General features: G+C 54.3%; 40 protein-coding genes and 1 pseudogene (1 of these 41 running past the window's edge). 15 read left to right on the forward strand and 26 right to left on the reverse strand.

Going from position 1 to position 57027, the window contains the following annotated elements; translation table 11 throughout:
* Positions 1 to 1099, forward strand: the 3' portion of a protein-coding gene (locus tag AX755_RS05190) for a YcbX family protein (protein WP_062856403.1). Its footprint begins 11 nt before the window's first position; the window shows 1099 of its 1110 coding nt (coding positions 12–1110); the start codon falls outside the window, past its left edge; the stop codon is at positions 1097 to 1099.
* On the opposite strand, the gene zapC is transcribed toward AX755_RS05190, so the two are convergent.
* Positions 1096 to 1638, reverse strand: coding sequence for a cell division protein ZapC (zapC, locus tag AX755_RS05195; protein WP_020689696.1), 543 nt, complete (start codon positions 1636 to 1638; stop codon positions 1096 to 1098). The two genes, AX755_RS05190 and zapC, sit on opposite strands and share 4 nt — an antisense overlap.
* A 165-nt stretch (positions 1639 to 1803) precedes the next feature.
* Positions 1804 to 2814 (reverse strand): quinone-dependent dihydroorotate dehydrogenase, encoded by a 1011-nt coding sequence (gene pyrD, locus AX755_RS05200; protein ID WP_013097269.1) that lies wholly within the window; start codon positions 2812 to 2814, stop codon positions 1804 to 1806.
* Positions 2815 to 3063: 249 nt separating this feature from the next.
* Here pyrD and ssuE point away from each other — a divergent pair, with 249 nt between their 5' ends.
* Genes ssuE through ssuB form a run of 5 tightly spaced genes read left to right on the forward strand, consistent with a single transcriptional unit; the run spans position 3064 to position 7304 of the window.
* Complete coding sequence (ssuE, locus tag AX755_RS05205) at positions 3064 to 3639, forward strand: NADPH-dependent FMN reductase (RefSeq protein ID WP_023619892.1); 576 nt, start codon at positions 3064 to 3066, stop codon at positions 3637 to 3639.
* Positions 3632 to 4594 (forward strand): sulfonate ABC transporter substrate-binding protein, encoded by a 963-nt coding sequence (locus AX755_RS05210; protein ID WP_023619891.1) that lies wholly within the window; start codon positions 3632 to 3634, stop codon positions 4592 to 4594. The genes ssuE and AX755_RS05210 overlap by 8 nt, the downstream gene beginning before the upstream one ends.
* Positions 4591 to 5736, forward strand: coding sequence for an FMNH2-dependent alkanesulfonate monooxygenase (ssuD, locus tag AX755_RS05215; protein WP_062856404.1), 1146 nt, complete (start codon positions 4591 to 4593; stop codon positions 5734 to 5736). The genes AX755_RS05210 and ssuD overlap by 4 nt, the downstream gene beginning before the upstream one ends.
* A gap of 9 nt (positions 5737 to 5745) precedes the next feature.
* Positions 5746 to 6537: an aliphatic sulfonate ABC transporter permease SsuC gene (ssuC, locus tag AX755_RS05220; RefSeq protein WP_048972455.1), complete on the forward strand. Its 792-nt coding sequence runs from the start codon at positions 5746 to 5748 to the stop codon at positions 6535 to 6537.
* Positions 6534 to 7304, forward strand: a complete 771-nt coding sequence (gene ssuB, locus AX755_RS05225) for an aliphatic sulfonates ABC transporter ATP-binding protein (RefSeq protein WP_062856405.1) — start codon at positions 6534 to 6536, stop codon at positions 7302 to 7304. Before ssuC ends, ssuB begins: the two co-directional genes overlap by 4 nt.
* 51 nt (positions 7305 to 7355) lie before the next feature.
* Here the strand turns inward: ssuB and pepN are convergent, their stop codons facing one another.
* A complete protein-coding gene (gene pepN / locus AX755_RS05230) occupies positions 7356 to 9968 on the reverse strand; it encodes an aminopeptidase N (protein ID WP_062856406.1) in 2613 nt (870 codons plus the stop codon).
* 255 nt (positions 9969 to 10223) lie between these two features.
* On the opposite strand from pepN, the gene pncB reads away from it, so the two are divergent.
* From pncB to AX755_RS05250, 4 genes are all read left to right on the forward strand, one after another.
* Complete coding sequence (gene pncB / locus AX755_RS05235) at positions 10224 to 11426, forward strand: nicotinate phosphoribosyltransferase (RefSeq protein ID WP_029882976.1); 1203 nt, start codon at positions 10224 to 10226, stop codon at positions 11424 to 11426.
* Between the two features lie 165 nt (positions 11427 to 11591).
* Positions 11592 to 12992: an asparagine--tRNA ligase gene (gene asnS / locus AX755_RS05240; protein WP_029882977.1), complete on the forward strand. Its 1401-nt coding sequence runs from the start codon at positions 11592 to 11594 to the stop codon at positions 12990 to 12992.
* Between the two features lie 605 nt (positions 12993 to 13597).
* Positions 13598 to 14686 (forward strand): porin, encoded by a 1089-nt coding sequence (locus AX755_RS05245; protein ID WP_038981303.1) that lies wholly within the window; start codon positions 13598 to 13600, stop codon positions 14684 to 14686.
* 184 nt (positions 14687 to 14870) lie between these two features.
* Entirely contained in the window at positions 14871 to 16061 is a 1191-nt protein-coding gene (locus AX755_RS05250) for an amino acid aminotransferase (RefSeq protein ID WP_062856407.1), read from the forward strand.
* Positions 16062 to 16118: 57 nt separating this feature from the next.
* On the opposite strand, the gene AX755_RS05255 is transcribed toward AX755_RS05250, so the two are convergent.
* The 8 genes and pseudogenes from AX755_RS05255 to cmoM form a co-directional block, all read right to left on the reverse strand.
* Positions 16119 to 16766 (reverse strand): MBL fold metallo-hydrolase, encoded by a 648-nt coding sequence (locus AX755_RS05255; protein ID WP_013097289.1) that lies wholly within the window; start codon positions 16764 to 16766, stop codon positions 16119 to 16121.
* Between the two features lie 20 nt (positions 16767 to 16786).
* Positions 16787 to 17338 (reverse strand): YcbK family protein, encoded by a 552-nt coding sequence (locus AX755_RS05260; RefSeq protein ID WP_013097290.1) that lies wholly within the window; start codon positions 17336 to 17338, stop codon positions 16787 to 16789.
* 174 nt (positions 17339 to 17512) lie between these two features.
* Entirely contained in the window at positions 17513 to 19336 is a 1824-nt protein-coding gene (ldtD, locus tag AX755_RS05265) for a L,D-transpeptidase (protein ID WP_062856408.1), read from the reverse strand.
* Between the two features lie 178 nt (positions 19337 to 19514).
* Positions 19515 to 24779, reverse strand: a complete 5265-nt coding sequence (locus AX755_RS05270; protein WP_231883349.1) for an Ig-like domain-containing protein — start codon at positions 24777 to 24779, stop codon at positions 19515 to 19517.
* 634 nt (positions 24780 to 25413) lie between these two features.
* On the reverse strand, positions 25414 to 29862 hold the full coding sequence (gene mukB, locus AX755_RS05275) for a chromosome partition protein MukB (RefSeq protein WP_062856410.1): 4449 nt from the start codon (positions 29860 to 29862) through the stop codon (positions 25414 to 25416).
* Positions 29862 to 30566, reverse strand: coding sequence for a chromosome partition protein MukE (gene mukE / locus AX755_RS05280; protein ID WP_013097294.1), 705 nt, complete (start codon positions 30564 to 30566; stop codon positions 29862 to 29864). Before mukE ends, mukB begins: the two co-directional genes overlap by 1 nt.
* The gene (gene mukF, locus AX755_RS05285) at positions 30547 to 31869 is read right to left on the reverse strand and encodes a chromosome partition protein MukF (RefSeq protein ID WP_013097295.1); all 1323 of its coding nucleotides are present in this window, start codon (positions 31867 to 31869) and stop codon (positions 30547 to 30549) included. Before mukF ends, mukE begins: the two co-directional genes overlap by 20 nt.
* A pseudogene (cmoM, locus tag AX755_RS05290) lies at positions 31862 to 32652 on the reverse strand (tRNA uridine 5-oxyacetic acid(34) methyltransferase CmoM). Before cmoM ends, mukF begins: the two are co-directional and overlap by 8 nt.
* 124 nt (positions 32653 to 32776) lie before the next feature.
* Here cmoM and elyC point away from each other — a divergent pair.
* Positions 32777 to 33556, forward strand: a complete 780-nt coding sequence (gene elyC / locus AX755_RS05295) for an envelope biogenesis factor ElyC (RefSeq protein WP_013097297.1) — start codon at positions 32777 to 32779, stop codon at positions 33554 to 33556.
* On the opposite strand, the gene AX755_RS05300 is transcribed toward elyC, so the two are convergent.
* The 13 genes from AX755_RS05300 to AX755_RS05360 all read right to left on the reverse strand — a co-directional run bounded on the left by AX755_RS05300 (position 33533) and on the right by AX755_RS05360 (position 48459).
* Positions 33533 to 34426, reverse strand: coding sequence for a YcbJ family phosphotransferase (locus tag AX755_RS05300; protein ID WP_013097298.1), 894 nt, complete (start codon positions 34424 to 34426; stop codon positions 33533 to 33535). The genes elyC and AX755_RS05300 overlap by 24 nt on opposite strands.
* Positions 34427 to 34568: 142 nt before the next feature.
* Positions 34569 to 35315 carry a 3-deoxy-manno-octulosonate cytidylyltransferase gene (kdsB, locus tag AX755_RS05305; protein WP_062856412.1) on the reverse strand — a complete coding sequence of 249 codons (747 nt, stop codon included), beginning with the start codon at positions 35313 to 35315 and terminating at the stop codon, positions 34569 to 34571.
* Positions 35312 to 35494, reverse strand: coding sequence for a protein YcaR (gene ycaR / locus AX755_RS05310; protein WP_013097300.1), 183 nt, complete (start codon positions 35492 to 35494; stop codon positions 35312 to 35314). The genes kdsB and ycaR overlap by 4 nt, the downstream gene beginning before the upstream one ends.
* A gap of 45 nt (positions 35495 to 35539) precedes the next feature.
* Entirely contained in the window at positions 35540 to 36769 is a 1230-nt protein-coding gene (locus AX755_RS05315; RefSeq protein ID WP_062856413.1) for a winged helix-turn-helix domain-containing protein, read from the reverse strand.
* A gap of 44 nt (positions 36770 to 36813) precedes the next feature.
* Entirely contained in the window at positions 36814 to 37791 is a 978-nt protein-coding gene (gene lpxK, locus AX755_RS05320) for a tetraacyldisaccharide 4'-kinase (protein ID WP_062856414.1), read from the reverse strand.
* Positions 37788 to 39536 (reverse strand): lipid A ABC transporter ATP-binding protein/permease MsbA, encoded by a 1749-nt coding sequence (gene msbA, locus AX755_RS05325; RefSeq protein ID WP_023621029.1) that lies wholly within the window; start codon positions 39534 to 39536, stop codon positions 37788 to 37790. Before msbA ends, lpxK begins: the two co-directional genes overlap by 4 nt.
* A gap of 36 nt (positions 39537 to 39572) precedes the next feature.
* Positions 39573 to 41837 (reverse strand): ComEC family protein, encoded by a 2265-nt coding sequence (locus AX755_RS05330; RefSeq protein WP_062856415.1) that lies wholly within the window; start codon positions 41835 to 41837, stop codon positions 39573 to 39575.
* Positions 41838 to 42051: 214 nt separating this feature from the next.
* Positions 42052 to 42339, reverse strand: a complete 288-nt coding sequence (gene ihfB / locus AX755_RS05335) for an integration host factor subunit beta (protein WP_003858233.1) — start codon at positions 42337 to 42339, stop codon at positions 42052 to 42054.
* Between the two features lie 170 nt (positions 42340 to 42509).
* Entirely contained in the window at positions 42510 to 44183 is a 1674-nt protein-coding gene (gene rpsA / locus AX755_RS05340) for a 30S ribosomal protein S1 (protein ID WP_008499966.1), read from the reverse strand.
* A gap of 111 nt (positions 44184 to 44294) precedes the next feature.
* Complete coding sequence (cmk, locus tag AX755_RS05345; protein WP_013097305.1) at positions 44295 to 44978, reverse strand: (d)CMP kinase; 684 nt, start codon at positions 44976 to 44978, stop codon at positions 44295 to 44297.
* A gap of 185 nt (positions 44979 to 45163) precedes the next feature.
* Positions 45164 to 46447, reverse strand: coding sequence for a 3-phosphoshikimate 1-carboxyvinyltransferase (gene aroA / locus AX755_RS05350; protein WP_062856416.1), 1284 nt, complete (start codon positions 46445 to 46447; stop codon positions 45164 to 45166).
* Positions 46448 to 46515: 68 nt separating this feature from the next.
* Positions 46516 to 47604 (reverse strand): 3-phosphoserine/phosphohydroxythreonine transaminase, encoded by a 1089-nt coding sequence (gene serC, locus AX755_RS05355; RefSeq protein WP_062856417.1) that lies wholly within the window; start codon positions 47602 to 47604, stop codon positions 46516 to 46518.
* Between the two features lie 162 nt (positions 47605 to 47766).
* On the reverse strand, positions 47767 to 48459 hold the full coding sequence (locus AX755_RS05360) for a DUF421 domain-containing protein (RefSeq protein WP_013097308.1): 693 nt from the start codon (positions 48457 to 48459) through the stop codon (positions 47767 to 47769).
* A 128-nt stretch (positions 48460 to 48587) separates the two neighbouring features.
* Here AX755_RS05360 and ycaO point away from each other — a divergent pair, with 128 nt between their 5' ends.
* The 4 genes from ycaO (at position 48588) to pflA (ending at position 54885) form a co-directional block, all read left to right on the forward strand.
* A complete protein-coding gene (gene ycaO / locus AX755_RS05365; protein WP_062856419.1) occupies positions 48588 to 50348 on the forward strand; it encodes a 30S ribosomal protein S12 methylthiotransferase accessory factor YcaO in 1761 nt (586 codons plus the stop codon).
* Positions 50349 to 50754: 406 nt separating this feature from the next.
* The gene (gene focA / locus AX755_RS05370; RefSeq protein ID WP_013097310.1) at positions 50755 to 51612 is read left to right on the forward strand and encodes a formate transporter FocA; all 858 of its coding nucleotides are present in this window, start codon (positions 50755 to 50757) and stop codon (positions 51610 to 51612) included.
* Between the two features lie 51 nt (positions 51613 to 51663).
* Positions 51664 to 53946, forward strand: coding sequence for a formate C-acetyltransferase (pflB, locus tag AX755_RS05375; RefSeq protein ID WP_013097311.1), 2283 nt, complete (start codon positions 51664 to 51666; stop codon positions 53944 to 53946).
* Between the two features lie 198 nt (positions 53947 to 54144).
* Entirely contained in the window at positions 54145 to 54885 is a 741-nt protein-coding gene (gene pflA / locus AX755_RS05380; RefSeq protein WP_014831281.1) for a pyruvate formate lyase 1-activating protein, read from the forward strand.
* A gap of 36 nt (positions 54886 to 54921) precedes the next feature.
* Here the strand turns inward: pflA and AX755_RS05385 are convergent, their stop codons facing one another.
* Complete coding sequence (locus AX755_RS05385) at positions 54922 to 55449, reverse strand: anti-virulence regulator CigR family protein (RefSeq protein ID WP_028028129.1); 528 nt, start codon at positions 55447 to 55449, stop codon at positions 54922 to 54924.
* A 123-nt stretch (positions 55450 to 55572) separates the two neighbouring features.
* On the reverse strand, positions 55573 to 56721 hold the full coding sequence (locus AX755_RS05390) for an MFS transporter (protein WP_062856418.1): 1149 nt from the start codon (positions 56719 to 56721) through the stop codon (positions 55573 to 55575).
* Positions 56722 to 57027: the final 306 nt, after the last annotated feature.

Consider the following 57027-nt stretch of genomic DNA (forward strand, 5'->3'; position numbering starts at 1 on the left):
ATCCAGGCTTTTTATTCATCCGGTGAAATCCATGCGCGGTATCGGCGTTTCTCACGCCCTGGCTGACATCAGTGGATTTGCCTTCGATCGTATTTTTATGGTCACCGAGCCTGACGGTACGTTCATTACTGCACGCCAGTTCCCGCAGATGGTGCGCTTTACGCCTTCGCCGCTGTATGACGGCCTCCACCTCACCGCCCCGGATGGCTCAAGCGTGGTGATTCGCTTTGCTGATTTTGCGCCTGTCGATGCGCCAACGGAAGTGTGGGGCAATCATTTTACCGCTCGCATCGCTCCGGACGAGATTAACCGCTGGCTGAGCGGCTTCTTCTCCCGCGAGGTACAGCTGCGCTGGGTGGGTCCGGCGCTGACGCGACGCGTCAAGCGCCACGACGCGGTTCCCCTCTCGTTTGCCGATGGTTTCCCGTTCCTGTTAACCAGCGAAGCCTCGCTGCGTGACCTGCAGCGTCGCTGTAAGGCCAGCGTGCAGATGGAGCAATTTCGCCCGAATCTGGTGGTGACCGGTACGGAAGCCTGGGATGAAGATACCTGGAAAGTCATCCGCATCGGCAGCGTCATTTTTGATGTCGTGAAGCCGTGCAGCCGCTGCATTTTCACCACCGTAAGTCCGGAGAAAGGCCTGAAGCATCCTTCCGGCGAACCGCTGAAAACCCTGCAATCATTCCGTACCGCGCAGGATAATGGCGACGTGGATTTTGGCCAGAATCTTATTCCGCGCTCAAGCGGAGTGATCCGCGTGGGTGACGAGGTGGAAATTCTCACCCGTGGGCCTGCGCGCGTGTACGGTGCGGGTCAGGAAGAAGAAACGGTAGAGGTTGAGACGCAAGCCAGTTCGGCAGTGGATATTCACTGGCAGGGCCGCGTTATACGGGGTAACAATCAGCAGGTGTTACTTGAGCAGCTGGAGCAAGCCGGGATCCGTATCCCGTATTCCTGTCGGGCGGGTATCTGTGGTTGCTGTCGAATCAAGCTGGTCGGGGGCGACGTCAGTGCGCTGAAGAAATCCGCAATCGGTGATGACGGGACGATCCTGTGCTGTAGCTGTATTCCAAAAACGTCGATACAGTTGGAAGCTTAAACCGCCTGTTCCAGGCTGAATGAATCCACGCGCAGCTGCGGTTTCAGCCTGTCATTCATGACCTTAATGGCATCCCCGAGCTGCATCGTCCGCCCGGCAATGGTCACGCCGGGCTGGGCCAGCAGACAAAGCGCGGCATTTTCGCCAGGTTCCACCACCAGTAAACTCACCTCTTCTGCGGTATCGCTCAGATTGACGCTGGCCGCATCGCCCGTGGACGGCGTCCAGTTCATATCATGCGGCAGAAAATGCCAGCTTTTCGGCATTTGCGGTTTCAGAAAACGAATCGCCACCAGCGCGTTTAATATCAGTTCGGCACGCTGTTCTTTTGAGAGCAGCAGGTCACGGCATTTCTCTTCAAAGGAGAAATAAAGCGCAGCATCGTCTACACAAAAGCCAGACGGGGAGAAAGCGTCCGGGGTTAACATTCGACGCGCAAAACGAGAACGGAACAACATGCCATTGGCTAAATCGAGCATCATTCGGTCATGCTCTTCACAAAAATACCAGCGCCAGTTATCGTCAGGTTTAATTCGCATGTTTCTCTCCCGTACCCAAACGTCCTGTACTAAAAATGTCCCATTCGCCGCTTCGTTTATAACACCATTAATAAAAGACTATAATGTCTAAATAAGCAACAGTGACGGAATATAAAACAACCAGGGCTGGAAATAAAGCCCTGGTTGTCTGATTAAGAGAAAAGATTAGATATGAGTAACGATTTCTTTTATGAGCGGCGGGCCTTTAAAAATAAAGCCGGAATAGATTTGCACCAGTGAGGCGCCCGCAGCCATCTTCTCGCGCGCAGCAATCACCGAATCGATACCACCGACACCGATTATTGGCAGACGACCTTTTAATTCGGCGGAGAGCGCCCGAATAATTTCCGTACTTTTTAATTGTACCGGACGTCCACTTAACCCACCCGCTTCGTCACAGTTTTTCATTCCCTGGACGAGGGAACGATCGAGCGTCGTATTGGTCGCAATCACACCATCAATATTATGGCGAACTAAGCTGTCGGCAACCTGGATCAATTCTTCAGCAGAAAGATCCGGTGCGATCTTAACCGCCACCGGAACATATTTATGATGGATCGCCTGCAGCTCATTTTGTTTATTTTTAATGGCGCTGAGAAGATCGTCCAGCGCTTCACCATATTGCAGAGAACGTAGCCCCGGGGTATTCGGCGATGAAATATTCACGGCGATATAACCGGCATAGGCGTAGACTTTTTCCATACAAATCAGGTAGTCATCTTTACCCTGCTCAACCGGCGTGTCTTTATTTTTGCCAATATTGATGCCTAATACACCATCAAAATGGGCTTTTTTAACGTTTTCTACGAGATGATCCACGCCGAGGTTATTAAAGCCCATGCGGTTGATCAGCCCCTCGGCTTCGACCAGGCGGAACAAACGCGGCTTATCATTACCCGGCTGTGGACGCGGCGTGACGGTACCGATTTCGATGGAACCAAAGCCCATCGCGCCCAGGGCATCAATGCACTCGCCATTTTTATCCAGACCTGCCGCCAGACCCAGCGGGTTTTTAAAGGTCAGACCCATGCACTGCACAGGTTTTTCCGGCACGTTCTGACGCACCAGCGCGGCCAGCGGCGTTCCCGTAATACGGCGTAATTGCTGGAATGTAAATTCATGAGCGCGCTCAGGGTCGAGCTGGAAAAGGGCTTTACGAACGAAGGGGTAGTACATGAACTCTCCTGGATTCCCGGTGTGCAAACCGGGAGGGGATTATGTGCGATCCTGCCCGGAAAGGGAATTGACCTGCGGCAAAAAAATCAGCGTAAAACGCAAACGTTTACTTCCCCGTACACTTCTTATGCGCTTTTTCGCATTTTAATTGCGGATAAATCATTTAGTGGAATAACCACGCAGTGTCACACTCCTGAAAATTGTTATGAATGTTAGATAAAAGCAAACAATTAGTTATAAGGAGCACACATGCGCGTCATCACCCTGGCCGGAAGTCCACGTTTCCCTTCTCGTTCCAGCGCCCTGCTGGAATATGCCCGCGAAAGGCTTAATGCTCTGGATGTGGAAGTGTGCCACTGGAATCTGCACAACTTTGAACCTGAGGATCTGCTCTACGCGCGCTTTGACAGTCCGGCATTGAAAACCCTGATTGAACAGCTAAAAAGTGCTGACGGGCTTATCGTCGCGACCCCGATTTATAAAGCCTCATTTTCCGGCGCACTGAAAACCTTGCTCGATCTGCTGCCTGAACGTGCACTTGATGGAAAAGTGGTGTTGCCGCTGGCTACGGGCGGCACGGTTGCCCATTTACTGGCCGTGGATTACGCCCTGAAGCCGGTACTGAACGCGTTGAAGGCGCAGGAGATCCTGCACGGCGTTTTTGCCGATGACTCGCAGGTTATCGATTACCAGCACAAACCGCATTTCACCCCGAATCTGCAAACCCGGCTCGACACTGCGCTGGAGACATTCTGGCATGCCCTGCACCGTCGCGATATTCAGGCACCTGCGTTTGGACAGCCACAAGGAGTCGCACATGTTTAAAACACTTACCCGTATCAGCCTGGCTGGTCTGCTCACACTCTCGTCCCTGACCCATGCAGCAGAGACGGCACCTGACAGCTTGCGCATTGGTTACCAGAAAGGCAGCGTCAGTATGGTGCTGGCAAAAAGCCACCAGCTTCTGGAAAAACGCTTCCCACAGACCAAATTCTCCTGGGTGGAGTTTCCTGCCGGGCCACAAATGCTGGAGGCGCTGAACGTTGGAAGCATCGATTTAGGCAGTACTGGCGATATTCCACCGATCTTTGCGCAGGCGGCCGGGGCCGATCTGGTCTACGTTGGCGTTGAGCCACCGAAACCCAAAGCCGAGGTGATTCTGGTGCCGGAAAATAGCGCCATTAAAAATGTCGCCGAACTTAAAGGTCACAAAGTCGCATTCCAGAAAGGTTCCAGCTCGCACAACCTGCTACTCCGCGCCCTGCAGGAGGCCGGGCTAAAGTTCACCGATATTCAGCCCGTCTATCTGACCCCAGCTGATGCCCGCGCCGCCTTCCAGCAAGGCAATGTCGATGCGTGGGCTATCTGGGATCCTTACTACTCCGCGGCATTACTTCAGGGCGGCGTACGGGTATTGAAAGATGGCACTACCCTGAAACAGACCGGTTCGTTCTACCTGGCAGCCCGTCCGTATGCAGAGAAAAACGGTGCCTTTGTTCAGGAGGTCCTGAATACCTTTACCGAGGCCGATACCCTGACACAAAGCCAGCGCCCGGAGAGCATCACCCTGCTGGCGAAAACCATGGGCTTACCGGAGGCGGTGATCGCAAGCTACCTCAACCACCGTCCACCCACCACCATTATCCCGGTGGACGCACATGTCGCAGCCCTGCAACAACAGACTGCCGACCTCTTTTATCAAAACCGCTTAGTCCCAAAACAGGTGAACATTCGCGAACGCATCTGGCAACCCGCAGCCAAAGAAGGAGCCAAATCATGAGTCTGAATCTTTTCTGGTTTTTACCCACCCACGGTGATGGACACTATCTTGGTACCGAAGAGGGGTCGCGCCCGGTTGACCACGGCTATATGCAGCAGATTGCGCAGGCGGCAGACCGAATCGGTTTCACCGGCGTGCTGATCCCCACCGGACGCTCGTGCGAAGACGCCTGGCTGGTCGCCGCGTCGATGATTCCGGTCACCCAGCGCCTGAAATTCCTGGTGGCATTGCGTCCGAGCGTGGTTTCCCCGACCGTTGCCGCACGTCAGGCGGCAACGCTCGACAGGCTCTCCAACGGACGCGCGCTGTTTAACCTGGTCACCGGCAGCGATCCGCAGGAACTGGCCGGTGACGGCGTGTTCCTTGATCATACGGAACGCTATGAGGCCTCCGCCGAGTTTACCCGCGTCTGGCGACGTCTGCTTGAGGGGGAAACGGTCACCTTCGATGGCAAGCATATTCATGTTCGCGACGCGAAACTCTACTTTCCTCCGGTACAGCAGCCGCGTCCACCACTCTACTTCGGCGGATCGTCGGATGTGGCACAGGATCTGGCGGCAGAACAGGTCGATCTCTATCTGACCTGGGGGGAGCCGCCTGAACTGGTGAAAGAGAAAATTGCCCAGGTGCAGGCCAAAGCCGCCGCCCATGGCCGCAAGGTGCGCTTTGGCATTCGCCTGCACGTGATTGTGCGTGAAACCAACGAAGAGGCCTGGCAGGCCGCTGACCGGCTGATCTCGCATCTGGACGATGAGACCATCGCCAAAGCGCAGGCGGCGTTTGCGAAAACCGACTCCGTAGGACAGCACCGGATGGCTTCGTTACATAACGGCAAACGCGAGAATCTGGAGATCAGCCCCAATCTCTGGGCGGGTGTCGGCCTGGTACGCGGTGGTGCAGGTACTGCGCTGGTGGGTGACGGCCCGACCGTCGCGGCGCGTATCAACGAATATGCCGAGCTGGGTATCGACAGCTTTATCCTCTCGGGCTATTCGCATCTTGAGGAGGCATACAAAGTGGGTGAACTGCTGTTCCCGCATCTGGATGTCGCTATCCCGGACATTCCACAGCCCCGCCAGCTGCAGCTTCAGGGCGAAGCCGTGGCCAACGAGTTTGTTCCGCGTAAAGTCGCGCAAAGCTAAGGAGTGGCTATGTCTCTCACCACACAAAAATGGCTGTTGCGCGCCGCCCCGTGGTTTTTACCTGTCGGCATTGTCCTTATCTGGCAACTGGCCTCCTCCACCGGCTGGCTGTCGAGCCGTATCCTGCCCTCTCCGGAGGGCGTGATCGAAGCCTTCTGGTCGCTGAGTGCCAGCGGCGAGCTGTGGCAGCACCTGGCCATTAGCTCCTGGCGCGCGGTGATTGGGTTTGCCATCGGCGGGAGCATCGGCCTGACGCTGGGGTTGATCAGCGGCCTGTCCCGCTGGGGGGAACGGTTGCTGGATACCTCCATTCAGATGCTGCGCAACGTACCGCATCTGGCGCTGATCCCTCTGGTCATTCTGTGGTTTGGTATTGATGAGAGCGCCAAAATTTTCCTCGTGGCGCTGGGCACGCTGTTCCCGATTTACATCAATACCTGGCATGGGATCCGCAATATCGATCGCGGGCTGGTTGAGATGGCACGCAGCTACGGATTATCAGGATTTGCCCTGTTTATCAACGTGCTGCTGCCGGGCGCCCTGCCCTCCATTATGGTTGGCGTTCGCTTTGCGCTCGGCCTGATGTGGCTGACGCTGATCGTCGCGGAGACCATTTCAGCCAACTCCGGCATTGGCTATCTGGCAATGAACGCCCGCGAATTCCTGCAAACGGACGTGGTGGTAGTCGCCATTATCCTTTATGCCCTGCTGGGCAAACTTGCTGACGTCAGCGCCCAGTGGCTGGAACGCAGCTGGCTGCGCTGGAACCCGGCCTATTTCTCTCAGGAGGCGAAAGCATGAATACCGCCCGACTCACTAAGGGGACACCGCTGTTACTTAACGGCGTCACGAAACGCTACGGCGACAAAACCATTCTTAACGCCCTGGATCTGCATATCCCCGCCGGACAATTTGTGGCCGTTGTCGGCCGCAGCGGCGGCGGCAAGAGTACGCTGCTGCGCCTGTTAGCCGGACTGGAAGCGCCGAATGGAGGGGAGATTCTGGCAGGGACAACGCCGCTGGCCAATATTCAGGATGATACTCGCATGATGTTTCAGGATGCGCGCCTGCTGCCCTGGAAAACGGTGATGGATAACGTCGGGTTGGGCCTGAAAGGTCACTGGCGGGAGGAGGCGCGTCAGGCGCTGGCCGCCGTCGGGCTGGAGGATCGCGCCGGTGACTGGCCTGCGGCCCTCTCAGGCGGGCAAAAACAGCGCGTAGCGCTGGCGCGGGCGTTGATACATCGTCCAGGCCTGCTGCTGCTCGATGAGCCGCTCGGGGCACTTGATGCCCTGACGCGGATTGAAATGCAGGATTTAATTGCCTCGCTCTGGCAGGAGCACGGTTTTACGGTCCTGCTGGTGACGCACGACGTGAGCGAAGCCGTCGCCATGGCCGACCGGGTGCTGTTAATAGAAGAGGGAAAAATTGGTCTGGATCTGACGGTGGATATTCCACGCCCTCGCCGTGTGGGATCGGCCAGACTGGCAGAGCTGGAAGCGGAGGTGCTGGAGCGAGTGATGAGGCGCGGGGTGAATGAGCGCGCGTTGTTTACGGCTAATGCCTGATGCCTTCACCCGGCCCTCTCCCACGGGGAGAGGGTGGGATTAACGTTTATATTACGCCAGCGCCTTCGAAATCTTCTCGTACAGATCGCCAGAGAGATTTTCCAGCCCTTTAAGCTGCTCAAGCGCGGCACGCATCTTCGCCTGGCGCTGCGCATCGTAGCGTTTCAGGCGGATCAGCGGCTCAATCAGACGTGATGCCACCTGCGGGTTGCGGCTGTTCAGCTCGGTCAGCATTTCTACCATGAACTGATAACCGCTGCCGTCTTCCGCGTGGAACGCAGCCGGATTACTGCTGGCAAACGCGCCAATCAGGGAGCGGACGCGGTTCGGGTTGCTCATGGTAAAGGAGCGATGCTTCAGCAGGCTGCGCACGTTGCTGAGCGCATCGGCTGCCGGACTGGTCGCCTGCAGAATGAACCACTTGTCCATGACCAGGCCATCCTGGTGCCACTTGTCGTCATACTCTTGCATCAGCGCATCACGGCACGGTAACTCGGCTGCCACGCTTGCCGCCAGGGCTGCGAGCGCGTCGGTCATATTATCCGCTTCGTGATACTGCTTGCTCACCAGCGTGTTCGCCAGGTCTGTTTCACCAAAGGCCAGGTAGCGCAGACAGGTATTGCGCAGGGAACGTTTACCAATGTCGCCATGTTCCACGCGGTACGCATCCAGCTTGTTGGCGTTGTAGATCGCCAGGAACTCATCCGCCAGTTCGGCCGCCAGCGTGCGGGTCAGCGCTTCACGCACAGCCACGATGGCAATAGGATCGATGGTCTCGAACAGCTCGGCGATTTCGGTCGCGGACGGCAACGTCAGGATTTCAGCCGCGAGGGCCGGATCAATCTGTTCATCCAGCAGAACCGCACGGAACGCGTCAGCCACGTGAACCGGCAGCGACAGCGGCTGGCCCTGCTGATGACGATTAACGTTCAGCTTGATGTATGTCGCGAGCAGGCTTTGAGCGGCATCCCAACGGGAGAAATCGTTGCGCGCGTGACGCATCAGGAACGTCAGCTGTTGATCGCTCCACTTGTACTCCAGCTTCACTGGTGCAGAGAATTCACACAGCAGCGCAGGCACCGGCTGGAAATAGACGTTATCGAAGATAAAGGTCTGCTCTGCCTGGGTCACGTTCAGCACGTGGTGTACCGGATGACCGCCCTTCTGCAGCGGGATCACTTTGCCTTCGTTATCATACAGTTCAATGCTGAACGGGATGTGCAGCGGATATTTTTCTTCCTGCTCAGCCGTTGGCGGCGTGCGTTGGCTGATGGTCAGGGTGTACTGCTCGGTCTCCGGATTGTAATCGTCTTTAACGGTGACAATCGGCGTACCGGCCTGGCTGTACCAGCGGCGGAAGTGAGAGAGATCCACATTCGACGCATCTTCCATTGCCTGCACAAAATCATCGCAGGTGGCGGCGCTGCCGTCGTGACGCTCGAAATAGAGCTGCATCCCTTTCTGGAAGTTCTCCTCGCCCAGCAGGGTGTGGATCATACGGATAATTTCCGCCCCTTTTTCATACACCGTCAGGGTGTAGAAGTTATTCATCTCAATGACTTTGTCCGGACGAATTGGGTGCGCCATCGGACTGGCATCTTCCGCGAACTGCAACCCACGCATGGTGCGCACGTTGTTGATGCGGTTAACCGCCCGCGAGCCCAGATCGGAGCTGAACTCCTGGTCACGGAATACGGTCAGGCCTTCTTTAAGGCTCAGCTGGAACCAGTCGCGGCAGGTGACGCGGTTACCGGTCCAGTTATGGAAATATTCGTGGCCAATAACGCGCTCGATATCGAGGTAGTCTTTATCGGTGGCGGTATCGGTACGGGCCAGCACGTATTTGGAGTTAAAGATGTTGAGACCTTTGTTCTCCATCGCCCCCATGTTGAAGAAGTCGACGGCGACAATCATATAGATGTCGAGATCGTATTCCAGACCAAAACGCTCCTCGTCCCATTTCATGGAGTTGATGAGCGAGGTCATCGCCCATGGCGCGCGATCGAGGTTGCCACGGTCAACGAACAGTTCCAGCGCCACTTCTCGGCCAGAACGGGTTTTGAAGGTGTCGCGTAAGACGTCGAAATCACCCGCCACCAGCGCAAACAGGTAGCATGGTTTCGGGAACGGATCCTGCCACTGTACCCAGTGACGGCCGTTTTCCAGCTCACCCTCACCCACGCGGTTACCGTTAGAGAGCAGGAAAGGATAAAGCGCTTTATCCGCGATGATTTTGGTGGTAAAGCGCGCCAGCACGTCCGGACGGTCAAGATACCAGGTGATGTGGCGGAAACCTTCCGCTTCACACTGGGTGCACAGCGCCACGCCAGACTGGTAGAGCCCTTCCAGCGCCGTATTGGCGGCAGGGCTGATTTCATTCACGATGCGCAGCGTAAAGCGTTCCGGCAGGTTATCGATCACCAGCTGGTTGTCTTCTTCTTTATAGTCAGTCCAGGCTGCATCATTAATATGCAGGGAGACCAGCGTCAGGTCTTCACCATCCAGACGCAGCGGCACTGCCGTCGCGCTCTGGCGCGTCACCTGGCTTACCGCCGTCACAACGGTTTTAGTGGCATCCAGGTCAAAAGTCAGATCGATATCGCTAATCAGGTAATCCGGCGCACGATAGTCGTGGCGGTATTTGGCTTGTGGCTGTTGTGTCATAGAAAACCTTATGCATCGTTTGTCGAATAACGATTCCAGTCTATTCCTGTTGTGTAGATCGCGCTATGCAGAATGTTCATCTTTTCAGGTACAAACACCCTTTTTGCTACATTTGTATAACACGGGGCACAAAATGCCCTCGACCATAAAGAGCGCTTATGTTGTGATCGGGGTTCAATAAATCACTAAACAAGGTATACTCCGGAGTTGTTTATTGTACTAAACGCTCCTGTGAGAGGATGCTACTGCGCACCTATGACTCGATTCGCTTCTCCTGTTCTGCATACGTTGCTGGATACCGACGCGTATAAACTGCACATGCAGCAAGCCGTTTTCCACCATTACTATGATGTTGATGTTGCGGCGGAATTCCGCTGCCGTGGCGACGACTTGCTCGGTATCTACGCAGATTCCATTCGTGAACAGGTCGATGCTATGCAGCATCTGACGTTGCAGGACGACGAATATCAGTGGCTTTCTGGCCTGCCTTTCTTTAAAGCGGACTATCTGAACTGGCTGCGCGACTTCCGTTATAAGCCAGAGCAGGTCACCGTCACGAATGATAACGGCAAGCTGGATATTCGCCTTGAAGGCCCATGGCGTGAAGTGATCATGTGGGAAGTTCCGCTGCTGGCTGTGATCAGCGAGCTGGCTCACCGCTACCGTTCGCCGGAAACCGGGGTGACTCAGGCACTGGCCGCGCTGGAAAACAAACTCGCGGGGTTTGCCACCCTGACGGATGGGCTGGATATGTCCCGCTTCCGTCTGATGGACTTTGGCACGCGTCGCCGTTTCTCCCGCGACGTTCAGCAGGCCATTGTTCAGCGTCTGCAGCAAGAGTCGTGGTTCGTGGGCACCAGTAATTACGATCTGGCACGTCGTCTGAACCTGACACCCATGGGTACCCAGGCGCACGAATGGTTCCAGGCGCATCAGCAGATCAGTCCAGATCTGGCCAACAGCCAACGCGCCGCACTGGCCGCGTGGCTTGACGAGTATCCGAATCAACTCGGCATCGCCCTGACCGACTGCATCACCATGGATGCGTTCCTGCGTGATTTCGGCCCTGAGTTCGCTGAGCGTTACCAGGGGTTACGTCATGACTCCGGGGATCCGGTTGAATGGGGTGAGAAGGCGATAGCGCATTACGAAAAACTCGGCATCGACCCGATGAGCAAGGTGCTGGTCTTCTCCGACAACCTCGATCTCGCGAAAGCGGTTGAACTCTATCGCCATTTCAGTACCCGAGTGAACCTGAGCTTCGGGATTGGCACCCGTTTAACCTGCGACATCCCTCAGGTAAAACCGCTGAATATCGTGATAAAACTGGTGGAATGTAACGGCAAGCCGGTAGCCAAGCTCTCCGATAGCCCGGGTAAAACCATCTGTCATGATAAAGCCTTTGTCCGCGCGTTACGCAAAGCTTTCGATCTCCCTCAGGTCAAAAAAGCCAGTTAAGCGCTTAAGGGAGCCAAATGGCTCCCTACTTCTTATTTATTTCTTAATTCTTCTCTTTTGACTGCGAAATTTACTTGTCTGATAGCGGATGGCAGGTAACATAGATATCCCCCCATTTGGGTGGACAAGTGTTTATTTTTTCCGACTATTAACAGAGAGAATATTATGAGCGTTGTGCCTGTAGCCGACGTACTCCAGGGCCGTGTCGCCGAAGACCTAGAAGTCACCGTGCGCGGATGGGTGCGTACCCGCCGAGATTCTAAAGCTGGCATCTCCTTCCTTGCCGTCTATGACGGTTCCTGCTTTGATCCTGTACAGGCCGTCATTAATAATTCTCTGCCCAATTACAATGATGACGTTCTGCACCTGACAACCGGTTGTTCCGTAATTGTTACAGGCGTGGTTGTCGCATCACCGGGTCAGGGTCAGAGTTTCGAAATTCAGGCCACTGCCGTTGAAGTAACTGGCTGGGTTGAAGATCCTGATACCTACCCGATGGCCGCAAAACGTCACAGCATCGAATATCTGCGTGAAGTGGCTCACCTGCGTCCACGCACCAACCTTATTGGTGCGGTGGCCCGTGTCCGCCACACGCTGGCGCAGGCACTGCATCGCTTCTTCGATGAGCAGGGTTATTTCTGGGTATCTACCCCGCTGATCACCGCCTCCGATACCGAAGGCGCTGGCGAGATGTTCCGCGTTTCTACGCTGGATCTGGAAAACCTGCCGCGCACGCCGGAAGGTAAAGTGGACTTTGACAAAGACTTCTTTGGTAAAGAAGCCTTCCTGACGGTATCCGGCCAGCTCAACGGCGAAACCTACGCCTGTGCGCTGTCTAAAATCTATACCTTCGGCCCAACCTTCCGTGCGGAAAACTCCAACACCAGCCGTCACCTGGCAGAATTCTGGATGCTGGAGCCTGAAGTGGCTTTCGCAGATCTGAACGATGTCGCTGGCCTGGCGGAAGCCATGCTCAAGTACGTCTTCAAAGCGGTACTGGAAGAACGTGCTGATGATATGAAATTCTTCGCTGAGCGTGTCGATAACGAAGCGATTGCACGTCTGGAGCGCTTTGTTTCCTCCGACTTTGCCCAGGTGGATTACACCGATGCGGTCGCTATTCTCGAGAAATGCGGTGAGAAGTTTGAGAACCCGGTTTATTGGGGCGTGGATCTCTCTTCCGAGCATGAGCGTTACCTGGCTGAGAAGCACTTTAAAGCACCGGTTGTTGTGAAAAACTACCCGAAAGACATTAAGGCGTTCTATATGCGCCTTAACGAAGACGGTAAAACCGTTGCCGCAATGGACGTACTGGCGCCGGGCATTGGTGAAATTATCGGTGGTTCCCAGCGTGAAGAGCGTCTGGACGTGCTGGATGCGCGCATGCAAGAGATGGGGCTCAATCCGGCGGATTACAGTTGGTATCGCGATCTGCGCCGTTACGGTACAGTGCCACACTCAGGCTTTGGTCTGGGCTTCGAACGTCTGATCGCCTACGTCACAGGTGTTCAGAACGTACGTGACGTTATTCCGTTCCCACGTACGCCGCGTAATGCCAGCTTCTAAGTAACCAAAATCATAATGGCCAGCATTTGCTGGCCATTATTTTATTCTGCTCTGTCAATTTTCGTCAGCGTAAAGTAAGCACCTTTCAACTTTGACCCCGTCACAACCACTAGTTGTTACGTTTTGTTTCTACGAAATATCTACGAACAAAAAATAAACCCTATTCTTATTGCGATTATTTAATCCTCAAGCAATAGCACAAATTTCAACCAAAATCACAGCCATCCAGAAGTCCTTTTGGGGTCATAAGAAAAAATGAGTCGTTGAAGGTGCGCATATACAAATTGCCTTTATCTAAATTAATTATAAGGAATTCATATATATAGGAATCTGCCTGCCGTTTAATTCGCCAGGTCTTTCTGAAATTTGAGGTGGTTCACAAAGTTCCGAAAAATACACATTTAGTTACATATAATTTCTTTTTGTTACTCAATCTTGAAAACTGTAGCACTTTCAGGCTAGCGAAACGGTTCTATGAATGGAAAGATGCCTGACAGATACATAAAGACACCAAACTCTCATCAATAGTTCCGGAAATATTTATTGACGGAATTTATTGGCGGCAGTGGCGAGTGTCATAAAAAAACCAATGAGGGTAATAAATAATGATGAAGCGCAATATTCTGGCAGTGGTAATCCCTGCCCTGCTGGTAGCCGGTGCAGCTAACGCTGCAGAAATCTATAACAAAAACGGCAACAAACTGGATCTGTACGGGAAAGTGGTTGGTGAGCACGATTTCGTGACCTCCGGTGACAACACAGACAGCAGCGATGCGACCTATGCTCAGATCGGTTTCAAAGGCGAAACCCAAATCAACGACCAACTGACCGGTTACGGCCAGTGGGAATACCGTGCTCTGGCAAGCCAGCCAGAAAGCAGCCAGACTCAGCGTACCCGTCTGGCGTTCGCTGGCCTGAAAGCTGGTGATGCAGGTTCCATCGACTACGGCCGTAACTACGGTATCGTTTACGATGTAGAATCTTACACCGATATGGCGCCATCCTACTCAGGTATGACCTGGGCTAACTACTCTGATAACTTCATGACCGGCCGTACCACTGGCGTTCTGACCTATCGTAACTCTGACTTCTTCGGTCTGGTTGATGGTCTGAGCCTGGGCCTGCAGTATCAGGGTAAAAACGATCGTACCGACGTTAGAACCGCTAACGGTGACGGTTTTGGTACCTCTGTTGGTTATGAATTCGGCGAAGGTTTCGGCCTGATCGGCGCATACAGCAACTCTGACCGTACTAACCTGCAGACCGCTGACGGTAAAGGCGAGAAAGCGGAAGCATGGGCTGTTGGTGCTAAGTACGACGCGAACAACATCTACCTGGCAACCACCTACGCTGAAACCCGCAACATGACCCGTGAAGAAGACGGTTCATTCGCAAACAAAACTCAGAACTTCGAAGTTATCGCTCAGTACCAGTTCGACTTCGGTCTGCGTCCATCCGTGTCCTACGTTCAGTCTAAAGGTAAAAACCTGGCTCAGCGCGGCACCTTCGCGGGCGGTGATGCTGACCTGCAGAAATTTGTTGAACTCGGTGCGACTTACTACTTCAACAAAAACTTCAACATCTATGTTGACTACCAGCTGAACCTGATCGACGACACCGACTACTCTCGTAGCGTGGGTATCGTGAACGGTAAAGACGACCAGGTTGCAATGGCTGTAACTTACCAGTTCTAATCAGTACACCACTTTGTTATATGCTTAATGAACAGGGCTTCGGCCCTGTTTTTTTATGCCTGACAGAAAATAATGGCGACTTTTGAAAAGCCGCACGCTTTTCGTCGCAAACGGTTGGCATTTTGTAAATCTACCGTTAACCTGATAGCGGATTTCACTTCTGTAATCACAATGGAACTTCGTCATGTTTGAGAACATTACCGCCGCTCCTGCCGACCCTATTCTGGGCCTGGCCGATCTGTTTCGTGCCGACGACCGCCCTGGCAAAATCAACCTGGGTATTGGTGTATATAAAGATGAAACCGGCAAAACCCCGGTACTGACCAGCGTAAAAAAAGCTGAGCAGTATCTGCTGGAAAATGAAACCACCAAGAACTACCTCGGTATTGATGGTATCCCTGAGTTTGGTCGTTGCACGCAGGAGCTGCTGTTCGGTAAAGGTAGTACAATTGTGAGCGACAAACGCGCGCGCACAGCACAAACGCCTGGCGGTACCGGCGCACTGCGCGTGGCGGCGGATTTCCTTGCAAAAAATACCGCTGTTAAGCGCGTATGGGTCAGCAACCCAAGTTGGCCGAACCATAAGAGCGTCTTTAACTCTGCGGGTCTGGAAGTGCGCGAATATGCCTACTACGACGCCGCAAACCACGCTCTGGACTTCGACGGTCTGCTGGCGAGCCTGAGTGAAGCCCAGGCGGGCGACGTGGTACTGTTCCACGGCTGCTGCCACAACCCAACCGGCATTGATCCGACGCTTGAACAGTGGGAACAACTGGCGAAACTGTCTGTTGAAAAAGGCTGGCTGCCGCTGTTTGACTTCGCTTACCAGGGCTTCGCCCGTGGTCTGGAAGAAGACGCTGAAGGTCTGCGCGCTTTCGCAGCCGTCCATCAGGAGCTGATCGTTGCTAGCTCCTACTCCAAGAACTTTGGCCTGTACAATGAGCGTGTTGGTGCCTGTACGCTGGTCGCAGCAAACGAAGAGACTGCCGATCGTGCGTTCAGCCAGATGAAATCAGTTATCCGCGCTAACTACTCTAACCCACCAGCACACGGTGCCTCTGTCGTTGCCATCATCCTGAGCAACGATGCACTCCGCGCGATTTGGGAACAAGAGCTCAACGATATGCGTCAGCGTATTCAGCGCATGCGCCTGCTGTTTGTGAACACCCTGGCAGAGAAAGGTGCAGACCGTGATTTCAGCTTTATTACTAAGCAGAACGGTATGTTCTCTTTCAGTGGCCTGACCAAAGAACAGGTTCTGCGTCTGCGTGAAGAGTTTGGCGTGTACGCCGTGGCCTCTGGCCGCGTGAACGTTGCAGGTATGACCCCTGACAACATGGCGCCACTGTGCGAAGCGATTGTCGCCGTACTGTAATGTAATAAGCGCCCATAAAAAAGCCTGCGCTATGCAGGCTTTTTTTATTATCCGGATTTACCAGACAGGCATTTCATCCTGAAGGAAGGGGTTATGCACCCGCTCGTAGCCCAGCGTCGACATCGGGCCATGTCCAGGGATAAACGTCACGTCATCACCCAGTGGCAATAACTTCTGTTTAATCGACTGGATCAGCTGTCCGTGGTCGCCACGCGGAAAATCGCTGCGCCCTACGCCACCTTTGAAAATCACATCTCCGGAAATCAGCAGACGGGACTGGTCATCAAAGAAGACAATATGGCCTGGCGTATGCCCAGGACAATGCAACACCTGTAAAGTCACATTCCCTACGTTCACACGCTCTCCTTCGTTTAACCAGCGATCGGGCGTCAATGGCTGACACTCATCGAGGCCAAACATGCGGCTTTGGGCTGGCAAACCCTGCAGCCAGAACTCATCTTCTTTTTCCGGACCGATCACCGGCACTCCATAGTGCTGTGCCAGCTCCGCCGCTGCGCCGACATGGTCAAGGTGACCATGCGTCAGTAAAATCTGCATCAGCGTCACACCGCTTTCTGCAACTTCCTGTTTGATCTTCTCAGCGTCACCGCCGGGATCGACAAGCGCGGCCAGTTTGGTTTGCTCACACCAGATCAATGAACAATTCTGGGAGAACGCCGTAACCGGAATAATACGATAGTTCATACTGCTCCTGTGTTTCGTTATTACCAGTGCCGAACTGGACCGGTATCAATATGCACAAAGTTACTACTTGGGTAATATCCTACACCACCTGCGCGCATAGATAACGCAGCTTTGCGAATATTGGCTAACGAAACGCCTTCAATATGGAAATCCATTGCCTGTCCCCTGGTGTGATAGCTTTTTTTCGCTACCCCACGGCTGCGGGCGCGCAATTCATTATTGGTATCAATGGAACGATAACCCGAAATGAGTTGCACCGGCTTGCTGGTACCCAGCAGGCCCTGAAGGCGGAATAACTGGTCAAATAATCCTGGGTCGATGGCTTTTACTTTATTCGCGCGGAAATCACGGAAAAAATGGTTAAGTCTTGCTAATTCATCCTGAATATAGCCTCTGCCATCGAAGAATTCCGCTTTTAGCGACTCACCAGTATGCAGATTGTTGAGCGTTAAAATACGCGGACGAGGTGTCGAGAGGGTGGCAAATGCTGGCGTCGGCAGGATGGCCGCTGCGCCGAGCGCAACGCCACCTAACGCCAGCAGTTTGCGGCGATTAGCGTCAAATTTGTCCATGATAATCAGGTCTACAGGTCAAAGAAATCGTAATATGCTTAGCGCACGAAGGGCACCTTAACTGGCAAAGCCGACGACGTCAAGGCACCCAACCCCAGCAAACACGCGGCTTCCAGCCATATCGCCACGTATTTGCCCTAACTTACGACAACCTATTTTCCCGAACTGCTTCATTTACCTGATTAATTGTTCAGCTTTTGGCAAAATTTGTGCGCCGGATCGCGCTGTGAGATCATAATTGTAAATATCTGTACGATACTGGGTACGTCCATCTTCACCAACAAACGCCGTCAGATAGTAAAGATTAACCGGTATATTGTGTCGAATGTTAACGTAACGGGTGTCCCCCTGCTTGAGGGCATCGGAGATCCGCGTGTCGTTCCAGCCCGCATCCTGCAACAGCATATTCGCCAGTTCCGATGCCTTATTCACACGGACGCAGCCTGAGCTGAGCGCGCGGGCATCTTTCTGGAACAGGTTATGGTTCGGCGTATCATGCAGATAGATAGCGTCCGAACTTGGCATGTTGAATTTATAGCGCCCAAGCGAGTTATGCGCACCCGGTGCCTGCTGGAAACGGAATGGCAGGTTTGACGGCGTAATCGTTGACCAGTCAACCATCCACGGATCGATCGTCTCTTTGCTGTTCCAGCCGCGGATCACCGTATAGTTATGACGCTCCAGATAGCCAGGATCGTTCCAGACCTTAGGCAGTATATCCTTGCGCGCCAGCGTCGGTGGCACGTTCCACGGCGGGTTTACCACCACGTTATTCAGGGCACTGCTCATCATCGGCGTTTTACGGTCAGGACGTCCGACAATCACACGCGACGCCAGCACCTCGCTACCGTTCTGATAATAAACCAGCGAATACGCTGGTATATTCACCATAATCCCGGTCGACAGTGTTCCCGGCAGCAGACGTAAACGCTGGATATTCAGCGCCAGCACCCCAGCACGCTGGGCAGGCGAGACGTTCAGCCAGTCGCGGGTTGATGGACCGATCACCCCGTCTGCGCCCAGCCCCTGCGCGGCCTGGAACTGCTTAACCGCCGCGACCAGTTCGCGATCGTAGGCGGCGGGTTTGTTGCTCTGCGCAACGGCCTGTTTCTCTTTTACCGGGGCCGACGGGCTGACGACCGCGCTTTGCGTATCGTCGCCGGGCAGCGCAATCTTAGGACCGCTTTCGAGAATGCCGGAGCGTTTCATAATTTCGCGGATCGCCGGGACATCGCTGCTCCACTGTCCCGGACGAAGCGTGGTTGTGCCACGCACCTGAGGCCACGGGCGGGAATCCGCAACCAGCTCAAGCAGCGACTGATGCATGGTGGCATACTGCGGATGGGCCGGTGCCAGGCTTGCGATAAAGCGCGGCAGGTCACCGTTATCCAGCGCCAGTTGCCACTGGTTAATGACCGACAGCGCCGGCGTCGCCAGCTTGTACGGTTTTTGACTGTATAACCAGCGGTTGCCATTGACCGGAATGCCCGCCACGAACTGGAGGTAGCCCATCATGGCATCAGACAGCACCACATCACGCGCCTGACCGGTAACGGCCGGATCGGTCAAGAGTTCAACCCAGGTGGTGAATTGCGGCTGAAAACCTGCAATGGCGACTTCCGCCAGCTGCTGCTGAAAAGCGCGCACGGCGTCCCGGTTTTCCCACATCGGCTTCATATCACGCGCGGCATAAAGCAGCGTAAGCTGGTTAATGTAAGCAGGCGTGTAACCTGCAGGAAGCCCGGTAAGAAGCTGCTGGCGGAGCGCGCCGGTGTCGATACCTTCGGGTAGCGGTCTGATACCCGCTAAAATGGCCGTCGCCGGAGATTGATCCAGCGGTTGTGACAGCGACGTCGGCTGCGCACCCATCGTCGCGGAACTGTCTGACGGTACAACTTCAGGCTCATCGGCCTGAGCGCTTAACAGTGGAGCAAACATCACCGCCAGACACAAACTCAACGCTGACAGCTGATGACCACGACTTTTCTTTAGCAACATCCCTTGCCCCCTGTTTTCTCACGACATGCCCATCACACTGGGGCTTTTATTCATTATAGGAAGGCACAAACGCAGTTGCCTTACCTTATGTAAAGAAGTTTAAAGATAACGCAGCGAAGGAAAGAAGTTAAGCGATAAAAGAAAAACCCCCGCAGCGTAGCGGCTGCAGGGGAAGGATTTACTCTACGGTCAGGGATGTGGTGATATCGTAGGCCAGTAACGGACTCATGGTATGCCACTCGACACCGTTAAATGTAATATGCCCGGTATAATGCCCAACAGGAAGATCTTCATTAGCATCAGCCGCATACGTTATTTGAGGGTAACTAGCGTTATCGCCGCCATCACTACATACCACAGCATTATTAAAAGAATGTGTACCACAAGCCTCCTGTCTTACACCTGTAAACGTTACGTTGTGTATAACGCCATCGTCATCAGCCATAGGGACAATCAGTGTTGAAGGTTGTGATCCCCCCCATTGAAGCGTTGTTGGCCCCTGTGTTTTCCCTGTGACGACGAATCCAATAGAAGGATTGTCACGAATTTTATCGCCCTTATACGTTCCTGAAGACCCGCTAATATTCCAGTCATATAGCACAACGTCGGTAAATGTTACGCTGCTGTTCTTCAATGTTGTACCGTTTGCAACAGCAGTAACCGTAGCCAGACCACGTGTTCCCCCATGTAAATTCACGGTGGCTTGCCCCACACTATCCGTTACGCTTTCGGTTGCTGAAAGCGTGTTAATGTTAGTCGTCCATGAAACAGTTGTACCCGTTACTGGATTATCATTTACATCCTTCACTAATGCAGTGTAGGTCACCCCCATACCGTTGATGACCACGCGGGTGGAAGACGGCGTGAGGGAGATCAGCTTCGCCGTTTTCGGATCACCCACAAATTTCGCATCACCGCTTGTTTTCTGGCCGCTGGTGTGACTGACAGGCGTCGCCGTCACCTTCACCGTTCCGGCTTTCAGCGATGTCCCTGCGGTGGTCGCCTTACCCCCCGCATCCGTATCGCTGCTGGCAGGTGTTAACGTCACGCCGTCCAGGCTGGTGCTCCAGTTCAGGGTGGCGCCCGTCAGCACGTTACCGTTGGCGTCCGTTACGGATGCCGTCCAGGTGATGGTTTCCGTGCCGTCCGCCACCGCCTGCGGTTTGTCCGCCGTAATGCCGGTCACCTTCGCCGTGGCCTGGTTCCCGATGACCTGCAGCGTCTGCACCTTACTGCTGCTGCCGGTTGTTGCCGTCACATCGATACTGCCCGCCTTCAGGCTGCTGAAGGTGACTGACGTTTTGCCATCACTCCCGGTCACCGTCGAATTCGCGCTGAAGTTGCTGTCCGGCTCGCTGCTGCTCCAGTTCACCGTCGCATCCGGCACCGGATGATTTTGTGCATCCACGACCAGCGCCGTCAGGGTCACCGTGTCTTTCTCCGCCACAATATCCGTGGTTTTGTCCGCCGTCAGGGAGGAGACCTGTGCCGTGCTGCTGTCCGCCGTAAAGCTCAGGTTTTCCAGTGACTGGCTGGTCCCGTTAATACCGGCCACCACGGTATACTTCGCCACGTCTTCTGAGGTGAGCTGCACCTTCGCCACGCCACTGTTATCCGTTTTCGTGGTGTCGGCCGACAGTTTTCCGGTCGCTGGCGTCACCTGCCAGGTTTCCGACCAGTCCACATCCACGCCGGCCAACAGGTTACCATTTTTATCGGTGACCGTGGCGCTGACGGTGATGGCATCCGTTCCGTTGGCCAGCGCGGACGGTTTATCGCTGGTAATGGAAGCGACCTGCGCCGTCGTGGTATCCGCCACAAAGGTGACCTTATCCGCCGCTTTCGCCGTCGCCTCGCTGGTCTGCGCCGTCACCACCACATCGCCTGCCTTAACGGACGTCACGGTAATCTGCGACGTACCGTCAGCACCGCTGGTGGTCCGGGTGGCGCTCAGCTTCGCGTCAGCACTGTCTGCAGACCAGGTGACCGTTGACCCCGGCACCACGTTCCCCTGCGCATCCGTTACCGTCGCGGTATAGGTAATTTTATCCGTGCCGTTCGCCGTGGCCTGCGGTTTATCCGCCGTCAGGACGCTTACGCTTTGCGTGCTGCTGTCTGCCACAAAGGTAATCTGCCCGGTCTCTTTCGCCGCCGTGCCGCTGACATCCGCCGATACGATTACCGCGCCGGTTTTCGCTGACTTCAGCGTCCAGGTGGCATTTCCGCTGCTGTCGGTCACCGAGGTGGTGCTTTTCACTGAGGTGCCGTCCGTTTGTTTCGCATGCCAGTTCACCGTGATGCCACTCAGCGGGTGGCTGTAGCTGTCAAGCACCTGTGCCGTAACCGTATCGGTATCGATGTTGTTGGCGACAACCTGGTCCTTTTCACTGCTGATGCTCATCACCTTCGCCGACGCCGTATCGGCGATAAAACTAAGCGGGTCGGTTTTCAGCGCCTCAGCCTGGTTGTGCTGAGCCATCACCACCGTGGTGATCACATCAGCGCTGGTGACCTGGATTTGAGCCTGCCCCTGGTCGTCCGTCACCGACTGCGTGGCAGACAGCTTCGCGCTGGCGTTATCCGCGCTCCAGTTGATTTGCTCGTCTTTCACCGGGTGGCCGGTCTGATCGACAACGTTCGCCGTCAGGGTGATGGCGGTTTTACCGTCCGCCAGTACGCGGGTGGCTGAGGTCGTCAGTTTATCCAGATGCGCGGTACTGGTGTCGGCGATAAAGGACAGGCCGGACGCCGTTTTCGTCGAGGCATTAATACCTGCCGTCACGCTGTAGGTCGCGACATCGGCAGAGGTCAGGGTCACCTTCGCGATACCGTCAGCACTGGTTTTCGTGGTGTCGGCGGAGAGTTTTCCAGTTGCCGGCGAGCTCGTCCAGCTGACATCCGCATTCTGCAGCGGGTTACCGTTGGCATCCTTAACGGTTGCGCTGAGCACAATACCGTCCGTACCGTTTGCGAGCGCCGACTGGCGGTTGCTTTCGATTGCCGTGACCGTCGCGCTGCTGCTGTCAGCCGTGAACGAGACGCTGTCTGCCTGTTTCAGCGTACTGCTGCTGGTGCCGGCGCTCACCACCACCGCACCCGCCTTCTGCGAGGTCACGGTGATGTGCGATTTGCCGCTGCTGTCGCTGGTGGTCTGCGCGGCACTCAGCTTCGCGTCGGCATTATCGGATGACCAGTTTACCGTCACGCCCGCAACGGCGTTCCCTTTCGCGTCCGTCACCGTCGCTACATAGGTAATGCTGTCCGTACCGTTCGCCAGCGCCTGCTTTTTGTCAGGCGTAATCTGGCTGACGGCTGCCGAGCTGGCATCGGCCACAAAGGTGATCGGGTCCGTTTCCTGAGTTGTGCCATTCACTTCAGCATTCACCGTGACGGAACCGGTTCTGGCGGATTTCAGTGAAAGCACCGCATTACCGCTGCTGTCTGAGACCGAGGTTTTCGTGGCAACCGGCGTATCGTCCGTTTTCTCGACCGTCCAGTTCACGGTCACGCCTGCGAGCGGATGGCTGAAGCCGTCCGTGACCTGCGCCGTGACCGTGTCGGTATCGGTATTATTCGCCACCACCTGCGCTTTTTCACTGTCAACTGCCACCACTTTTGCCGTCGACATGTCTGCAGTAAACGTCAGAGACGGCGAATTCAGGGCATTGCCACCTTCCAGCTGTGCCGTCACCACCGTGGTGATGACATCCTGACTGGTCACTTCGATTTGTGCGGCTCCGGTCTCATCGGTGCTGGTCTGTGACGCGGAAAGTACCGCCTGCGTACTGTCTGCAGACCAGTTCACCACGGCGTCTTTCAGCGCCTTACCGTACTGGTCCGTCACATGTGCCGTCAGCGTAACCGGCGCGCTGCCGCTCGCCAGTGCACTGGTGGCCGAGGCATCGAGCGTGGTCAGTTGCGGTATCACCACCGTTGCCTCTTCAATCAGCTTCGCGGTGGCCAGTTTGATGGTACCGTCAATCAGCGGCTGGATAGTTAGGGTATCCGGCGTGGTGCCGCTGGTCAGCGTGGCCGTATAGACGCCGCTGCCGGATTCCGTAAAGCCCCCCATCGCCGGCACCCTGTCGGACGTCGCATCCGCCGTTTTCGCGGCAGCGGTGACCGAAGAGCTCAGCGTCGCCGTCAGGCGAGAAGCCAGACCCGTTGCCGCCTCACCCGCACCGGTTTTGAGCGTCACGCTCACCACGGCAGTGCTTTTGCCGTCTGCCGGTACCTTCGCCGGCGAAACCGTCGTGGTGGACTGCAGGGTGTTGACGTCAATCCCGTTCACCGTAACGTTCATCTGCGCAGGTTTCGAGGCATTACCGTTTTTATCCCATGCGGTGGCGCTCAGGGTGTAGCTGTTACTGCCGCTGCCCTGCCATACCGGCAGCGTCATCACAAACTGCTCCGGACTGCCACCTGCGGTAATTTTCCCGCCGTGGCTGAAGAAGCTGTCACCCTGCCACGCAATGCGGTCAAGACCGTGCTTCGCTTTCACCTTCGCCGTCACGGACTGTTTTGACTGCTCAGCCCCTTCCAGTTTCGGTGGCAGTGAGAGGGAAATCAGCTCCTGCTTACGGTACTCCAGAACAATGTTGTTGTTGCGATCGACCAGATCCATCCGCCCGCCCTGCAGCGTACGGCGCAGCGCCACCTGCGACGGGTCAAGCTGGGCACTCAGCGGCACGCCCGGCGTCCAGGTCAGGGCCAGGTTCACCTGGGTATCGTTTTCACCGCTCTTGCCCATCTTCTGGTTCAGGCCCATCGTCACCAGTGGAACAGGCGTGTAGTTGACGCCGAGCGTGACGGCATAAGGGTCTTTCTGACGATCGTCTTCATCATCCCCGAACAGGCCGACGCTGTCGCCAAAGTACTGCTCGTAAATAATATTGGCCCCTAACTGCGGGTACGCCGGTAAATAGCCGGTGGCACGAATATCAAACCCGTTCGCCGCGCGCTCGTCGTAATCTTCATAGCGGGATGAGGACATCCAGTCACTCAGACGTAAATAACCATTAGCGGAAACTTTCAGATAATCCCATCCCAGTTCGGTACCCAGGCCGAGACGCTGATGCTGATTACCTGAAATCTGCCGGTCGTAAAAAATATTGGTACCCCACATCCAGCCATCATTAAAATGGCGGTAGCCAAACCCGCCATTCACAATATTCCGGTCATCGTGGCGACGGCCGCCCAGCTGGGTGAATAGCAGATTTTCCTTTCCGTTATATAGAGGAACCAGTAAATCGAGATCGGAATCACTGAGGGTGAAATGTTCGTCAGTACTGATATTGACCCGGGCGGTACCAAACTGGCTCAGCCACTCCTGTACACTGGAGGCGGCCTTGCCGGTTGCGGCGGAGACTACTGCACTGCCAAGGGCATCAGAGGCATTGTCACTGCTGAGCAGGGAGCCTGCCTGAACGGCTGCCTGAGCCACGCTGTTCGCGCTTTCTTCGCCATTATTTGCAGGTTGCTGTTTTTCAGAAGAGGATTTTATTTCTTGTGCAGTAGCGTTAAATATTGGAGATAAATAGAGTAACGATGAGGGGGGAAGAAGCTGTAATATAATTTGCATTACAGCAAGCAACTTCCTTGTTCTTGGCTTCATATTACAGGTCTCACTAAAAGAAGTTTATTACCTACAAATAATATATTAATCACGCCATCGTTCTCAATGCCACAGGAGATATTGACATGGTGTAAAGAGGCCATCTCCGCCACAAACAATAAACGCCTTGAATATAAATAAGGATAGTTTTCTTTAATAAGGTAAAAATACAATATAACTTATTCAAAAAGAAAATAAATCACATAAGAAAACTTATTAACTGACGATAATTATATTAATTTAATAATGATTTAAAAATATCTAACTTGAAAAGTAAAAACGCAGCCCTAAAGGCTGCGTCGGACTGCTGACAAAGCGCATTTGTGCGTTTCGCCCGAAGGCGCTACGCTTGCATGGGCCTACAATGAAATGCGCAATCTGTTGATATCATTGCACCATGTAGGCCGGATAAGCGCAGCGTCTCCTGGCAAGAAAGACGGCTGCATTATTGATGCCAGATAGACTAAGAGACGTCAGCCGCATCCGGTAAGGACTCCGGCGGCTGCGGAGCAAAGCCACGCAGGCCTACAACATGAACGTGCTCGCTGTTCTGGAACACTTTACGCACCAGTTTATAGGTAGTGCCTTTTTCCGGACTGATATTCTCCGGTGCCGCAATGATGAGCTGCATATCCAGACGTTCGCAGAGCTCAAACAGCGTGGCGATGGAGCGGGCATCCAGACGCGCTGCCTCATCAAGGAACAGCAGACGGCATGGGGAAATATCTTTGCCGCGCAGACGACGCGCTTCATCTTCCCAGCTCTGCACCACCATCACCAGAATCGACATCCCGGTACCGATAGCTTCACCGGTCGACAGTGCCCCGGACTCCGCACGCAGCCAGCCGTCTGAACCACGGTTAACCTCAACTTCCATCTCCAGGTAGTTACGGTAATCCAGCAGCTCTTCACCGATGGTTTGCGGCGTACGTTGCCCCATATCAATCTGCGGATTCAGACGCTGATACAGCTTCGCCAGCGCTTCAGAGAAGGTCAGACGGTTGCTGTTAAACAGATCCTGATGCTGTTCATGCTGCTCAGAGAGCACATCCAGCAGCGTAGAGTGCGCTTCACGGACGTTTACATTCAGACGTACGCTGTTCACCTGACCAAACGATACGCTCTGCAGACCCTGGTTCAGCTGGCGAATACGGTTCTGCTCGCGCTGAATGGTCTTGCGGATGATGTTCGCCACGCTACGGGAGCTGATAGCCAGCTTCTGCTCACGGGAGGTTAGCTCTTCCGTCAGGCGCCCCAGTTCAATTTCCATCTGTTCAATGGCTTCGACCGGATCGTCGGTACGGATGATGTCCTGACGAATACGCTCACGCAGATGCTGGTATACCGCCACGAAGAACTGAATTTTACGCTCAGGACGCTTCGGATCTTCAGACATACGCAGCACATCGCGCAGATGTTCGTTATCGGCCACCGCCAGACGCAGCGCACCCAACGCCTTATCCGACATCGATCGCAGTTCATCCGCAGAGAGGTACGCCAGTTCACGACGATGCAGACGGCGTTCAACATTATTGTCTTTCACCATGCGCATCACCGCGCACCAGCCTGCCTTCGCAGATACCACCTGCTCGCGCATTTCGTGATAGTCGCGCTCCAGCTTGCGCAGGCGGCGGGTCAGGTTATCCATCTCCGCTTCACAGAAGGTCAGCGCTTTTTCCAGCTGATTACGACGCGCACGGTTATTGCTCAGCTGGGCATGCAGCTCATCACGACGAACACGCGCCCGCTCTTCTGCCCCGCTGTCGGCACGGACGCCGATATCCTGCAGCTCTTTTTGCAGATCGTTTAACAGCTCTTTCTTGGTATCAAAGGAGCTTTTTAGCGAGGCCAGAACCTGGTTGTACTGGTTCAACTGGGCCGCGTGGCTACGCATCGCTTCACGGGCACGCGTACGTTCTGCTTCAGCCTGCTCAAGGCGCTGGCGTAATTTCTCGTTCAGATCGCTGTTACCGCTCAGCATTTCCGCCGAGTCAGAGTAGCCGAAGTGAGCGCGACGCTGCACCACTTCCGTCAGGGCAAACGCCTGCTGGCGTGCTTCACGCTGCACCTGCTGGGACCAGGCATAATCTTCTTTTAGCTGCTCAAACTGCTCTGGATCGCTCTGAAGCACCGAAACGACCGGCTCCAGCTTCGCCAGCTGATTACCGTGTTGCTGCACGAAGCGCGCAGCCTCCTGCGCTTCATCCAGACGTTCCTGGATTTCATCCACACGGTCAGCCAGCGTATCGTCCGCCAGCAGATTCAGACGCGGCAGAATGCGGTTCAGGGCAGCAACGCCCTCTTTCGCCTGTTCAAACTGAACGCGGCTCTGCTGGTTGTCATTTTCATGGCTGGCAATCGCGCGCTCAAGCTCGCCACGGCGGGTGTTAAGCTTGCGAATTTCCGCTTCCGGGTCAGCCTCAAAGGCCACTCCCAGATGGCTACCGATAAAGCGGCTAAATGCCTGATGCAGGCGCTGGGTTTTCTGCACGTCAAACGACAACGTCGCAAAACGTTCAGACAGTGTTTCACGCTCAGCGTGCAGGCTCTCAATACGACTTTCACGCGCGGCGCGGCCAAACAGAGGAAGTTCCGGGAAGCGCGAGTAACGCCACTGACGGTCAGCGATTTTCACCACTACCGCTTTTTCCAGCTCGTCAACGCTGAACACGCTGTCATCGAACGACTGCGGATCCCCTTCGATCAGATAGAGATCTTCCGGGCAATCTTCCAGCCCTTCGAGCTGTTCGGCAATCAGAGACAGATCCGGCACCACAATAGCGTTACGCGACGGGCCATACAGCGCGGAGAAGTACGGCGCATCGTCCAGACCCACGTCATCATAAATTTCTGACAGCAGTACGCCGCCGAAACGCTCCGCCAGCGTATTCAGGCGGGCATCTTCCGCACCGCCCGGCTGGCTTAAGCGTTCAATCTCTTCGTCAACCTCGCGCTTGCGCGCGCCAACTTCATCACGCTCAACAATCGCCTCGCGCTCGCGCTCCAGCAGCTGTTGCAGATATTCGGTCACTTCCTGGCTGGATTCGAACGTTTCACCGCACTGTTCGCTGAGCTGGTTCAGGCTGCTTTGCGCCGCCAGCCAGACGGGTGCGCGTTGCAACAGCGTCTGCGAGCGGGACTGAAGCTGCTCCAGCTCCTGACGCAGCGTCATCCGCTGTTCGCTGGCGCTGGATACCGTATCGGAAAGGGCGGCGATACGGGCTTCAAGCTCCTGGTGCAGAGCCTCGAGATCGTCAATATCGTAATGTTTACCCTGACGCTTACAGAACTCGGCCAGCAGACGCTCGGCCTCCTGCTGCTCGCGCAGACGCTGTTCCAGCTCGTTCAGACGCATACGCAGCGGTTGCACCTGCTCGGCCAGATGACGCTGGTTGACGCCGTCGCGCAGCAACTCGCGAGCTACGTCCCACGCTTCGTTTCGCGCCAGCGGGCCGTTAATCGCCACCACCAGCTGATAAGCTTGTTCAAACTGGCTGTGCGCGGTCTGCGCGACGCTCATTTTCTGTTCCAGGGAGAGCAGTTTTTCCGTGGCTTCCTGCTCTTTCGCCTGGAAGGTGTCCAGCCATTCGTCGGCGCTGTCCGGCGTCAGGTCAGGCAGATGGCATAGCTCTTTCGCACGCTGCAATGCCTGCAGGGCCTGGTTGTACTGAATCGCTCGCGTCTGCTGCACGTCCAGCGCCTGCTGGTAATCGGCGAGCTGGCTTTTCAGTTCATCCACTTCCAGTTCGGCGGCTTCGGCACGCGCTTCGTTCTCTTCCTGCATGTCGGCAGCTTCGGCCACCACTTCGTTTTGCTCTTCGAGACGAATTTGCAGTTCATCGAGATCGGCTTCGTAGCGCTCGATTTTTTCCTGCTGGCGCAGCGCGGTCTGAACCAGGTTCAGGTGATCGCTGGCGGCCTGATAATCGGCTTCCAGATCGCCTTCAGCCCCGTTGTGTTCGCCCAGTTCACGGGCCATTTCAACGTGCTTATACTGCTCGGCCACCAGCTGTTTACGGGAGGTGAACAGCTCGCGGCGGTACTCTAATGCCTGATCGAGATGCACGCGGCGCTCGTTGGCGTGACGCATATAGTCCGCCGCCACATAGTTGGTGGCTTCACTGATCAGGTGTTTAAACAGATCGCGGTCAGACTGGGTAACGCGAATCGCTTCCAGCGTCATGCGGTTTTCACGCAGCGCGGCTTCCATGTCCTGGAAGGCCTTACGCACGCCGCTGTTTTCCGGCAACAGGTAGTCGCGCAGGGAGCGGGTAATGGCGCTGGAGATCCCGCCGTACAGGGAGGCTTCAATCAGACGGTAATATTTGCTGCGGTCGGATGCGGTACGCAGACGACGCGCCACCACGCCCAGATCGAACATCAGGGAGTGGTAATCGGTAATTGAGTTGAACTGCTTGAACTGCACGCCTTCGATAGCTTCGAGCTTGTCTTTCAGCTCCTGCAGCGTCAGTACGCGCGCCTGGCGCTCATTGAGCGTTTCCGTCAGCAGCGCCGTTGGCTGCATTGAGGTTGGCAGGCCCTGAATCGCGAACGGTTTGATATCCACTTTTCGATCGCGACCGGCGACCTGCTGCAGACGCACGCCCACCACCACACGCTGGTGACGGGAGTTGATCACATCCAGCACCGAATAACAGACGCCAGCTTTGAGCTTACCGTGCAGGCCTTTATCGCGGGAGCCGCTTGTCGCGCCAGCTTCGGTGGTGTTACGGAAGTGCAGCAGCGTCAAATCAGGGATCAGCGCCGTCACAAAGGCCGCCATGGTGGTGGATTTACCCGCACCGTTACCGCCGGAGAGCGTTGTCACCAGCTCATCGAGATCAAAGGTTCGGGCAAAGAAACCGTTCCAGTTAATCAGCGTTAGTGAGCGAAATTTACCGCGTTCAATCATTACTCTTCCTCCCCGCTATCCGGCTGATTGTCTTCAGGCTCGTCATTGAGCTGCAAATGGTTTTCCACCGGCATCGCCTCACCGTCGCGGATCATGCGAAGCTGCGCTTCACGCGCGTCGTCGCCCGCACGCACGTCGGCACCGAAGCGGAAAACAGATTCCGTAATGCGGAATTTGCTGCTGTCGTGGCCCATAAACCAGACCATCCCCAGACGACGCAGACGGTTCAGAGAAGAGCGAACTTTTTCCTGCAATTTCTGACGATCGAGATCCGACCCCGTTGAACGGTTGTTCACAAGCTTCAGCAGCTTGCTTTCGTCTGCCAGCGTCAACAGCTCATCGTAAAGCTCCTGCTGGGTGAAGATCCCTTCATTTGCCAGACGTTCCGGGCTGAGGTAGAGGTAGCACAGAATTTTGCCGACCATCATATCCAGCTCAGAGAGCACGGAGCGCGGAATAAGCGTGGTGGAACGCGGACGCAGGTAGAAGAAACCTTCCGGCGCGCGGATAAGCTCAACGTTATAGCGTGCGTAAAACTCTTCCAGATACTCCTGGAAGTCCATCAAAAAGGCGTGATTATCCAGCTCGTCGAGGCCAATATGACGACCGGCACGCAGCTGGCTGTCCAGCGCCGGAAATAACGGATTCGCCAGCGCCTGTGCCAGCTTTAATGGCATCACTTGTTCAATATTTGTCAATGACATGCGCCTGTACCTTGGCTCCGTAATCGTTAATCGGCTGCCACTTCGGCGGCAGTCCGGTGAAATCTGCTTGCGCGATACCCAGGCGAACCGCCTGATCTACCACAATGCGGGCAACGTCGAAGTGGCGCGCGCGAGGATATTGCGCCAGATAGTCGCGCACCACGAGACCAAGATCCAGCGGTACCTGTCTGGTTTTGTAGACAGCGAGCTGTTCTTCGATCATGGCCGCAAGTTGCTCACGAATTTCGTTGAATTCTTCGTATTCCAGATCCGGCGGCAGCTCACCGGTTACCTCTTCATCACGCAACGCCATCTCTTCGTCACGCATATCAAGCAGACGATCGGCATTGGCGTAGGTTAGCGCCCACGGCGCATCGAAGTAGGTTTGAACAGACTGACGCAGACGCTGAGCAAAGACGCGGTTTTTATCCATATCGATGGCGGTACGGATAAATTTATGTACGTGACGATCGTAACCGATCCACAGGTCAATCGATTGCTGGCCCCAGCTAATGATGCGATCGAGCTTGCTCTGCAAATCAAAGACCAGACGGTCGATAAAATGCAGATCGTCATGTGCCATGGTCGCATCCTGAATGCGCAGCAGGTTGGCCTGGAGCTTATCGCCTGCGGCTTCCAGCGTATCCTGCAACTCACGCAGCGTGCCGGAGGTTTCCGACAGCAGCAACTCACAGCTGGAGATGGCCGCACGCCAGTCTTTATTCAGCAATTGCGCGATATCATCTTTCACCTGCTGCTGCTGTTCGTCCATCAGACGTTGGGTCAGATCGATACTGTCAAAAATCTCCGCTACCGAATATTTCAGCGGCGCGTAGACGTTGCGGTGCCAGTGGAATTCATCACCGTTTTCATCCGCGGCATCGGCTGCACGCTTGAGTTCACCCGCCACAATCGAGAGCTGCATGGAAAGACGCAGCGTGGAAAACTCACGCTGGCGGATGTAGTAATCGGTAATGCCGATGCCCAGTGGCGTCAGTCGATAAATGGCGTTACCTTCCGCCTGCTCGCTGGTAAAGCGGTTCAGCAGACGTTGACGCACCATATCGTTGATTGCGTTGTTGGCACGCACGCTAATGGTTTCGCTGGTTTGCTCAAACGCATCACTCACATGGCGGAACGCATCCACCAGTTCACCCTCGCTCATTTCGCCATCGAGTCGTTCGCCGTTCAGCGTGGCAACCGCCAGCAGGAAAGAGAGTCTGTCTACCGGCAGCGAGATGGAGAAATCATTTTTCCTGGCCCAGGCAACCAGTTCGGGGACTGTCTGGGAAAATTCACTCATAGGTTATCCTTGCATCTGCGGCTTGTGCGCGGTGACGTGAATATAGCGGCCAAGACTGATAAACGGTTCCTGACGGCAATACCGCGTTTCTAATTCTGTTAAGGTGTCAAAACAGTCACGCTGTTTGTGTTTTTCACGCAGATAATCATGAAACACCCTGACGCCCGTCTTCCCGGTTATCTGCCAGCCAATCTCTTCCAGCCAGCCGTAAACCTGCTGGGGATCGCGCGGATAGTCCGGGGAAAGCGTGCGCTTTTTCTTTTTCGGCATTCCGGCCTGAACATAGTCGAAGTTGCCCGCAACCATGTTGTGCATCAGGAAGCCGTTAGCATTGTAGAACATCAGCGACAGCGTACCGCCCGGGCGTAGCATCGACCACAGGGTTTGTAACACGCTTAACGGATCGGCTACCCATTCCAGCACCGCATGAAACAATATCAGATCAACCTGGGTTTCCAAATGCTGTGCGATGTCCTGAGCGGCGCATTGTACAAAATGCATGTTGTCGCTCACACCTTTCTCCTCTGCTGCACGCGTGGCACGCGCAACCATCTCAGCAGAAAGATCGCAAAGTGTGACGTGATGACCGCGCTCAGCCATTTTTATGGCCGTCTGCCCTTCACCGCCTCCGGCGTCAAGCACGCGCAACGTTTGACCGCCATACGTGGCCAGAATGGTGTCCAGATCCTGCCAGAGGATCGTCTGACGTAACTGCCCTTTTGTGGTGCCGTATATGTTGCGCGAAAACTTTTCCGCGATGTCATCAAAATTGCGATCCCGCATTGGGAGAGTTCCACTCGCTAACTGCAAAACCGCTATTTTGTCACACCCGCACGGAGAATGAACCTCTCTGGTGTAATATCACGGGCATTCGCCTGCTATATGGTTAAAAAAGGAACCAAAAAGGATGCTTTTTACCCTGAAGAAATACATTGGAGGCATGATGCTTCCCCTTCCGCTACTGCTGCTCATCATCGCGCTGGGGCTGGGGCTGGTGTGGTTTAGTCGCTTTCAGAAAAGTGGCAAAACGCTGATCACCTTCGGCTGGCTGGTACTGCTGCTGCTGAGCCTGCAACCCGTTGCAGACAAACTGTTACGTCCCATCGAAAACACCTACCCAACCTGGCAGGGAAACCAGAAAGTGGAGTACATCGTGGTGCTGGGCGGCGGGTATACCTGGGATCCAAACTGGGCCCCCAGCTCTAACCTGATCAATAACAGCCTGCCGCGCCTGAACGAAGGTATTCGCCTGTGGCTGGCTAATCCGGGATCGAAAATGATCTTCACTGGCGCGCCAGCCAAAACCAACCCGGTCAGCACGGCTGAAGCCGGCGCCAGGGTGGCAGAATCCCTCGGCGTGCCGCGCTCCGCTATTATCACGCTGGACAGTCCGAAAGATACCGAAGAAGAAGCCGCCGCGGTGAAACAGGCTATTGGCGATGTTCCGTTCTTACTGGTGACATCTGCTTCACATCTGCCAAGGGCAATGATTTTCTTCGAAAAACAAGGTCTGCACCCGCTTCCCGCGCCGGCGAACCAGATGGCCATTAACGCCCCGCTCAACCCATGGGAACGGGTGATCCCGTCCCCAATGTGGTTGATGCATAGCGATCGCGTCGGCTATGAGACGCTGGGACGCATCTGGCAGTGGCTGAAAGGCTCCTCAGGCGAGCCAGGGCAGGAGTGATTTTGTCGCAAGGTCAAAGTTGGCGCGGTTGAAACGTCCGGTATTCACCAGCTGCGCCACTTCATCCCACAATAAATAAAGCCAGCGCCGCCAGAGAAACGCCTCCGCAACGGGCGCGCGCTGCAGATAGTGCCACAGCAAGCCTTCAGCGGCCGCGCTATCGCTGAGCCTGAACAGGTCATACTCGCGCGGAGCCCAGAGCATGACCCCTGGCCCCAGCATCGCCAGAAGCTGATCGCTACGAGAATCTTTAAGCATGCTACGCAGGGTAAAATTACCGTGTATCAACACGCAGTTGTCGTTAAAGCCCTCAAACAGCGCCGGTAAACACTCCCGGGTGCGGAACAGGATACGTTTATCCTGCATGGTCAAGCCGGTGTTGTTGAACTGATTAAGCGTTCCCCACAGCACCTCCACCCGCTGGCGATACCACAGCGGCCAGAGATTTTCCTGAGTGCTGTCGACGGGTCCCACAAGGCCACGGCTATCCTGCCGGTGCCAGGCCAGCAGAGCCTCCACAATCTGGTCTTTCAGCTGTTCCCAGCGCTCCGGTGTACGCGCCGGGGCTTCAACGGATACTCCGCGTAAACGCTCAATCAGCAGAACATCCGGACCGGGGTGCTCTTCATGCGTCATCACCCCATAAACCGTCGGCATACGCACGGTTCCTTGCCGCGCGAGCATTGAAATTTTCCAGGCGAGCTGCCTGGCCACACCCGGCGAGGTAAAGCTTCGGGCCATCAGCGGCATTGGGTTTCCCTGACTGTCGTACAACGACCAGAGCGCGGTATCTGCCTTTTCACTTACACATTCCACCCGGCTTAACTTCTCGCCAAGCAGGTGACTCAGTTCGGCACGCAGCTGTTCCATATGAGATTACCCCCATTAAGACTACTGCTTTTATAATGAGCGCGCAGGACGCAGATGTCACCCTGCGGAGATCAATTATGGAAAAGATAAGAGAAAATAAACGGCGGAGTGCATCCCTCCCAAAAGAGGGATGCCGCAAGGATTAACGCAATTCAGCGCGAACGCGCTCAAGATCTTCTGGGGTGTCTACGCCTGTACCAGGCACCTCTTCGGCGACGGCAACGTGGATCTTTTCGCCGTACCAGAGCACACGAAGCTGTTCCAGCATTTCAATATGCTCCAGCGGACTCGGTGTCCAGGTTACATACCGGCGAATAAAGCCAGCGCGATAGCCGTAGATGCCAATATGGCGCAGGAAGGTATCGCCAATGGTCTCTCTGGACACCGCAAAGCGATCGCGATCCCACGGGATGGTGGCACGGGAGAAATAGAGCGCATAGCCCTCCGCATCCGTCACAACCTTCACCGCGTTCGGGTTGAACGCTTCTTCCGCGTGGTGGATAGGTACCGCGAGAGTTGCCATGCCAACCTGACGCTGCGCCAGGTTTTCCGCCACCTGACGAATAATCGCCGCCGGGATCATCGGTTCGTCGCCCTGCACGTTAACGATTACCGTATCGTCGCTGAACGCGCATTTCTCAACCACTTCAGCCAGACGTTCAGTACCAGACTGGTGATCGGCACGGGTCATGCATACTTCCCCGCCTGCGGCTTCAACCGCACGCGCAACATCAGGATGATCGGTGGCCACGATAATACGGTCAGCGCCGGACTCACGGGCGCGTTCAAGGACATGCACAATCATTGGCTTGCCGTTGATATCTACCAGCGGCTTACCCGGCAGACGCGTTGAGGCGTAACGGGCAGGAATAATGACGACAAAGCTCATGGTTTGCTCTCTTCAGCCACCAGGGAACGGGCTTCGTTTTCCAGCAGTACCGGAATACCGTCACGCAGCGGGAACGCCAGGCTGTCCGGTTTGCAAATCAGCTCTTGTTTGTCCTGGCTATAGTAGAGTTTGCCGTTGCACACCGGGCAGGCAATAATTTCAAGTAAACGGTGATCCATAGTTCCTCCGTATGGGTAATCGCTAAAGCTTATCACATTCCCTTTTCAGGGCGTGCCTGTTTCCCAGCCACTTCGACAGGATGTAAAGAGCCCGTCAGGCACGCGGCCCAGCGTCACTTCACAGGCCTTCTGCCAGCAGGCGAAATCATTGATGGCGGATGTTAACCCTTTTTCCAGGGTCGCGGTTACCCTGACGCCCTCTTCCAGATACAGCGCAATGACCTCTAGCGTGCCGGTTTTACGGTGCATTTTGGCATCTATGCGCCCTACCAGTTGTCCCTTGTGCAGCAGGGGCAAAACAAAGTAACCGTACTGGCGCTTTGGCGCGGGAGTGTAGCACTCCAGCCGGTAGCTGAAATCAAACAGCTGCTCGGCCCGTTTTCTGTCCCAGACCACCGGATCAAAAGGTGACAGCACAGCGCTATGGGTTGCCTGAAGTTTACCTGCTTCAGCTTGTGGCAGCAGCGCGAGTAAATCCGCATGCAGCCACATTTCGCCCAACCTCTCTACAGAGACCGGGATAACCCGCTGTTCACGCTGCCAGTTATCCAGCAACGGTTTCAGCACGGGCTGTCGGAGACGGTAATAATCGGCCAGCCATTGCGGACGGAAAATACCCAGACTGCGGGCGCTGTTTTCAAGCATGACGGCTTCGGCTGCCTCCTGTGTGAGCAGGTCGCGCTCGTCGTCCCAGTGAGGCATCACCCGCTGCGTCAGGTCGTACACCCGTTGAAAATTACGCCGCTCGACTACCATCACCTTGCCTGATGTAAACAACCCTTCGAGATGACGCTTGTGCGGCTTCCATTCCCACCAGCCGCTTGCCCCTTTTCGTGGATGTTCAAAATCCGCGGAACGTACTGGCCCCTTTTCCGCGATATGGGCAATGAGCTGCTCAATTTCAGCCGCATGCTCGTGCATCCACGCCTGCCGGTATTTCCAGCCCATTTTTTCCGGGGCAAGCATACGGTGGCGAACCAGGGCAAAATCGCTGCGGGGCAGGAAACAGGCTTCATGTGCCCAGTATTCCATCAGCTCTCCCTTGCTGAGCGCATCATCGAGCCACTGAGGCGGATAATTGCCCAGCCGGCTGAACAGCACCAGGTAGGGGCTACGAGCCACAATGTTGATGGTGTCGATTTGCAACAACGACATGCGTTGCACGGTAGTAAGGATATCGGCAGGCTGCGCGCGGCGACGGGGCTTTTTAAGAAGTCCTTGCGCAGCAAGGTGCAAGTTACGTGCGGCTGAAAGCGAGAGTTGCGGTAAAGACATGCGTTTTCCTGTCAGTCAAAGCGCCACCAGAACCGCGTAAGCTCTTAATGCACCAACGCAATCAGTTCCTGGAGCAAGTGTTCCGGCTGCTCGCCGCTGAGTTCAGCGTCAACCGGCAGATACCACCAGTTTTCTTTCGCAAAAGCGCGGCATTTCACCGCATCTTTTTCGGTCATGATTAATGTCTGACCGGATGTTGTCAACGCGTCTACCTGCTCCGCCACCAGCGCCTGGTGATCGGCCAGCGGAACACGTTTATCAAGGCGGGCACCACACTGTTCCAGCGTTGCGAAGAAACGCGGAGGATGACCAATACCTGCCATCGCGACCAGCGCGGGTAGCCGGGAAACGGCCTGTCGTTCACCGGTCAACAGGTTAATTGCCATGCCTGGCTGGAGTTGCATCGGGATCTCCCCCGGCAGTGCCGCACCGCCGTTAACAATCACCGCATCCACGGACTTCAGGCGCGAAGCGCGTTCACGCATGGGGCCTGCAGGCAGCCACCAGCCGTTGCCAAAACGGCGGACGCCATCAATGACCACAATCTCTTTATCACGCGCCAGCGCGTAATGCTGCAGACCGTCATCGGTAATAATTATTTGCACGTCGTGTTCGGCAAGCAACGCCTGAACAGCATCACTACGCACCGGAGAGACTGCGACAGGCGCGCCAGTACGCTGATAAATCAATACTGGCTCATCCCCCGCCTCGGCGGTCGTCGTGACCGGCGACAGGAGCAGTGGATAGTGCGCCGCTTTGCCGCCGTAACCTCGCGACACCACGCCGGGGCGGATGCCGCGCTTTTGCAGTTGCTCAACCAGCCAGATGACCACAGGGGTTTTACCGTTCCCCCCTGCCGTGAGGTTGCCCACCACGACAACCGGCACTGGCGCACGCCACGCCCGCTTTAGCCCCAGACGGTAAAGCAGACGGATAATGCCGCTCACCAGACCATACAGCCAGGAGAGCGGCAGAAGCAGCAGCCACAGCGGGGACTCACCGGACCAGATGCGGGCAATCATTCGCCGAACTGCATCTTATGGAGCTGAGCGTAAACACCACGCTGTGCCAGTAAATCGGTATGGCTACCGCGTTCTACAATGACCCCATCCTCCACAACAACGATTTCGTCAGCCTGTTCAATCGTTGACAGGCGGTGCGCAATCACCAGTGATGTACGGTTCTTTTGCAGTTCATCCAGCGCAGACTGAATTGCACGTTCAGATTCTGTATCCAAAGCAGAGGTTGCTTCGTCAAGGATCAGAATAGGGCTGTTACGCAGCAGTGCACGGGCGATGGCGATACGCTGGCGTTGACCACCGGAGAGCAGAACCCCATTCTCACCGATGATGGTATCCAGGCCGTTGTCCATCTTGTTAATAAAGTCCATGGCATAGGCCATGCGAGCGGCTTCTTCAATCTGCTCGCGGCTGTACTCTTCAGTGCGCGCATAGGCAATGTTGTTCGCAACAGTATCGTTGAACAGATGCACGTTCTGAGACACCAGCGCAACCTGGTTACGCAGCGACTGCAGGGTGTATTCCCGCAGGTCGTAACCGTCTAACAGAATTTCACCCTGATCGATGTCGTAGAAACGGGTAATCAGGCTGGCAATCGTCGATTTACCCGAACCAGAACGGCCGACCAGCGCAACGGTTTTGCCTGCCGGAATGGTCAGGTTGATGTTACGTAATGCTGGAACTTCACGGCCAGGGTAAGTGAAGGTCACGTTGCGGAATTCGACATCGCCCTTTGCGCGCTCAATGACGCGAGTGCCTTCGTCTTTCTCTTGCTCGGAATCCAGAATGCTGAACAGCGTCTGGCATGCAGCCATCCCGCGCTGGAACTGGGCGTTAACGTTGGTCAGCGACTTCAGCGGACGCATCAGCGCAATCATGGAAGAGAACACAACGGTGATGGTCCCCGCAGTCAGTGTTTCCATTACGCTCGGGAAGCTTGCCGCATACAGGACGAATGCCAGAGCCAGAGAGGCAATCAGCTGAATAATGGGATCAGAGATTGAAGAGGCCGAGACCATTTTCATCCCCTGCAGACGCATTTTGTTGCTGACTTTATCGAAGCGTTTTGTTTCGACCTCCTGCCCGCCGAAAATCAACACCTCTTTATGTCCTTTCAGCATCTGCTCAGCGCTGGTGGTCACCTGCCCCATCGTATTCTGCATATTCTTACTGATATTGCGAAAACGCTTTGAAACGACGCGGATCGCGACAGAAACAACCGGAGCCAGCACGATGAGGATCAGCGACAGCTGCCAGCTGTAATAGAACATCATCACGAACAGACCGATAATTGACGCACCTTCACGCACAACGGTAATCAGTGCGCTGGAGGAAGAGGATGCCACCTGTTCTGAGTCATAGGTAATACGTGACAGCAACGTACCCGTCGATTGTTTGTCAAAGAAGGCCACCGGCATGCCCATCATGTGGCTGAACAGCCGACGGCGCATTGTCATGACCACTTTTCCTGACACCCAGGAGATGCAATAACTGGAAATATAGCTGGTGATACCGCGTAAGATCATCAGTCCGATCACCACCAGAGGCATCCATAGCAACACTGAGCGATCCGTTTTACCAAAACCGTCATCCAGTAACGGTTTGAGGAGCGATAACATAAAAGTATCGCTGGCTGCGTTGAGAACTAACGCTATACCCGCCACGATTAAACCTGCTTTAAAAGGTGCAATCATCGGCCAGAGTCGGCGGAAGGTTTGCCACGTGGAGAGATCTTTGTCGTTATGCATTCAAAAAACCAGCATCTGTTGAAATAGCCGCATATTCTACCCGTTATCGACGGGCGCGCCAAACCACTGATGATACCAACGCGGTAAATATTGCTCCCGCAACTGTCGGATTTGCCAGGCATGTTGCGAAAACGTCACCGATATTTGGCCCGAATGTGGGGTATCGTGCCAGACATAGCCCTCTTTTCGATAACGCTTCACCACCTTCACTGACGGGAATCGCCACGCATTGTAACGGGCCGCAGAATCCAGCGCGATTTCGCCTCCCACACGTTGTACCAGCGGCAACGAGGAGGAGGTATTACTGCCATGGTGCGGCACCTGGATCACCGTTGATGTCAGATAACGCCAGTAATGGCTAAGCATAGCCTGTTCCGCTTGCGCTTCAATGTCCCCTGTCAGCAAAACACTCTGCTCACCGTCATCAATTTTAACCACGCAGGAGCGATTGTTACCCTGGGCAGAGGACCCAGCCGGTGGCCAGTGAACGGTGAATGTTAACCCCTGCCATTTCCACTGCTGCCCGCGAATGCAGGGAAGATGCTGCGCCCACCCCAGCGGGCTTCGTACCCACAAGTCTGGCCATGCCGCCTGCAGCGATGCCAGACCACCTGCATGGTCCAGGTGCTCGTGACTGAGAATAACGCCCTCTGGTTGCAGGTGATGCCAGCGTAACCAAGGAATAATCAACTGCTGCGCACTGTCTCCCCCAGGCCAGCCGGGACCGGTGTCGTATAGAAGCGCTTTACCCTGCCGCTCAATAACCATTGATAGCCCCTGCCCCACATCCAGCATATGCAACGTCCAGCTATCGGTTTTCTCCGTTCGCATGAATGGGGATGCCAGCACGACAGTTCCTGTCAGACACACCGCCGGCATGCTTTTCCAGGAGCGAAAACGCCAGCCGATAATGGCCAGCCAGGGCAGTAATGTCAGGTACTGCCAGCGCTCATCGACGTCCTGCCAGCCATCAGGCAGACGCTGCAGCAGCCAGAACAAACCGGCCAGGGACTTATCTGCCGCAAACCATACGCCAGTTTCCAGAGAGACCAGCGGGAGCAGGTGCAGTAGCATACCGAGCAGGATCAGCGGAACCGAGATAAAGGTCACCAGCGGAACGGCAAAGAGATTGGCTACCAGCGAAGAGACGCTGAAGCCATGGAACATCGACACCTGCAAAGGCAGGAGCAGCAGCAACATCCCAACCTGCAGATAGAGTAAATTTATCAGGGGTCGCACCCGGTGAGTCCAGCGCCAGCTGGGGAGTGGCAGCCACTGATACCAGAAAATCAACGCCGCGACAGCAAACGCTGACAACACCAGGCTTTGAGAAAGCACCGCCAGCGGATCAACGATGAGTATCGCTGCAATACAGCTACACCAGATCTGCCATGCAGACCACTGACGCGCGCCGATCCGCAGAGCGGCCAGCACCGCAAGCGCGATGACCGTGCGTAATGCAGGCGGCTGCAGACCCGTTAGCCATGCGTAGAAGGCCGCAAAACACAGTCCCGCAAGCAGAGGCATCTGCCAGCGGATCCACTGACACGGCAATAAAAACTGAAAACCCCTGGCAAGCATCCAGATGATGGAAGCCGCCAGCGTGATATGCAAACCCGAGATCGCCATCAGATGCGACGTGCCGGTTTCACGCATCAGTATTTTTATTTCCCGGGGCACATCCAGGCGCTCGCCCATCCCCAGCCCCAGGATCACCGCTCCCCAACGATAGGCTGAAAGGGTGTCGTGCAGCGATGACAGATAGCGGGCACGCAAGCTGCAGCGTTCATCAATGATTTCTGCCCGTGTAAAACGTCCGCTCAACGTTTGATGCCGGGCAAAAGCATTTCGCTGAGGATCATATCCTCCGTCGTTCAGTTCACCGTGTACAGGCCTGAGCCTGAGCGTCATGGCCCAGCGCTGACCCGCGCAGGCCTTTTGCGGCAGGTAATTGCCATACAACACGATGCCCGTCGATGCCCACCAGCGTTTGCCATTAAGTGCAACGATTTTCCCCTGATGGACCGTTGCGCCATCGGTGGCGGTGATCTCCACCTCTGCCTTGACTGCACCGGTGGTTAAATGCTGCATCGGCCAGACGCTTTCCTGCGCAGCCAGAATACCCCACGCGCAAAATAACAACCCCATACCGATACACTTCTGACTGATGCTTCGCTGTAAGCCCAGCACCAACCCGCCGGCAACCATGATCCATAAAGTATGCCGTGCAGGTAGTTCAGGTAACCAGAGTAGCGGCACTATCGCCAGAATGGCGCACAGACTTAGTGTGGGAATTCCCATTACGACCTCCCTCTTTCAGGGCGGCAGTATGTAAGAAGAGGGAGAGAGGCGTCAGTTGAATAAAATGCAGGTTACAGCGCGCGCTGCACTGTTTTTGTCGGTTTGCAGAAAACGACACGGGGATTGCGGCACGGCTTCAGGATAAAAACGATAAGTACAAAAAAAGCACCCGGAGGTGCTTTCTTTTGAACCCAGTTTAACCTGATGGCTAAACTCAGTTGCCGTAAATATTGGCGCGATCGCGCAGTTCTTTACCCGGCTTAAAGTGTGGAACGTACTTACCTTCCAGCTCGACTTTATCACCAGTCTTCGGGTTACGCCCGGTACGTGGAGCACGATAGTGCAGAGAAAAACTACCGAAACCGCGGATTTCAATGCGCTCGCCCTGGGCAAGAGTGGTGGCCATATGCTCCAGCATCTCTTTTACGGCATCTTCCACTGCTTTAGCTGGGATATGCGGTTGCTGACTGGCAAGTCTTTCAATCAATTCTGACTTGGTCATGATTCCTCCGGTTCCTTTCAAACCAATTAGCTGAACAGCTCATTAAACAAGGGCGGCCGTAGCCGCCCTTTGTTATTGATTACAGGACGAATCCTGCAATCTGTCAAGTTTGCTCCTCATCCTTCGCGCGATAAATGCGTTACCGCTCAAAGGATGCTGAGGACTTGATATTACTCGCCTTTAGCTGCTTTGAAAGCTTCAGCCATTGCGTTGTTAGAGAAGTTTGCATCTTCCTGTTTGTTAACAGTAGCGATTGCATCTTTCTCGTCAGCTTCGTCTTTCGCACGAACAGACAGGCTGATTGCACGGTTCTTACGGTCAACACCGGTGAACTTAGCTTCAACATCGTCGCCAACGTTCAGAACCAGAGTGGCATCTTCAACGCGGTCACGTGAAGCTTCAGAAGCGCGCAGGTAACCTTCAACGCCGTCAGCCAGTTCTACGGTTGCGCCTTTAGCGTCAACTGCAGTCACTTTACCGTTTACGATTGCGCCTTTCTTGTTCAGTGCAACCCAGTTGTTGAACGGATCTTCTGCGAGCTGTTTAACGCCCAGAGAGATACGCTCACGCTCTGCGTCAACCTGCAGAACAACTGCTGCGATTTCGTCGCCTTTTTTGTATTCACGAACTGCTTCTTCGCCTGCAACGTTCCAGGAGATGTCAGACAGGTGAACCAGGCCGTCGATGCCGCCGTCCAGGCCGATGAAGATACCGAAGTCAGTGATAGACTTGATTTTACCTTCAACACGGTCGCCCTTGTTGTGGGTTTCCGCGAACTGCTGCCATGGGTTGTTTTTGCACTGCTTCAGGCCCAGGGAGATACGACGACGTTCTTCGTCGATATCCAGAACCATAACTTCCACTACGTCACCAACGTTAACAACTTTGGATGGGTGGATGTTTTTGTTGGTCCAGTCCATTTCGGAAACGTGTACCAGACCTTCAACGCCTTCTTCGATTTCAACGAAGCAGCCGTAGTCAGTCAGGTTGGTCACGCGGCCAGTCAGTTTGGTACCTTCTGGGTAACGCTTAGCGATAGCTACCCATGGATCTTCGCCCAGCTGTTTCAGGCCGAGGGATACACGAGTACGCTCGCGGTCGAACTTCAGCACTTTAACAGTGATTTCGTCGCCCACGTTCACGATTTCGCTTGGGTGCTTAACGCGTTTCCACGCCATGTCGGTGATGTGCAGCAGGCCATCAACGCCGCCCAGGTCAACGAATGCGCCGTAGTCAGTGAGGTTCTTAACGATACCTTTGACTTCCATGCCTTCCTGCAGGTTTTCCAGCAGCTGATCGCGTTCTGCGCTGTTTTCGGATTCGATAACGGCACGACGGGAAACAACAACGTTGTTACGCTTCTGGTCCAGCTTGATTACTTTGAACTCAAGCTCTTTGCCTTCGAGGTGCAGGGTGTCACGGACTGGACGAACGTCTACCAGAGAACCTGGCAGGAACGCACGAATACCATTCAGCTCAACAGTGAAGCCACCTTTAACTTTGCCGTTGATAACACCGACCACAGTTTCAGCTTCTTCGTAAGCTTTCTCCAGCGTGATCCATGCTTCGTGACGTTTAGCTTTTTCACGAGACAGCAGGGTTTCGCCGAAGCCGTCTTCTACTGCGTCCAGAGCAACGTCAACTTCGTCACCTACCTGGATTTCCAGCTCGCCCTGGGCGTTTTTGAACTGCTCTGCCGGAATGGCGGACTCAGATTTCAGACCGGCGTCAACCAGTACTACGTCTTTGTCGATAGCAACAACAACACCGCGAACGATGGAACCCGGACGGGTTTCGATTTCTTTTAAGGATTCTTCAAACAGTTGAGCAAAAGATTCAGTCATGTTTAATCTTCAGGTTAATATTAACGTCCACCTGGCTCCGTGCCGGATGGGGTTGTTTCACATACCCGCCGTCAATCCATTGCAGCGGGGGTACTGCTAAATCGGTCGCAATTACGCGAGTGCCAGTTTTTGGCGCGCATATTGTAGCGCTTTTTCAATCACTTGCTCAATAGTTAAACTGGTGGAATCCAGAACTAATGCATCTTCTGCAGGAACAAGTGGGGCGACGGCGCGGTTACGGTCGCGGTCATCGCGCTCTTTTATCTCGGATAAAAGGCGATCAAAGTTAACACTAAACCCCTTCTCCTGCAACTGAAGCATGCGGCGTTGAGCCCGTTCTTCCGAGGAGGCGTCAAGGAAAATTTTCACTGGCGCATCAGGGAATACCACCGTCCCCATATCTCGTCCGTCAGCGATCAGGCCGGGTGCTTCACGGAAAGCACGCTGACGGCGTAACAGGGCCTCACGAACGCGCGGGAAAGCCGCTACCTGAGAGGCAGCGTTAGCAACCTCCTGCGTACGAATTTCGCCGCTCACATCTTCCCCTTCCAGGATCACTTCGAGGTTGCCATCGGTCGAGACAAAACGCACATCCAGATGCGCAGCCAGCGGAACCAGCGCCTCTTCAGACGCAACATCCACATGGTGATGCAGCGCTGCCAGCGCCAGCACGCGATAGATAGCTCCCGAATCTAAAAGATGCCATTGCAATGCTTCCGCCATCGCCTTGCACAGAGTTCCTTTCCCTGCGCCACTAGGCCCATCAATGGTGATTACCGGGGCAACTGCCGTCATCTTTTTCTCCTTAATAAAGGCATACCGTTAACATGAACGCCGCGCATTATACGCGCCAACGTGCGCAACTGTTACCTTTGCGTGCAAATTACGGAATTAATGAAGCAGAGTGTAGAAGAAATGTGCGGGAACAAACGTCAGAAAACGTAAGGAAATGCCGCATCGGGTGATGCGGCATCTTGTCATCAGGCCAGTGTACTGATGCGGGCCAGCTGTTCGAAATAGTCCGGGAAGGTTTTCGCCGTACATTTCGGATCGAGGATCGTGACAGGTGTATCGGACAAGGCCACCAGCGAGAAGCACATCGCCATACGGTGATCGTTGTAAGTTCCGATTTCCGCGAACTGCAGTTTTGCCGGAGGCGTCACGCGAATATAGTCTTCGCCCTCTTCCACTTCGGCGCCTACTTTACGCAACTCGGTAGCCATCGCGAACAGACGGTCGGTTTCTTTCACGCGCCAGTTGTAGATGTTACGCAGCGTCGTGGTACCTTTTGCAAAGAGCGCAGCGGTGGCAATGGTCATTGCCGCGTCAGGAATGTGGTTCATGTCCATATCGATGGCGTTGAGTTCACCACGTGTACAGGCGATGAAATCCTCCCCCCAGGTCACCACCGCACCCATTTTCTCCAGCACATCAGCAAAACGAATATCGCCCTGCACGCTGTTACGGCCAATACCGGTCACTTTCACCGTACCGCCTTTAAGCGCGCCTGCCGCCAGGAAGTAAGACGCAGATGAGGCGTCACCTTCAACCAGATAGTTACCCGGAGACTGATACTGCTGCGCACCGCGAACCACGAAGCGCTGATACGCGTGGTTTTCCACCTCCACACCGAAGGTTTTCATCAGATGCAGGGTGATATCAATGTACGGCTTAGACACCAGGTCACCCTTGATGGTGATGACCGTATCCTGCGGTGCCAGCGGTGCAGTCATCAGCAGTGCCGTCAGGAACTGGCTGGAGACGCTGCCGTCCACCTCGACGTTGCCGCCGGTAAAGCCACCGCGAAGGCGCAGTGGTGGGTAATTCTCTTGCTCCAGATAGTCAATCTGGGCACCGCCCTGACGAAGGGCATCCACCAGATGACCGATCGGACGCTCTTTCATGCGCGGCTCGCCGGTCAGAACAATATTGTTGCTGCCCAGGCACAGAGCTGCCGCCAGTGGGCGCATGGCGGTTCCCGCGTTACCCAGAAACAGCTCCAGTTCCTCGGCTGAACGTAGCGCACCGCCATTCCCCGTCACTTCACAGCGGGTACGGTCGTCAGACAGCGTGTAGTGAACTCCCAACGCTTTCAGCGCATTGAGCATATGGCGCACGTCATCGCTGTCCAGCAGGTTCGTGAGGACGGTGGTGCCGTTTGCCAGAGCTGCCAGCAGCAGAGCGCGGTTCGAGACACTTTTTGAACCAGGCAGATTGATGGTGCCATCTACCCGCGCGATAGGTTGTAACGTCAGGGATTCCATGAAACTTAACTCTCAACTCAACATAATAAAAACCCCGCAGCAGGGCTACGGGGGTGAAAACAGCGCAATCAACCGTGGCGACGTTCGAAGTCAATCATGAAATCGGTCAGGGCGTTAACGCCTTCCAGCGGCATGGCGTTATAGATGGAGGCGCGCATGCCGCCTACCACACGGTGACCTTTCAGCGCATGCAGACCTGCGGCGAAAGACTCTTCCAGGAATACTTTATCCAGGTTGCTGTCCGCCAGCTGGAACGGCACGTTCATGCGGGAACGGTTGGCTTTCGCCACATCGTTACGATAGAAATCACTCTTATCAATGACGCCGTACAGCAGTTCAGCTTTCTGCTGATTGATCTTGTCCATCTGCGCCACGCCGCCGTTTTGCTTCAGCCATTTAAAGACCAGGCCGGAGAGATACCAGGCAAACGTCGGTGGGGTGTTGAACATGGAGTCGTTATCGTTCAGCACAGTGTAATCAAGAATCGACGGGCAGGATTTATGCGCTTTACCCAGCAGATCGTCACGTACGATGACGATAGTCAGGCCTGCAGGGCCGATATTTTTCTGCGCACCCGCATAGATGACACCGTAGCGGCTGACGTCAATCGGCGCAGAGAGAATGGTGGAGGAGAAGTCAGCAGCAACCACCACGTCTTTACCGAAGTTCGGCGTCTCGTCGATGGCAATCCCGTCAATGGTTTCGTTCGGGCAGTAGTGCAGATACGCGGCGTTGTCAGAGAGCTGCCACTCGCTCATTGGCTTAACGGCACGCAGGCCATCAACGGTCACTTTGGCGTCGATGACGTTTGGCGTGCAATACTTGTGCGCCTCCTTCACCGCGCTGGCAGCCCAGTAGCCAGCGTCAACATAGTCTGCCGTGGTTTTGTCACCCAGAATATTCAGCGGTACGCCAGCAAACTGGCCGCGTCCACCACCGTGGCAGAACAATACTTTGTAGTTCGAGGGAATGTTCAGCAGATCGCGAAAATCCTTTTCTGCCTCTTCCGCCACCTGAATAAACTCTTTACCTCGGTGGCTGATTTCCATCACCGACGTACCCAGACCGTTCCAGTCACAAAGTTCCTGTTGAGCCTGTTTAAGCACGTCTGCCGGTAACATTGCCGGACCTGAACTGAAATTAAAGACTTGAGCCATTTCCCCTCACCACGCTAAAAGCCATAAGTTATAACTGTGGATATCGGTTTTATCATTCAGTGACACGCGCCGCAATGTCTAAAACTTATGACCGGTGAAATGTGCCCTTCGTCACACAATACAATCTGTCGCCTCGCTGTCACAAAACCGACAAAATGGCTGTCAGACAAGGCGTTTGGCCCGGCTAACCTTCGACCATTCCGGATTTGTACAGCGGGGACATAATTGATGATCGCCCACGTGCATGGCAACGACATGGCTACATCTTACACAGGCATATTCGCCGGATTCCGGTACCGTTTTAAACCGCTCGATCAACATATCCGGCAGAATACAGAGCCCTGGCTTAACCTCGTCGTCAGGATAGTAATACACGCTGATTTGCCCATTCGTTTCCATTATCGCCAGACGCACTTGCCCAAGCTGCTCCACGCTGTTCAGCCGCAGCTCCATAAAGAACTCAAATTCGGTCATATTGGCGCTTTGGACATTTTCCCAGGCCAGCTGTCCGTTCTCAACGATAACGACGGGTTTCCCTTCAAGCATGTCTTCCAGCTTTTCGCTTTTCGACATCAGCCACATGACCAGCCGGTAAAGCAGCGCCAGCGTGACGAAGACAATAAACACCGGCACCATTGGCACATCATCGTAAAAAGCGACATCCCCCGCCGCTGAGCCCAGCGTCAGAATGATCAGCACCTCAAACAGCGACATCTGCCGTACGCCACGCCGACCGGTGATTTTAAGAAACAGGAAGACCAGGACGAAGGTATACAGACTACGCAGCGCCACTTCGCCTAAAAATTCGGGTGGGACTTTATCAAACGCCATCCTTTGCAGATCGAATGCTTTCATTTTTTTTATGCCTTAACAGTCAGTTACTGACAGTAAGCATAGCCCAGTCTTTTATTTTCGCCGGAGATAGCACCCGTCACGCAAAACCCGTATCATTGCGCGCTTTACGTACGATAAAAGTGAACGCCATGACTCAAACGTTTATCCCCGGCAAAGACGCCGCCCTGGAAGATTCCATCGCTCGCTTCCATCAGAAACTGACCGACCTGGGCTTTAATATCGAAGAAGCCTCCTGGCTTAATCCAGTGCCTCACGTCTGGTCCGTGCATATTCGCGATAAAGACTGTGCACTGTGCTTTACCAACGGTAAAGGCGCGACGAAAAAAGCGGCGCTGGCTTCTGCGCTGGGTGAGTATTTTGAACGTCTGTCGACCAACTACTTCTTCGCCGATTTCTGGCTGGGTGAAACCATCGCTAACGGCCCGTTTGTTCACTATCCCAATGAAAAATGGTTCCCGTTGACCGAAGACGATGAACTGCCGGAAGGCATTCTGGATGCGCGTCTGCGTGCGTTCTACGATCCAGAAAATGAACTGACCGCCAGCATGCTGATCGATCTGCAGTCGGGTAATGAAGAGCGTGGGATCTGCGCCCTGCCGTTCACCCGTCAGTCTGATGAACAGACCGTGTATATCCCGATGAACATTGTCGGTAACCTGTATGTCTCTAACGGCATGTCCGCCGGTAATACCCGCAATGAAGCGCGTGTGCAGGGGCTGTCAGAAGTGTTTGAGCGCCACATTAAAAACCGCATCATTGCTGAATCCATCAGTCTGCCTGAAATTCCGGCCGACGTGCTGGCGCGCTATCCGGGCGTGGTGGAATCCATTGCTAAGCTGGAGGCAGAAGGCTTCCCTATCTTTGCGTATGATGGCTCGCTGGGCGGTAAATACCCGGTTATCTGCGTTGTGCTGTTTAACCCAACGAACGGCACCTGCTTCGCCTCCTTCGGCGCACATCCTGACTTCGGCGTGGCGCTGGAGCGTACCGTCACCGAGCTGCTGCAGGGCCGTAGCCTGAAAGATCTCGATGTATTTACTCCACCAACTTTTGACGACGAAGAAGTGGCCGAGCATACCAACCTCGAAACCCACTTCATCGACTCCAGCGGTTTGATCTCCTGGGATATGTTCAAGCAGGACGCAGACTATCCATTCGTCGACTGGAGCTTTGCCGGTACGACCGAAGAAGAGTTCGCTACCCTGATGGCTATCTTCAACGCGGAAGATAAAGAAGTCTACATTGCTGACTACGAACACCTGGGTGTTTACGCCTGCCGTATTCTGGTGCCGGGCATGTCCGATATCTATCCGGCTGAAGATCTGTGGCTGGCAAATAACAGCATGGGTGCGCACCTGCGTGAAACGCTGCTGGCCCTGCCAGGCAGCGAGTGGGAAAAAGAGGATTATCTGAACCTGATCGCCCAGCTGGACGACGAAGGCCATGATGACTTCACGCGCGTACGTGAACTGCTGGGTCTGGCTACCGGTAAAGACAACGGCTGGTATACCCTGCGCATCGGCGAGCTGAAAGCGATGCTGGCGCTGGCTGGAGGCGATCTGGATCAGGCCCTGGCCTGGACCGAGTGGACCATGGAATTCAACCAGTCAGTGTTCTCTGCCGAGCGCACCAACTACTACCGCTGCCTGCAAACCCTCCTGCTTCTTGCGCAGGAAGAGGATCGTGAGCCACTGCAGTACCTGAACGCTTTCGTGCGCATGTACGGTGCCGAGGCGGTAGAAGCCGCCAGCGCGGCCCTGAGCGGCGAAGCGCCATTCTACGGACTGCAGGCGGTAGACAGCGATCTGAAAGCCTTCCCTGCGCATCAGTCGCTGTTGAAGGCCTATGAAAAACTGCAGAAAGCAAAAGCCGCTTACTGGTCAAAATAAGCGCATATAACATTATCAGCAGTAGGCGTATTTAATCGTCTGGGCTATATTACGGGGCAATTTCATTGCCCCGTTTTTTATTTTTTTCGGCAATGAACGTTGAATGTAATAATAAAGTTAAATATGGGTAAATATAATAATATTTACCTGGGCTTTACTGTTACTTTTTATGGCAAATACTCCATATTAATTAACTGTTTCAGAGGTGGCTGACCGAAAAAATTCAACTCTTTTCATAACTTTTAAAATTTATTTTTATACGGATAATCAAAAACTTACACCGCATTTGTCGTAAAACCATACACACTGCGGGCCTATAAGCCAGGCGAGATATGATCTATATCAATTTCTCTTCTATAATGCTTTGTTAGTATCTCGTCGCCGACTTAATAAAGAGAGAGTTAGTGTGAAAGCTGACAACCCTTTTGATCTTTTACTCCCTGCTGCGATGGCCAAAGTGGCCGAAGAAGCAGGTGTCTATAAAGCAACGAAACACCCGATGAAGACGTTCTATCTGGCGATCACGGCTGGTGTGTTCATCTCTATCGCGTTCGTCTTCTACATCACTGCCACCACCGGTACTGCCGCGATGCCTTACGGCATGGCCAAACTGATTGGCGGCATTTGCTTCTCACTGGGTCTGATTCTGTGCGTTATCTGTGGCGCCGACCTCTTCACCTCAACGGTGCTGATTGTCGTAGCAAAAGCCAGCGGAAGAATTACCTGGGGTCAACTGGCGCGCAACTGGCTTAACGTCTATGTTGGTAACCTGATTGGCTGTCTGCTCTTTGTTTTGTTGATGTGGCTCTCCGGCGAGTATATGACCGCCAACGGTGGCTGGGGACTGAACGTCCTGCAGACCGCGGACCACAAAATGCACCACACATTTATCGAAGCGGTTGCACTTGGCATCCTCGCGAACCTGATGGTCTGTCTGGCGGTATGGATGAGTTACTCCGGCCGTAGCCTGATGGACAAAGCCATGATTATGGTTCTGCCGGTTGCGATGTTTGTTGCCAGCGGCTTCGAGCACAGTATCGCGAACATGTTTATGATCCCAATGGGTATTGTAATCCGCAACTTTGCGAGCCCGGAGTTCTGGACTGCAGTTGGTTCAACCCCGGAAAGTTTCTCTCACCTGACTATTATGAATTTCATTACTGATAACCTGATCCCTGTCACTATCGGGAACATTATCGGTGGGGGTCTGTTAGTTGGGTTGACATACTGGGTCATTTACCTGCGTGGCGACGATCATCATTGATGGTTATCTCAGGCAGTAAATAAAAAATCCACTTAAGAAGGTAGGTGTTACATGTCCGAGCTTAATGAAAAGTTAGCCACAGCCTGGGAAGGTTTTGCAAAAGGTGACTGGCAGAATGAAGTAAACGTACGTGACTTCATTCAGAAAAACTATACCCCGTATGAAGGTGACGAATCCTTCCTGGCTGGCGCAACTGAAGCGACCACCAAGCTGTGGGACAGCGTAATGGAAGGCGTAAAACTGGAAAACCGCACTCACGCGCCAGTTGATTTTGACACCTCCGTTGCTTCCACCATCACTTCTCACGATGCTGGTTACATCAACAAAGCCCTTGAGAAAATCGTTGGTCTGCAGACTGAAGCACCACTGAAACGTGCGATCATCCCGTTCGGTGGTATCAAAATGGTTGAAGGTTCCTGCAAAGCGTACAACCGCGAGCTGGACCCAATGCTGAAAAAAATCTTCACCGAATACCGTAAAACCCACAACCAGGGTGTATTCGATGTTTACACCAAAGACATTCTGAACTGCCGTAAATCCGGTGTTCTGACTGGTCTGCCAGATGCCTACGGTCGTGGCCGTATCATCGGTGACTACCGTCGCGTTGCGCTGTACGGTATCGACTTCCTGATGAAAGACAAATACGCGCAGTTCGTTTCCCTGCAGTCCGATCTGGAAAACGGCGTAAACCTGGAAGCGACTATCCGTCTGCGTGAAGAGATCGCTGAACAGCACCGTGCGCTGGGTCAGATCAAAGAGATGGCTGCTAAATATGGCTGCGATATCTCTGGTCCTGCAACTAACGCTCAGGAAGCTATCCAGTGGACCTACTTCGGCTACCTGGCCGCAGTTAAGTCTCAGAATGGTGCAGCAATGTCCTTCGGTCGTGTATCCACCTTCCTGGATGCGTACATCGAACGTGACCTGAAAGCAGGTAAAATCACCGAGCAAGACGCTCAGGAAATGATTGACCACCTGGTCATGAAACTGCGTATGGTTCGCTTCCTGCGTACCCCTGAGTATGATGAACTGTTCTCTGGTGACCCAATCTGGGCAACCGAATCTATCGGTGGTATGGGCGTAGATGGCCGTACTCTGGTCACCAAAAACAGCTTCCGCTTCCTGAACACCCTGTACACCATGGGTCCTTCTCCGGAGCCAAACATCACCGTTCTGTGGTCTGAAAAACTGCCTCTGAACTTCAAGAAATTCGCCGCTAAAGTGTCCATCGACACCTCTTCTCTGCAGTATGAGAACGATGACCTGATGCGTCCGGACTTCAACAACGACGACTACGCTATCGCATGCTGCGTAAGCCCAATGGTTGTTGGTAAACAAATGCAGTTCTTCGGTGCACGTGCAAACCTGGCGAAAACCATGCTGTACGCTATCAACGGCGGCGTTGATGAAAAACTGAAAATGCAGGTTGGTCCTAAGTCTGAACCAATCAAAGGCGATGTGCTGAACTATGACGAAGTCATGGATCGCATGGATCACTTCATGGACTGGCTGGCGAAACAGTACGTTACTGCACTGAACGTTATCCACTACATGCACGACAAGTACAGCTACGAAGCCTCTCTGATGGCGCTGCATGACCGTGACGTTATCCGTACCATGGCGTGTGGTATCGCAGGTCTGTCCGTTGCTGCTGACTCCCTGTCTGCTATCAAATATGCGAAAGTTAAACCAATTCGTGACGAAGACGGTCTGGCTATCGACTTCGAAATCGAAGGCGAATATCCGCAGTTTGGTAACAACGACGCTCGCGTTGATGACATGGCGGTTGACCTGGTTGAACGTTTCATGAAGAAAATTCAGAAACTGACCACTTACCGTAACGCTATCCCGACTCAGTCTGTTCTGACCATCACCTCTAACGTTGTGTATGGTAAGAAAACCGGTAACACCCCAGACGGTCGTCGTGCTGGCGCGCCATTTGGCCCAGGTGCTAACCCAATGCATGGTCGTGACCAGAAAGGTGCGGTTGCCTCTCTGACTTCCGTTGCAAAACTGCCGTTTGCTTACGCGAAAGATGGTATCTCTTACACCTTCTCTATCGTGCCAAACGCGCTGGGTAAAGACGACGAAGTGCGTAAAACTAACCTCGCGGGTCTGATGGATGGTTACTTCCACCACGAAGCGTCCATCGAAGGTGGTCAGCACCTGAACGTGAACGTCATGAACCGTGAAATGCTGCTCGACGCGATGGAACACCCTGAGAAATATCCTCAGCTGACCATCCGTGTATCTGGCTACGCAGTACGCTTTAACTCCCTGACTAAAGAACAGCAGCAGGACGTTATCACCCGTACTTTCACTCAGTCCATGTAACTGGAATTGACTGAAATCACGCGTTAAAAAGCGTACAATAAAGGCTCCACGTCAGTGGGGCCTTTTTCTTCCCCACCCCAGTCTCTTTTGGCCGCTATCTATACTGAATGGATAACAGCCAAAACAGACTCGACATAGCCTTTGAGCTGTGCATCAACACAGGCCCCGGGATGGGCCAAATTCGGAGATATCACCGCAATGTCAATTATTGGTCGCATTCACTCCTTTGAATCCTGTGGCACTGTTGATGGCCCGGGCATCCGTTTTATCACCTTTTTCCAGGGCTGCCTGATGCGCTGCCTGTACTGCCACAACCGTGACACATGGGATACGCACGGCGGCAAAGAAGTGACCGTTGAAGATCTGATGAAAGAGGTGGTGACTTACCGCCACTTTATGAACGCGTCCGGCGGGGGCGTCACCGCATCCGGTGGTGAAGCCATTCTTCAGGCGGAATTTGTGCGCGACTGGTTCCGCGCCTGCCACAAAGAAGGCATACACACCTGCCTCGACACGAACGGGTTTGTGCGCCGCTACGATCCGGTCATCGATGAATTGCTTGAAGTCACCGACCTGGTCATGCTCGATCTCAAACAGATGAATGATGAGATCCACCAGAACCTGGTTGGCGTATCCAACCACCGTACGCTGGAGTTCGCCAAATATATTTCAGCCAAGGGCATCAAAACCTGGATCCGCTATGTCGTGGTTCCAGGCTGGTCTGATGATGATGATTCCGCACATCGCCTGGGCGAATTTACCCGCGATATGGGCAACGTCGAGAAAATTGAGCTTCTGCCCTACCATGAGCTGGGTAAACATAAATGGGTGGCGATGGGTGAAGAATATAAGCTTGATGGCGTTAAGCCGCCGAAGAAAGAGACGATGGAGCGCGTGAAAGGTATTCTGGAACAATACGGACACAAGGTCATGTATTAAAGAAGAGGCCCGGTGAGAACCGGGCCTTTTTATATTTTATTTAAAGACACCATTAATAATGGAAGTCACAATCGCAGTACTCAGCGCAACCAGGACCAGATCGTCACCGACCACGCGCCATTCATAGCCAGGATAGTTAGGGAGCTGGCCCAGCATGGAGGCTGGCACGGTTTTCTTCGCAATACCTGGAGGCAGTGGTTTGCCGCGTGCGAGGTTTTTAGCGATGCCCGGAGGCAGCGATTCATACCCCGTTAATCCATAGTTCACTGCCAGATGGCGAGCATGATCGAAGCTCACGCGAGCATCGACATCATCGCTGACGCTTTTATTCGATTTACCCGGGTTGTCCATACCACTTTTTTTATTGCCATGAGTATCGGACATTCCGTTGCCATGATTGCCGGAATTCCCGTTGCCGTGATTACCGCCATTACCTTGTCCGCCACTATTACCGTGACCACCACCGCCATTCCCGTTTCCAGGATTAGCCATGACCGGTGCTGTAGCAAACGTTAAAGACAACACTACTGCCAGTGCGGTAGTGGTTAAACGACGTGTAGCCATGATTGCTGCCTTTTAGTGTTAGAACTCACCTGAATTATCGCCTGGCGTGATAAACAAACAATGCGTAAAATTCTTATATGTGATGGGGACAAAAAAGCCAGTCAATGACTGGCTTTTAATTCATCAGGCATGCGCCACTGGCGTGGGATGTTCGCCCGCTTTACGCAGCAGCATTAAGAGATAAATAAACGACACGCTGGCAATCATGATAAACAGCAAATTGTCGGAATAATTCTGCATCAGCATCGCGGTGAATGTCGGCCCCAGCAAACTGCCAATGGTATAGCTTAATAACAGCGCCTGGTTCATTGCCACCAGCTGGTGATGTTCAACTTTTTCACAGGCCCAGGCCATCGCGACCGGATAAAGTGTGAAGCCTGCCGCCCCCAGAATAAACAGCGCTGGCGCCATCGCGGCATTGCTGAGCATGGCAAGGCAACCCATGATCACCACGAAGACCTGAACGCGCAACACCAGCAGACGCCCAAAACGGTCTGCCAGACGGCCAATCGGCCACTGTCCGACGATGCCCGCGCTGACCATTACCGCCATCCAGAAGCCGATCCCGGAATCACTGACGCCCTGATGGTTCAGGTAGAGCGGCATCAGACCATAAAGCGACCCCAGAACAATCCCGGAGATGATGCAGCCGTTCACGCCCAGACGCGCCTGTCGCAGTCTCAGCATCGGCCAGACGTGGGTCGCTTCCTGATGCTCACTGTTCTGATTCACAATGCGTGTAAAGAGCAGCGGCAGGATCGCCGCCAGGACCATGCCCGTTACCCACGGCAGAACGCTCATCAGGTCGGTAGGTAGTTTGCTGACCATTAATTGCCCAAGCACGGTTCCGACGTAATAGACCATCATATACGCTGCCAGCAGACGTCCCCGGTTGTGCGAGGTACCGCTGCACATCAGCGCACTTTCCACCACAACCCAAATCATCGCGCAGCCTACGCCAGCGATAAAGCGCCAGATCATCCAGCTCCAGAAGCCGACCATCAGGCCCAGCCCGGCACATCCGGCAGCGAAAATCAGCGAGGCCAGATAATAGCTGCGGTTAAAGCCAACGCGTTTAATCAGGCTCCCCGTCATCAGGGTGCCCAGCAGGTTCCCCGTGAAAAAGGACGAGCTGACCATACCCACCTGCCAGGTTGGTAAGTTTTCATGGGCAAGCCATAGCGGGACGAGCGTATTCAACACTGCGATCGCCAGGGTCAACAAAAGCAGGCCACAGAGCAACAGGAGCACTGGCCGGGTATAGATGGTCATGGATTAAAAACCGTGAGGAAGTTCAGATTTCGTGCGCATCATGCCACTGGCAAAAACAAAGTCAATCCACCGATTCAGGCATCACGCACGATATGTGCCATGTCGATTTAAAAAACTCATCCTGCTAATGCAAAGTCTGCTACTGATATTAATTATCTGATTGTTTTTATTTATTTCAGGGGATTTTTAATACCAAACATCAGTCGAAAAATTTCATGATGGAAATAAGTATCCTCCGGCATAGCCGGAGGTTTTTCAAATGCGCCTGTAAGGCTCTGTTACCAGCCGCGCCCTAACAGGCGCATC

The sequence above is a fragment of the Enterobacter sp. SENG-6 genome (assembly GCF_001605945.1).
GTDB classification, from domain to species: Bacteria; Pseudomonadota; Gammaproteobacteria; order Enterobacterales; family Enterobacteriaceae; genus Enterobacter; species Enterobacter cloacae.

Bases quoted from the DNA above. Each gene is read 5' to 3' on its own strand.
- AX755_RS05330 (WP_062856415.1), bottom strand. From the start codon at position 41,837: ATGGGAATTCCCACACTAAGTCTGTGCGCCATTCTGGCGATAGTGCCG.
- asnS (WP_029882977.1), top strand. From the start codon at position 11,592: ATGAGCGTTGTGCCTGTAGCCGACGTACTCCAGGGCCGTGTCGCCGAA.
- pyrD (WP_013097269.1), bottom strand. From the start codon at position 2,814: ATGTACTACCCCTTCGTTCGTAAAGCCCTTTTCCAGCTCGACCCTGAG.
- mukF (WP_013097295.1), bottom strand. From the start codon at position 31,869: ATGAGTGAATTTTCCCAGACAGTCCCCGAACTGGTTGCCTGGGCCAGG.
- mukB (WP_062856410.1), bottom strand. From the start codon at position 29,862: ATGATTGAACGCGGTAAATTTCGCTCACTAACGCTGATTAACTGGAAC.
- pflA (WP_014831281.1), top strand. From the start codon at position 54,145: ATGTCAATTATTGGTCGCATTCACTCCTTTGAATCCTGTGGCACTGTT.
- ssuC (WP_048972455.1), top strand. From the start codon at position 5,746: ATGTCTCTCACCACACAAAAATGGCTGTTGCGCGCCGCCCCGTGGTTT.
- ycaR (WP_013097300.1), bottom strand. From the start codon at position 35,494: ATGGATCACCGTTTACTTGAAATTATTGCCTGCCCGGTGTGCAACGGC.
- kdsB (WP_062856412.1), bottom strand. From the start codon at position 35,315: ATGAGCTTTGTCGTCATTATTCCTGCCCGTTACGCCTCAACGCGTCTG.
- zapC (WP_020689696.1), bottom strand. From the start codon at position 1,638: ATGCGAATTAAACCTGACGATAACTGGCGCTGGTATTTTTGTGAAGAG.
- AX755_RS05360 (WP_013097308.1), bottom strand. From the start codon at position 48,459: ATGAAAGCATTCGATCTGCAAAGGATGGCGTTTGATAAAGTCCCACCC.
- ihfB (WP_003858233.1), bottom strand. From the start codon at position 42,339: ATGACCAAGTCAGAATTGATTGAAAGACTTGCCAGTCAGCAACCGCAT.
- AX755_RS05245 (WP_038981303.1), top strand. From the start codon at position 13,598: ATGATGAAGCGCAATATTCTGGCAGTGGTAATCCCTGCCCTGCTGGTA.
- pflB (WP_013097311.1), top strand. From the start codon at position 51,664: ATGTCCGAGCTTAATGAAAAGTTAGCCACAGCCTGGGAAGGTTTTGCA.
- elyC (WP_013097297.1), top strand. From the start codon at position 32,777: ATGCTTTTTACCCTGAAGAAATACATTGGAGGCATGATGCTTCCCCTT.
- ssuE (WP_023619892.1), top strand. From the start codon at position 3,064: ATGCGCGTCATCACCCTGGCCGGAAGTCCACGTTTCCCTTCTCGTTCC.
- AX755_RS05260 (WP_013097290.1), bottom strand. From the start codon at position 17,338: ATGGACAAATTTGACGCTAATCGCCGCAAACTGCTGGCGTTAGGTGGC.
- AX755_RS05255 (WP_013097289.1), bottom strand. From the start codon at position 16,766: ATGAACTATCGTATTATTCCGGTTACGGCGTTCTCCCAGAATTGTTCA.
- aroA (WP_062856416.1), bottom strand. From the start codon at position 46,447: ATGGAATCCCTGACGTTACAACCTATCGCGCGGGTAGATGGCACCATC.
- ssuB (WP_062856405.1), top strand. From the start codon at position 6,534: ATGAATACCGCCCGACTCACTAAGGGGACACCGCTGTTACTTAACGGC.
- ssuD (WP_062856404.1), top strand. From the start codon at position 4,591: ATGAGTCTGAATCTTTTCTGGTTTTTACCCACCCACGGTGATGGACAC.
- pncB (WP_029882976.1), top strand. From the start codon at position 10,224: ATGACTCGATTCGCTTCTCCTGTTCTGCATACGTTGCTGGATACCGAC.
- rpsA (WP_008499966.1), bottom strand. From the start codon at position 44,183: ATGACTGAATCTTTTGCTCAACTGTTTGAAGAATCCTTAAAAGAAATC.
- msbA (WP_023621029.1), bottom strand. From the start codon at position 39,536: ATGCATAACGACAAAGATCTCTCCACGTGGCAAACCTTCCGCCGACTC.
- serC (WP_062856417.1), bottom strand. From the start codon at position 47,604: ATGGCTCAAGTCTTTAATTTCAGTTCAGGTCCGGCAATGTTACCGGCA.
- AX755_RS05250 (WP_062856407.1), top strand. From the start codon at position 14,871: ATGTTTGAGAACATTACCGCCGCTCCTGCCGACCCTATTCTGGGCCTG.
- mukE (WP_013097294.1), bottom strand. From the start codon at position 30,566: ATGTCATTGACAAATATTGAACAAGTGATGCCATTAAAGCTGGCACAG.
- ldtD (WP_062856408.1), bottom strand. From the start codon at position 19,336: ATGTTGCTAAAGAAAAGTCGTGGTCATCAGCTGTCAGCGTTGAGTTTG.
- AX755_RS05390 (WP_062856418.1), bottom strand. From the start codon at position 56,721: ATGACCATCTATACCCGGCCAGTGCTCCTGTTGCTCTGTGGCCTGCTT.
- cmk (WP_013097305.1), bottom strand. From the start codon at position 44,978: ATGACGGCAGTTGCCCCGGTAATCACCATTGATGGGCCTAGTGGCGCA.
- ycaO (WP_062856419.1), top strand. From the start codon at position 48,588: ATGACTCAAACGTTTATCCCCGGCAAAGACGCCGCCCTGGAAGATTCC.
- lpxK (WP_062856414.1), bottom strand. From the start codon at position 37,791: ATGATTGCCCGCATCTGGTCCGGTGAGTCCCCGCTGTGGCTGCTGCTT.
- AX755_RS05385 (WP_028028129.1), bottom strand. From the start codon at position 55,449: ATGGCTACACGTCGTTTAACCACTACCGCACTGGCAGTAGTGTTGTCT.
- AX755_RS05210 (WP_023619891.1), top strand. From the start codon at position 3,632: ATGTTTAAAACACTTACCCGTATCAGCCTGGCTGGTCTGCTCACACTC.
- AX755_RS05315 (WP_062856413.1), bottom strand. From the start codon at position 36,769: ATGTCTTTACCGCAACTCTCGCTTTCAGCCGCACGTAACTTGCACCTT.
- AX755_RS05300 (WP_013097298.1), bottom strand. From the start codon at position 34,426: ATGGAACAGCTGCGTGCCGAACTGAGTCACCTGCTTGGCGAGAAGTTA.
- pepN (WP_062856406.1), bottom strand. From the start codon at position 9,968: ATGACACAACAGCCACAAGCCAAATACCGCCACGACTATCGTGCGCCG.